This window comes from Bradyrhizobium sp. CIR48 (genome assembly GCF_014198315.1).
GTDB lineage: Bacteria > Pseudomonadota > Alphaproteobacteria > Rhizobiales > Xanthobacteraceae > Bradyrhizobium.
Window position 1 is genome coordinate 1 of the sequence record NZ_JACIHG010000015.1, and the last position, 56,800, is coordinate 56,800.

Annotated in this window: 52 protein-coding genes and 1 other RNA gene (1 of these 53 cut by a window edge); 12 read left to right on the forward strand and 41 right to left on the reverse strand. The window is 65.3% G+C overall.

Annotation, left to right across the window (positions count from 1 at the left end; all coding sequences use genetic code 11):
- Positions 1-255 precede the first annotated feature (255 nt).
- A complete protein-coding gene (locus GGD66_RS35220; RefSeq protein ID WP_183261273.1) occupies positions 256-936 on the reverse strand; it encodes a TetR/AcrR family transcriptional regulator in 681 nt (226 codons plus the stop codon).
- Positions 937-1,039: 103 nt separating this feature from the next.
- Here GGD66_RS35220 and GGD66_RS35225 point away from each other — a divergent pair, with 103 nt between their 5' ends.
- On the forward strand, positions 1,040-1,684 hold the full coding sequence (locus tag GGD66_RS35225) for a glutathione binding-like protein (RefSeq protein WP_183261275.1): 645 nt from the start codon (positions 1,040-1,042) through the stop codon (positions 1,682-1,684).
- 882 nt (positions 1,685-2,566) lie between these two features.
- On the opposite strand, the gene GGD66_RS35230 is transcribed toward GGD66_RS35225, so the two are convergent.
- The 9 genes from GGD66_RS35230 to GGD66_RS35270 all read right to left on the reverse strand — a co-directional run bounded on the left by GGD66_RS35230 (position 2,567) and on the right by GGD66_RS35270 (position 14,474).
- Entirely contained in the window at positions 2,567-3,871 is a 1,305-nt protein-coding gene (locus GGD66_RS35230) for a TRAP transporter large permease (RefSeq protein ID WP_183261277.1), read from the reverse strand.
- A 31-nt stretch (positions 3,872-3,902) separates the two neighbouring features.
- On the reverse strand, positions 3,903-4,496 hold the full coding sequence (locus tag GGD66_RS35235; RefSeq protein ID WP_179738969.1) for a TRAP transporter small permease subunit: 594 nt from the start codon (positions 4,494-4,496) through the stop codon (positions 3,903-3,905).
- Between the two features lie 10 nt (positions 4,497-4,506).
- Positions 4,507-5,508, reverse strand: a complete 1,002-nt coding sequence (locus tag GGD66_RS35240; protein ID WP_092254625.1) for a TRAP transporter substrate-binding protein — start codon at positions 5,506-5,508, stop codon at positions 4,507-4,509.
- Positions 5,509-5,542: 34 nt separating this feature from the next.
- Entirely contained in the window at positions 5,543-7,201 is a 1,659-nt protein-coding gene (locus tag GGD66_RS35245) for a hydantoinase B/oxoprolinase family protein (RefSeq protein ID WP_183261279.1), read from the reverse strand.
- Between the two features lie 2 nt (positions 7,202-7,203).
- A complete protein-coding gene (locus tag GGD66_RS35250) occupies positions 7,204-9,288 on the reverse strand; it encodes a hydantoinase/oxoprolinase family protein (RefSeq protein ID WP_183261281.1) in 2,085 nt (694 codons plus the stop codon).
- 141 nt (positions 9,289-9,429) lie between these two features.
- Positions 9,430-10,251, reverse strand: a complete 822-nt coding sequence (locus tag GGD66_RS35255) for an NAD-dependent protein deacetylase (protein ID WP_183261283.1) — start codon at positions 10,249-10,251, stop codon at positions 9,430-9,432.
- A gap of 76 nt (positions 10,252-10,327) precedes the next feature.
- Entirely contained in the window at positions 10,328-12,127 is a 1,800-nt protein-coding gene (locus tag GGD66_RS35260; RefSeq protein ID WP_183261285.1) for a cation:proton antiporter, read from the reverse strand.
- Between the two features lie 116 nt (positions 12,128-12,243).
- A complete protein-coding gene (locus GGD66_RS35265) occupies positions 12,244-13,080 on the reverse strand; it encodes an SDR family oxidoreductase (protein ID WP_092254919.1) in 837 nt (278 codons plus the stop codon).
- A gap of 74 nt (positions 13,081-13,154) precedes the next feature.
- Complete coding sequence (locus GGD66_RS35270) at positions 13,155-14,474, reverse strand: solute carrier family 23 protein (protein WP_183261287.1); 1,320 nt, start codon at positions 14,472-14,474, stop codon at positions 13,155-13,157.
- Between the two features lie 140 nt (positions 14,475-14,614).
- Between GGD66_RS35270 and GGD66_RS35275 the strand changes: the two genes are divergently transcribed.
- The gene (locus tag GGD66_RS35275) at positions 14,615-15,949 is read left to right on the forward strand and encodes a dicarboxylate/amino acid:cation symporter (RefSeq protein ID WP_018317736.1); all 1,335 of its coding nucleotides are present in this window, start codon (positions 14,615-14,617) and stop codon (positions 15,947-15,949) included.
- A 186-nt stretch (positions 15,950-16,135) separates the two neighbouring features.
- Here GGD66_RS35275 and GGD66_RS35280 read toward each other — a convergent pair whose 3' ends face one another.
- The 10 genes from GGD66_RS35280 to GGD66_RS35325 all read right to left on the reverse strand — a co-directional run bounded on the left by GGD66_RS35280 (position 16,136) and on the right by GGD66_RS35325 (position 26,054).
- Positions 16,136-17,749, reverse strand: coding sequence for an ABC-F family ATP-binding cassette domain-containing protein (locus GGD66_RS35280; protein WP_183261289.1), 1,614 nt, complete (start codon positions 17,747-17,749; stop codon positions 16,136-16,138).
- A 164-nt stretch (positions 17,750-17,913) separates the two neighbouring features.
- A complete protein-coding gene (locus GGD66_RS35285) occupies positions 17,914-18,261 on the reverse strand; it encodes a RidA family protein (RefSeq protein ID WP_018317734.1) in 348 nt (115 codons plus the stop codon).
- A 15-nt stretch (positions 18,262-18,276) separates the two neighbouring features.
- A complete protein-coding gene (locus GGD66_RS35290; protein WP_183261291.1) occupies positions 18,277-19,398 on the reverse strand; it encodes an FAD-binding oxidoreductase in 1,122 nt (373 codons plus the stop codon).
- Positions 19,395-20,813: an NAD(P)/FAD-dependent oxidoreductase gene (locus tag GGD66_RS35295; RefSeq protein ID WP_183261293.1), complete on the reverse strand. Its 1,419-nt coding sequence runs from the start codon at positions 20,811-20,813 to the stop codon at positions 19,395-19,397. Before GGD66_RS35295 ends, GGD66_RS35290 begins: the two co-directional genes overlap by 4 nt.
- A complete protein-coding gene (locus GGD66_RS35300) occupies positions 20,810-21,106 on the reverse strand; it encodes a (2Fe-2S)-binding protein (RefSeq protein ID WP_018317731.1) in 297 nt (98 codons plus the stop codon). The genes GGD66_RS35295 and GGD66_RS35300 overlap by 4 nt, the downstream gene beginning before the upstream one ends.
- 28 nt (positions 21,107-21,134) lie before the next feature.
- A complete protein-coding gene (locus GGD66_RS35305; RefSeq protein ID WP_183261295.1) occupies positions 21,135-22,271 on the reverse strand; it encodes an FAD-binding oxidoreductase in 1,137 nt (378 codons plus the stop codon).
- An 8-nt stretch (positions 22,272-22,279) separates the two neighbouring features.
- Positions 22,280-23,086, reverse strand: coding sequence for an ABC transporter permease (locus GGD66_RS35310; protein WP_091956396.1), 807 nt, complete (start codon positions 23,084-23,086; stop codon positions 22,280-22,282).
- The gene (locus GGD66_RS35315) at positions 23,083-23,958 is read right to left on the reverse strand and encodes an ABC transporter permease (RefSeq protein WP_183261297.1); all 876 of its coding nucleotides are present in this window, start codon (positions 23,956-23,958) and stop codon (positions 23,083-23,085) included. The genes GGD66_RS35310 and GGD66_RS35315 overlap by 4 nt, the downstream gene beginning before the upstream one ends.
- Positions 23,955-24,995 carry an ABC transporter ATP-binding protein gene (locus GGD66_RS35320; RefSeq protein WP_183261299.1) on the reverse strand — a complete coding sequence of 347 codons (1,041 nt, stop codon included), beginning with the start codon at positions 24,993-24,995 and terminating at the stop codon, positions 23,955-23,957. The genes GGD66_RS35315 and GGD66_RS35320 overlap by 4 nt, the downstream gene beginning before the upstream one ends.
- 24 nt (positions 24,996-25,019) lie before the next feature.
- Entirely contained in the window at positions 25,020-26,054 is a 1,035-nt protein-coding gene (locus GGD66_RS35325; protein WP_018317726.1) for an ABC transporter substrate-binding protein, read from the reverse strand.
- A gap of 270 nt (positions 26,055-26,324) precedes the next feature.
- Here GGD66_RS35325 and GGD66_RS35330 point away from each other — a divergent pair, with 270 nt between their 5' ends.
- Entirely contained in the window at positions 26,325-27,224 is a 900-nt protein-coding gene (locus GGD66_RS35330) for a LysR substrate-binding domain-containing protein (protein ID WP_183261302.1), read from the forward strand.
- 249 nt (positions 27,225-27,473) lie between these two features.
- Here GGD66_RS35330 and GGD66_RS35335 read toward each other — a convergent pair whose 3' ends face one another.
- From GGD66_RS35335 to GGD66_RS35375, 9 genes are all read right to left on the reverse strand, one after another.
- On the reverse strand, positions 27,474-28,847 hold the full coding sequence (locus tag GGD66_RS35335) for an amidohydrolase family protein (protein ID WP_183261304.1): 1,374 nt from the start codon (positions 28,845-28,847) through the stop codon (positions 27,474-27,476).
- Complete coding sequence (locus tag GGD66_RS35340; RefSeq protein WP_183261307.1) at positions 28,844-30,427, reverse strand: ABC transporter substrate-binding protein; 1,584 nt, start codon at positions 30,425-30,427, stop codon at positions 28,844-28,846. The genes GGD66_RS35335 and GGD66_RS35340 overlap by 4 nt, the downstream gene beginning before the upstream one ends.
- Positions 30,428-30,655: 228 nt before the next feature.
- Positions 30,656-31,306, reverse strand: coding sequence for an aspartate/glutamate racemase family protein (locus GGD66_RS35345; protein ID WP_183261309.1), 651 nt, complete (start codon positions 31,304-31,306; stop codon positions 30,656-30,658).
- Between the two features lie 8 nt (positions 31,307-31,314).
- The gene (locus tag GGD66_RS35350; RefSeq protein WP_183261311.1) at positions 31,315-32,199 is read right to left on the reverse strand and encodes a polysaccharide deacetylase; all 885 of its coding nucleotides are present in this window, start codon (positions 32,197-32,199) and stop codon (positions 31,315-31,317) included.
- Positions 32,186-33,001, reverse strand: a complete 816-nt coding sequence (locus GGD66_RS35355; protein ID WP_183261313.1) for an ABC transporter substrate-binding protein — start codon at positions 32,999-33,001, stop codon at positions 32,186-32,188. The genes GGD66_RS35350 and GGD66_RS35355 overlap by 14 nt, the downstream gene beginning before the upstream one ends.
- A 14-nt stretch (positions 33,002-33,015) precedes the next feature.
- The gene (locus tag GGD66_RS35360; RefSeq protein ID WP_183261315.1) at positions 33,016-33,780 is read right to left on the reverse strand and encodes an amino acid ABC transporter ATP-binding protein; all 765 of its coding nucleotides are present in this window, start codon (positions 33,778-33,780) and stop codon (positions 33,016-33,018) included.
- Positions 33,777-34,634 carry an amino acid ABC transporter permease gene (locus tag GGD66_RS35365; RefSeq protein ID WP_177237041.1) on the reverse strand — a complete coding sequence of 286 codons (858 nt, stop codon included), beginning with the start codon at positions 34,632-34,634 and terminating at the stop codon, positions 33,777-33,779. Before GGD66_RS35365 ends, GGD66_RS35360 begins: the two co-directional genes overlap by 4 nt.
- Positions 34,631-35,458: an ABC transporter substrate-binding protein gene (locus GGD66_RS35370; protein ID WP_183261318.1), complete on the reverse strand. Its 828-nt coding sequence runs from the start codon at positions 35,456-35,458 to the stop codon at positions 34,631-34,633. The genes GGD66_RS35365 and GGD66_RS35370 overlap by 4 nt, the downstream gene beginning before the upstream one ends.
- Before the next feature lie 40 nt (positions 35,459-35,498).
- Positions 35,499-36,455, reverse strand: coding sequence for an N-carbamoyl-D-amino-acid hydrolase (locus GGD66_RS35375; RefSeq protein ID WP_080670082.1), 957 nt, complete (start codon positions 36,453-36,455; stop codon positions 35,499-35,501).
- Positions 36,456-36,606: 151 nt separating this feature from the next.
- On the opposite strand from GGD66_RS35375, the gene GGD66_RS35380 reads away from it, so the two are divergent.
- A complete protein-coding gene (locus tag GGD66_RS35380) occupies positions 36,607-37,533 on the forward strand; it encodes a LysR family transcriptional regulator (RefSeq protein WP_183261320.1) in 927 nt (308 codons plus the stop codon).
- Between the two features lie 23 nt (positions 37,534-37,556).
- Positions 37,557-38,264, forward strand: coding sequence for a type 1 glutamine amidotransferase (locus GGD66_RS35385; protein WP_183261322.1), 708 nt, complete (start codon positions 37,557-37,559; stop codon positions 38,262-38,264).
- 403 nt (positions 38,265-38,667) lie between these two features.
- On the opposite strand, the gene GGD66_RS35390 is transcribed toward GGD66_RS35385, so the two are convergent.
- The 7 genes from GGD66_RS35390 to GGD66_RS35420 form a co-directional block, all read right to left on the reverse strand.
- Positions 38,668-39,135 (reverse strand): nuclear transport factor 2 family protein, encoded by a 468-nt coding sequence (locus GGD66_RS35390; RefSeq protein WP_018317713.1) that lies wholly within the window; start codon positions 39,133-39,135, stop codon positions 38,668-38,670.
- A gap of 93 nt (positions 39,136-39,228) precedes the next feature.
- Positions 39,229-39,678: a tol-pal system-associated acyl-CoA thioesterase gene (gene ybgC, locus GGD66_RS35395; protein WP_183261324.1), complete on the reverse strand. Its 450-nt coding sequence runs from the start codon at positions 39,676-39,678 to the stop codon at positions 39,229-39,231.
- A gap of 68 nt (positions 39,679-39,746) precedes the next feature.
- On the reverse strand, positions 39,747-40,667 hold the full coding sequence (locus tag GGD66_RS35400; RefSeq protein ID WP_183261325.1) for a metallophosphoesterase: 921 nt from the start codon (positions 40,665-40,667) through the stop codon (positions 39,747-39,749).
- A gap of 129 nt (positions 40,668-40,796) precedes the next feature.
- A complete protein-coding gene (gene ruvB, locus GGD66_RS35405) occupies positions 40,797-41,831 on the reverse strand; it encodes a Holliday junction branch migration DNA helicase RuvB (RefSeq protein WP_183236390.1) in 1,035 nt (344 codons plus the stop codon).
- A 20-nt stretch (positions 41,832-41,851) separates the two neighbouring features.
- Positions 41,852-42,469, reverse strand: a complete 618-nt coding sequence (gene ruvA, locus GGD66_RS35410; protein WP_183261327.1) for a Holliday junction branch migration protein RuvA — start codon at positions 42,467-42,469, stop codon at positions 41,852-41,854.
- Positions 42,466-42,993, reverse strand: a complete 528-nt coding sequence (gene ruvC / locus GGD66_RS35415) for a crossover junction endodeoxyribonuclease RuvC (RefSeq protein ID WP_092254529.1) — start codon at positions 42,991-42,993, stop codon at positions 42,466-42,468. The genes ruvA and ruvC overlap by 4 nt, the downstream gene beginning before the upstream one ends.
- Before the next feature lie 226 nt (positions 42,994-43,219).
- Positions 43,220-43,966: a YebC/PmpR family DNA-binding transcriptional regulator gene (locus GGD66_RS35420; RefSeq protein WP_179738160.1), complete on the reverse strand. Its 747-nt coding sequence runs from the start codon at positions 43,964-43,966 to the stop codon at positions 43,220-43,222.
- Positions 43,967-44,176: 210 nt separating this feature from the next.
- Here GGD66_RS35420 and GGD66_RS35425 point away from each other — a divergent pair, with 210 nt between their 5' ends.
- The 6 genes from GGD66_RS35425 to GGD66_RS35450 all read left to right on the forward strand — a co-directional run bounded on the left by GGD66_RS35425 (position 44,177) and on the right by GGD66_RS35450 (position 52,249).
- Positions 44,177-45,922: a methyl-accepting chemotaxis protein gene (locus GGD66_RS35425; protein WP_183261329.1), complete on the forward strand. Its 1,746-nt coding sequence runs from the start codon at positions 44,177-44,179 to the stop codon at positions 45,920-45,922.
- Between the two features lie 178 nt (positions 45,923-46,100).
- Positions 46,101-47,525: a methyl-accepting chemotaxis protein gene (locus GGD66_RS35430; RefSeq protein WP_183236146.1), complete on the forward strand. Its 1,425-nt coding sequence runs from the start codon at positions 46,101-46,103 to the stop codon at positions 47,523-47,525.
- Positions 47,526-47,843: 318 nt separating this feature from the next.
- Positions 47,844-48,137 carry a hypothetical protein gene (locus GGD66_RS35435; RefSeq protein ID WP_183261331.1) on the forward strand — a complete coding sequence of 98 codons (294 nt, stop codon included), beginning with the start codon at positions 47,844-47,846 and terminating at the stop codon, positions 48,135-48,137.
- Between the two features lie 130 nt (positions 48,138-48,267).
- The gene (locus GGD66_RS35440; RefSeq protein WP_183261333.1) at positions 48,268-48,732 is read left to right on the forward strand and encodes a (2Fe-2S)-binding protein; all 465 of its coding nucleotides are present in this window, start codon (positions 48,268-48,270) and stop codon (positions 48,730-48,732) included.
- 8 nt (positions 48,733-48,740) lie between these two features.
- On the forward strand, positions 48,741-50,909 hold the full coding sequence (locus tag GGD66_RS35445; RefSeq protein WP_183261335.1) for a xanthine dehydrogenase family protein molybdopterin-binding subunit: 2,169 nt from the start codon (positions 48,741-48,743) through the stop codon (positions 50,907-50,909).
- On the forward strand, positions 50,906-52,249 hold the full coding sequence (locus GGD66_RS35450) for a cytochrome c (RefSeq protein ID WP_183261337.1): 1,344 nt from the start codon (positions 50,906-50,908) through the stop codon (positions 52,247-52,249). Before GGD66_RS35445 ends, GGD66_RS35450 begins: the two co-directional genes overlap by 4 nt.
- A 209-nt stretch (positions 52,250-52,458) precedes the next feature.
- Here the strand turns inward: GGD66_RS35450 and GGD66_RS35455 are convergent, their stop codons facing one another.
- From GGD66_RS35455 to GGD66_RS35475, 5 genes are all read right to left on the reverse strand, one after another.
- Complete coding sequence (locus GGD66_RS35455) at positions 52,459-53,283, reverse strand: TIGR00282 family metallophosphoesterase (RefSeq protein ID WP_018318700.1); 825 nt, start codon at positions 53,281-53,283, stop codon at positions 52,459-52,461.
- Positions 53,261-53,857 carry a 5-formyltetrahydrofolate cyclo-ligase gene (locus GGD66_RS35460; protein WP_183261339.1) on the reverse strand — a complete coding sequence of 199 codons (597 nt, stop codon included), beginning with the start codon at positions 53,855-53,857 and terminating at the stop codon, positions 53,261-53,263. The genes GGD66_RS35455 and GGD66_RS35460 overlap by 23 nt, the downstream gene beginning before the upstream one ends.
- 189 nt (positions 53,858-54,046) lie before the next feature.
- A non-coding RNA gene (gene ssrS, locus GGD66_RS35465) (6S RNA) lies at positions 54,047-54,207 on the reverse strand.
- Between the two features lie 296 nt (positions 54,208-54,503).
- Positions 54,504-54,887, reverse strand: coding sequence for a cell division protein ZapA (locus GGD66_RS35470; RefSeq protein WP_018318702.1), 384 nt, complete (start codon positions 54,885-54,887; stop codon positions 54,504-54,506).
- On the reverse strand, positions 54,884-55,204 hold the full coding sequence (locus GGD66_RS35475; RefSeq protein ID WP_018318703.1) for a DUF4164 domain-containing protein: 321 nt from the start codon (positions 55,202-55,204) through the stop codon (positions 54,884-54,886). The genes GGD66_RS35470 and GGD66_RS35475 overlap by 4 nt, the downstream gene beginning before the upstream one ends.
- A 383-nt stretch (positions 55,205-55,587) precedes the next feature.
- Here GGD66_RS35475 and tkt point away from each other — a divergent pair, with 383 nt between their 5' ends.
- Positions 55,588-56,800 carry the 5' portion of a transketolase gene (tkt, locus tag GGD66_RS35480; RefSeq protein WP_183261341.1) on the forward strand. Its footprint extends 773 nt past the window's final position, so 1,213 of the gene's 1,986 nt are visible here — the first part of the coding sequence; the start codon lies at positions 55,588-55,590; its stop codon lies beyond the right edge, outside the window.

Genomic DNA, 56,800 nt, shown 5'->3' on the forward strand with positions numbered 1-56,800 from the left:
TCGACGCCATGCAGTTGGAAAATATACTTCGACGTATCCATCCCGATACGGATAATCTGGCTCACGGACGGCTCCTGTGAATGGGTGTGTGACAATCTCATTCTGGCACACTGATGCCGTAGGGGGCCGTCCACCCCATCACCCCAGGGAGAAGTTGTTAGGCGAGCTGGTAACTCCAGGTCTTCGCCAAACTCCTCCCTGTGGTTGGATCCCGGATCTGCGCTCCGCTTCGCTGCGCTTGTCCGGGACGACAGCCTACTCCTTGCCTCCCACCATCACGTCGATTGCGCCCTTCACGATCGCCTCCAGCTCCTTGCGCGGAACGCGGGCGCGCGAGCGGATGGCGATGGTGTGGACCGTGGCTGATGCGACCTGCGCCAGCACGAGGGGGTCGGCGCTCTCCGGCAGCTCGCCGTTCTCCTTGGCGCGGCGGAAGCAGCCCGCAAAAGCCTTGTCGAGCTCGGTGAGACCGTCGAGCACCATGGCGCGAATCTCGGGATCGCCAACGGCTTCTGACGCCGCGGTCACCACCGTGAAGCAGCCGCGCGGGCCGGTCTCGCCCGAGAGATAGATGCTCAGCGCGGAGGCGAAGATGCGCTCCAGCCGCTGACGCACCGGCATCTCCTCGCGGAAGATCGCGGCCATGGAAGCCCGCGCGTCCTCGCGGTAGCGCTGATAACTCTTGATGTAGAGCTCGCGCTTGTCGCCGAAAGCGCCGTAGAGACTCGGACGGTTCATCCCGGTCGCTTCGCTGAGATCATCGAGCGAGGTCGCGGCAAAACCCTGCTTGCGGAACAGGTCGAGCGCCTTGCCGAGTGCAACGTCAGGCTCGTAGGCACGCGGACGGCCGCGGCGCTTAGGTTGGCCGCGGCGCTCGGGTTGGCCGCGGCGCTCGGGCTCATTGGCAGCAGTTGGCGGCTTCGATTTTTGTACCATTTCGCAAATTAATCCTTGACCGACCTCATATTATGCAAGATGGTACAAAAATCAATCTGGCCAGGTTGAGCGAAATCTCAGGAATTGCCCAAGGAGGCTACAGATGGATCTCTATTTCTCGCCGCTCGCCTGTTCGATGGCAACCCGCGTCGCGCTGTATGAAGCCGGTGCCGAGGCCAACTATCTCGAGGTCGACCCGCCGACCAAGACGGTGCTGAGCGACGGCTCCGATTTCCGCGCCGTCAATCCGATCGGCCTGGTGCCGACGCTGCGCACCGACGAGGGCGTGGTTCTGACCGAGAACGCGGCAATCCTGCAATATGTTGCCGACCGCTTCCCGCAATCCGGGCTCGGCGCCGCGGCAGGCATCGATCGCACGCGTCTGCATCAATGGCTCTGCTTCATCGGCACCGAGCTTCATAAGGGCCTCTTCATCCCGCTGCTCGACCGCAAGGCGCCGCAGGAGGCCAAGGCCTATGCCCTCGAGAAGAACCTGTCGCGGCTCGACTATCTCGACAACTACCTGAAGGGGCGCGACTTCCTGCTCGACCATTTCAGCGTCGCCGACGCCTATCTGGTCACGGTCATCAACTGGACCATGGCGACGCCGCCGATCGAGCTCGCGAAATGGCCGAACGTGAAGGCCTATTACGAGCGCCTGCGCCAGCGGCCGTCAGTCGCGAAGGCGGTCGCTGAAGAGTTCGAGCTGTACAAGGCTGAGCTCGCGCGCAAGAAGGCGGCGGCGTAAGCCGAGCTGAACACCCCTTCGCTCATGCTCGCGCAAGTCGTCCCGGTCGACAAGCCGGGACGACGTTTGGCGCGCCTCTCTCGTGTCCCGGACGCGCGGCAGCGTTCTTACGCTGCTGCGCTGCGTCCGGGGCACGAGACCGATTTTTTTTTGCGATAGACGATAGACATGGCTGCTCATCCTCGCGGCTTGTTCGCCCGAGCTTTGCTGATCTCTTCCGCCCTTTGAAAGCAAGGGCGCAGGGAAGGCCGGGCGCCGGCTGGCACCCGAAGTCCCGCGTGTGCTAAAGAAGCGCGCACGGGGTGGACGACAGGTGACGCCGGGACATCCCGGCCTTCCCTGCGCGGATGGTTTTCACGGTGTCCTTCGTGCTCTCCCCGGGGAGCGATGCACTATTGCCCCCGTCGCCTTGCGGATGATCGATGCGCGCCGGTTGGCGCGACATCTCCGCAGGACTTGACGCACAGACCCCGGGCGTCAGGACCACACGACTTCTCCGTCCGCGCGCATCTTCGCTGGGTTCTCCACGGCTGGCGTGCGCTCGCCGTCGAGGCCATTCGAAGACGCTGTCAGCGCCGTGTCGTATCGCGCCTGTCGCTGCTCACGGGATCTCCGCCCTGCAACCAACATGACGCGCCGACGCCGTCGCGGCCACCGCATCCCGGCCCGCGTCCCGTGACGATCGCGAAACGCCCCTTGTGGCGGGCGGGATGGCGCGGGTTGTACGGCAAAACCGAACTTCTGTAAATTCGAATATTTTTGCAAGAAGCTATCGACCCAGCGCGTGCGTGTTTTGGCTGTCGGGCAACACAACGGATGGTAGGTGGGACGAGCCGGGCGGCCTGGCCGGGGAGCTATCGAAAGTCGGCGACGAGATGTCGATTACCCGTACAGCACCCGCGGTAAAATCGTGACGATGCCGGGCCAGAGGGTCAGCAGCAGCACGAAGCCAACCATGATCATGAGATAGGGCATCGTGACGCGCGCGATGTAGCCGAGGCCGTCCTCGGTGAGGCCCTGGATGACGAACAGGTTGAAGCCGACGGGCGGCGTGATCTGCGCCATCTCGACCGCGAGCACGAGGAAGATGCCGAACCAGATCTCGTCGAATCCCGCCCCCTTCACGATGGGCAGCACGATCGGCAAGGTCATCACGATCATCGAGAAGCCGTCGAGGAAGCAGCCGAGGATCAGGTAGAAGACGATCAGCACCACGATCAGCATGAAGGGCGACAGGCCGAGCCCCTTGACGAAGGCGGCCACGGCCTGCGGGATGCCGAGAAAGGCCGCGGCATTGCCGAGGATCGAGGCGCCGAGCACGATCAGCGCGATCATCGAGCAGGTCACGACCGAGCCGATCAGCACGTCGCGCATCACCTGCTGCGACATCGATCCCTGCGCCCAAGCGACCAGCGCGGCGCCGAGCACGCCGACGGCGGCGGCTTCCGACGGCGTCGCGAGCCCGCCATACATCGAACCGAGCACGCAAGCGATCAGGAACAATGCCGGCGCGAGATCCTTCAGCGCGGCGAAGCGCACGCTCCACGGCACCTGCGAGAGTTTGGCTTCCGTCTCCGGCACCATGGTGCGGTCGAGGCTCGTGTGCAGCATCACCCAGGCCATGAATGTGGCGGCCAGCAGGAATCCCGGCAGCACGCCGGCGGTGAACAGCTTCAGGATCGAGACGTCGCCGAGTACGCCGTAGATGATCATGATGTTGGACGGCGGGATCAGGAAGCCGAGCGTGCCGGCGCCCGCGAGCGAGCCGATCGCGATGTCGCGCGAATAGCCGCGGCGCAGCAACTCGTTGAGCGACATGCGGCCGATCACCTGCGTGGTCGCGGCCGACGAACCGGAGATCGCCGCGAAGATGGTGCAGCCAATCACGTTCACATGCAGCAATCGACCGGGCAGCAACCCCGCCCAGGGCGCCAACCCCTGAAACAGCGAGCGCGACAGACGGGTGCGGAACAGCAGCTCGCCCATCAGGATGAACAGCGGCAGCGCCAGCAGCTCCTGCGTGGTCAGGATGTTCCAGGCATATTGCGGCAACAGCTTGTCGAGCGGGATCGAGCGGAACATCGCGAGCAGCAGCGTCGCGGTGAGCGCTAGCGTGAGGCCGATCCACACGCCGCAGGCCAGCAGCGCAAACAGGATCGCGAACAGGGCGACGACTTCGATGGTCATGCGATCCTAGATCCGGGTGCGGGCGCGGTGGTCATTCGACGGGCGACGCCTTCATGCGGTGATCCTCCAGCGGCAGGCCGAGCACGGCCTGGATCGCGCGCGCCAGGAACTGGAGCGTGAGCAGCAGCATACCGAAAGTGACGACGGCTTCCGGAAACCACAGCGGCGTATCGCTGGAGGTCGAGACCTGGCCGCGCGTGTACGCGGCAAAGGCGAACTTCGCCATCGCTGACGTCAGGAACGCCATAAAAGCGAAGCCGGCCGCCGCCGAGAGGATCTCGAGCCCGCGCTGCACCGGCACTGGTGCATTCTTCAGCAGCAGCACGACGCGGATATGGCCGCCGACGCGCAAGGTCATGGCGGCGCCGAAGGTGAAGGACGCCGCCATCAGATAAGACGAGTACTCCCAGGCAATCGAGATCGTCGGCGGGAAGAACGGCAGGAAGTTCGAGAGGAAGCGCGTTGCGACCTCGCACAGCATCAGCAACGTCAGCATCAACAGGCAACCGCCGCCGATCCAGCCGTCGAGCCGGCCGAGACGGTCGATGCCGTCGAGCAGGATGCGCAGCGGCACCGGTGCCGCTGCATTGAGGCTTTGCGGTGCTTCGGGAGAAACGCTCACCACGATCCCGCCCTCAGCCGCGCTTCATTTCGGCGAGATAGGACCGCACCGGTTTGTCGGCCGCCGGCACGCGCTTGAGGAAGGCATCCAGCTGCGGCGCGGTCTTGGCGCGGATATCCGTCATCATCGCGTCCGAGACCGGCACCACCTCCATGCCGCCCTCCTTGAGGCGGTTGAGGCTGTCGACGTCGGCCTTGAGCGAGTTCGCCCAGAAGCCCGGCTCCATCTTTGCAGCGATATCGCCCACGAGCTTCTGCTGATCCGCGGGAAGCGCCTTCCAGGAATCCAGATTGACGGTGAGCATCTGCGACGACCAGACGTGGTTGGTCGGGTAGACGTATTTCAGGAATTCCCAGAACTTGCCGTCGACGCCTGATACCGACGAGGTGGAGACGCCGGCGACCGCGCCGGAGGCGAGCGCGGGAATCGTTTCGCCCCAGGGGATCATCACGGCGGCCATGCCGACCGCATTCAGCATATCGACCGCATTCTTGTCGGGCACGCGGATCTTGATGTTCTTCAGGCCCTCGACGTCGGCGACCTTCGCCTTGAGGTGCAGATACTGCGTCGGCCACGGCACGATGTAGAGGATCTTCTGGTTGTTGCGCGCCGCGATCTTCTCGTATTCGGGCCGCACATATTTGTGCAGCACCTTCAGCTCGTCCACGGAGCCGCAGAGAAACGGAATGCTCTCGACGCCCATGAAGGGCTCGTCGCCGACCTGCTGGATATTGAGGACGTCGGCGAGCGGCACCAGGCCGTCGCGCACGGCGCGCAAATGCTCGGGTCCCTTGAAGCCGAGCTGGCCACCGGCCTTCACGGTGATCGCGACCGAGCCGCCGGTCTGCTTCTTCACCTCCTCGGCGAAGGCCATCGCGTTCTGAGTGTGGAAATTGCCGTCGGGCCAGACCGTCGACATGTCCCAGCTTGTCGTCGCCGCCCGCGCGCGGGTCGAGATGTGGCCGGCGGCAAGCAGCGTCGCTGCGCCCGCGGTGAAGTTCCGTCGCGTGATCATTGCACCCCTCCGTTGACCCAAGCGCACCGACAAGTCAGCGCGCGTACCCATAAACTGCAGCCGCATTGTCGGCGGACACGAGCCCGCTTTCGATATCGTCCTTGACCGCCGCACGATCGCGCGTCGTGGGAGCACCGATGCCGGCGCCGCCGGGCGTCAGCACCACCAGCCGGTCGTCCGGCGGCACCTGCTGAAAGCCTTTGCCACGCAGCTTTTTCCCGGACTTGAGGCCGACATAGCCGGCCTCGCCGTTCTGGCCGCCATCGCGCCCGCGCGGCGGATGATCGATGCGGTCGAACGCCGCCAGGATGTCGAACGGCGCATCGACGCCGCTGCCGACCTCGATGATCTGCCCAAGGCCGCCGCGGGTGCGTCCTGCCCCGCCGGAATCCGGACGCAGCTCCTTGCGCCAGAAGATCAGCGGCGTCTGCGTCTCTGCGATCTCGACCGGCGTGCCGCGCACGCCGCTGGGATAGGCGGTGGCCGACAGCCCGTCCTTGCCGAACCGCGCACCGGTGCCGCCGTTGGAGGTCACCGCCATCGAGAACCCGTAATTGCCGCCGACGCCGGAGCGGGTCTGGCCGCGGACGTTGAGATTCCACAGGCAGGAGGTGCCTTCAGCGGGCACGCGCTCGGGAATGATCTGACGCAGGCAGCCGAACACGACGTCGGGCAACATCTGGCCGATGATGTGGCGCGAGGCGACCGGCGCGGGCTTGGGCGCATTGAGGATCGCGCCTGCGGGTGCCGACACCGTCAACGGCGACAGCGAGCCGGCATTGTTGGGAATCTGCGACGCCACCACGCAGCCGAGCCCGAACACGGTGTAGGCGGTGGTGTAGGACAAGGGCACGTTGATGCCGAACTTCGAGGCCGCGGAGGTGCCGTCGAAATCGACATGGATGCCCGCATCCGAGATCGTCAGCGTCGCCGCCAGCGTCACCGGGGCATCATAGCCGTCGACCACCATGGTGTTGCGCCAGCTGCCCTTCGGCAGTTTCGCGATCTCGGCGAGAACCGCCTCGCGCGAGCGGTCGCAGATGTAGTCGCCGAGCTCGTCGAGCGTGTCGATACCGAACTCGGTCATCATCTCGACCAGCCGCTCGCAGCCGACGTCGTTGCAGCCGGCCAGCGAATAGGTGTCGCCCTCGGTATCAATCGGCAGCCGCGTGTTGGTGCGGATCATCGCCATCAGCGTCTCGTTGACGACGCCCTGGTCGATCAGCTTCAGCATTGGGATGTAGAGCCCCTCCATGAACACGTCGGTGGCGTCAGGCCCGAACCCGATGCCGCCGATGTCCATCAGGTGGCTGGTGCAGGAGAACAGCGCGACCGGCTTGCCGTCCTTGAAGCAGGGCGTGGTGACGACGAAGTCGTTGAGATGACCGGTGCCCATCCAGGGATCGTTGGTGATGTAGGCGTCGCCCTCCTTCATCGTCTCGATCGGGAAGTGGTTGATGAAGTGCTTGACCGATTCCGCCATCGAATTGACGTGACCGGGCGTGCCGGTCACCGCCTGCGCCAGCATCCGCCCCTTGAGGTCGAACACGCCGGCCGAGAGGTCGCCGCATTCGCGCACGATCGGGCTGAAGGCGGTGCGGAGCAGCACCTGGGCCTGCTCCTCGACCACGGCGATCAGCCGGTGCCACATGATCTGAAGGTCGATCAGGCTCGCGCCATTTGCCTTGCTCATGATCAGGCCGCCTTTCGTTCCATGACGATGCTGCCGGCACCGTCGATATGGGCGTCAAAACTGGTGGAGACGAAGGTCGAGGTCTCGTCCTCCGCGATCACGGCCGGGCCTGCGATGGTCGCGCCCGGCGCCATGTCCTCGCGGCGATAGAGCGGGATCTCGATCAGCTCGCCGGCGCGGCCGTCGAAGAATTTGCGGCTGCCGACAGCCTTCCCTGCGGGCTTGCGCGTGACGGCCGCAACGGTGGGCGGATTGCGCGCCTCGGTGGTCGCTAGCACCGACCAGCTCAGCACTTCGATGGCAGCGCCCGGAATCGGCCGCTCGAACATCGCGGAATAGTCCGCCTCGAATTTCTGGCGCAGGCCGGCGAGGTCGGCCGCGGTCAGCCGCCGGTTCGGCAGCTCGACCGAGATCTCATGGCCCTGGCCGACATAGCGCATGAAGGCGGCACGTCGCTCGCGCACCGGCGCACCGGCAGCGCCAGGCTCGACCAGCGCGCGCGCCTCGGTCACCATCTCCTGCAGGAGATCCGACACAGCTTCAGTGTCGAAATCATCGAGCCGGACATGTCGGCTGCGCACCAGCTCATAGGCGATCGGAGCGGCAAGAAAGCCGACGGCCGAGCCGACACCGGCATTCGACGGCACGATCACCCGGGAGACACCGATCTTCTCGGCAACGCGCGCCGCATGCAGCGGCGCGGCACCGCCAAAGGCGATCAAGGTGTGCTGGCCGACGATCTCGCCGCGCTCGACCGCATGGACGCGCGCCGCGCTCGCCATGTTCTCGCAGACGACCTCGTGCACGGCATAGGCCGCAGTCTCTGCCGACAGGCCCAGCGGCTCGCCGACATCGCGCAGCAGCGCCTGCTTCGAAAGTTCCGGGTCGAGCTTGATCGTACCGGCCGCAAAAGCATCGGGATCGATCATGCCGAGCGCTACGTCCGCATCGGTCACGGCCGGACGCTGGCCGCCGCGGCCATAGCAGGCCGGGCCCGGCTCGGACGAGGCACTCTCGGGCCCGACGGTGACGCGCTTCATCGCATCGACATGCGCGATCGAGCCGCCGCCGGCGCCGATCTCGACCATCTCGATCACGGGAATACGCACCGGCAAGCCGGAGCCTTTGAGGAAACGCGCGGCGCGATCGACCTCGAACACGCGCGAGGTCTCGGGCTGGTACTTTTCGATCAGGCAGATCTTTGCCGTGGTGCCGCCCATATCGAAGGACAGGACCTTGCTCTCGCCAAGACGCGCCGCGATCTGCGCCGCGAAGATTGCGCCGCCGGCAGGCCCGGACTCGACGAGGCGCACCGGAAAGCGCCGTGCCGTCTCGATCGAGGTGACGCCGCCACCTGACGTGACGAGATAGATGGCGCCGCGGAACTGCTCGACCTGCAAGGCGTCGGCCATGCGGGCGAGATAACCGTCGATCAGGGGTTGCACATAGGCGTTCGCGACCGCTGTCGATGTGCGCTCATACTCGCGGATCTCCGGGCAAACGGCCGAGGACACCGTCACGGAGATGCCTGGCATCTCCTCGGCCAGGATCGCGGCCGCACGTCGCTCGTGCTCGGGATTGGCATAGGAGTGCAGGAAAGCGATCGCAACGCTCGCGACGCCCAGCTCACGCAATTTCGGCGCGAGTGCACGCACCGACGCTTCGTCGAGCGGGAGACGGACCGCGCCGTGGGCGTCGACGCGCTCGGGCACGGTGAAACGCAAACTGCGCGGCGCCAGCGGCCTCGGCTTGTCGATTCCGAGATCATATTGGTCGTAGCGGCTTTCGGTGCCGATATCGAGCACGTCGCGAAAGCCTTCGGTAGCGATCAGGGCCGTCTTGGCACCGCGGCGCTCGATGATGGCGTTGGTCGCCAGCGTGGTGCCGTGAATGAAGACGTCGATGTCGCTGATATGCGCGCGCGCATCGGCGAGAATGAGACGCATCCCGTCCAGCACGGCCTGTTCGGGACGCTGCGGCGTCGTCAGCACCTTGCGCGTCTTGCGATCCTGACCCACGTCCAGCACGATGTCGGTGAACGTGCCACCGATATCAACGGCAAGCCGCACCTCGGCTCCCTCAAGCATTCCAAATTCTCCGCGCTGATCGTCAAGACTGGGGTCGAAAGCGCAGCAATTTCCATGCCATGGACGACGAGGACAACGCCGCGCCGGGCCATTCTGCTTGGCACCTATGCAATAGGCAAGACGTGTTCGGCGCTGGCGCGATCAGAGCAGGAATGCAAGCGCCGCCTCGCAGCGCTCCTCGACCTTCAGCGTCAGGAGATCGTCGGCGCGGGTGCGTCCGAGATTGACCGCCGCAATCGGAATATTGCGCTGCGCGGCAGCCTGCACGAAGCGGAAGCCGGAATAGACCATCAGCGAGGATCCGACGACGAGCATGGCATCAGCCTGCGCCAGATGATCCTTCGCGGTGGCGACGATGTCGCGGGGCACGTTCTCGCCGAAGAACACGACGTCGGGCTTGAGGATGCCGCCGCAGGCTTCGCAAGGAGGCACCTGGAAGGACGAAAAATCCTCGTGCTCCAGATCAGCGTCGCCATCGGGTGCATCGGCCGCATCGAGCGTCAGCCAGGCCGCATTCGCGCGACCAAGCGCGTGCTGAAACTCATCGCGCGGCGTCTTGCGGCCGCAGCCCATACAGCGAACCAGGTCGAGCCGGCCGTGCAGGTCGATCACCTGCCTATGGCCGGCGGACTGATGCAGCCGGTCGACATTCTGGGTCAGCAGCATCCCGCACCGGCCGTTGGCCTCGAGCCGGGCCAGCGCGTGATGCGCATCGTTCGGGCGAGCCTGGCCGAACCGCCGCCAGCCGATCAGGCTGCGCGCCCAATAGCGCCGCCGCGTATGCTCGTCCGACATGAAGGACTGGAAGTTGACCGGCTGGGTCCGCTTCCAGTCGCCGTTGCTGTCGCGATAATCGGGAATGCCCGAATTGGTGCTGCAGCCGGCGCCGGTCAGCACGAACAGCTTTTCGTGCCGGCCGACGAAATCCTGGAGCAGGGAGCTTGCCCGTGGAGCGTTTGCCATGGCGCAGATGTAGTCTGCGCGGGCCGGTTTTGCCAGATCATCGCAGTCCGCGGCGCATAGCGACCCGGATGGGCGGCTACCGCGGGGATTGGCGGCCGGTGAGATCGAGCGGACGCGCTTTCTCTTGCCCGGCAACGCGGGCGGCTTGCTGCAGCGTCAGCCGGAATTCATCCCGCTTCTCGTGCACCGAGGCTATCGCATGCCCGACCGCAACTCCGAGGCCGACCAGTGCGGCTTCGGAAAGCTGCAGGCTGGCCTCGATGGTTTCCGGCACCGCATCGGTTGCGCCGATCGCGTAGAGGTGCCGGGCATGGTCGGCGTCCCGCGCACGTGAAACGATCAGCACATCCGGCCGCACCGCCCGGATCCGTTCGACGACAGCATCGATCGCCGGCCGCGACTGGATGGTAATGATCACACCGGTGGTCTGCATCAGGCCGCAAGCCTCGAGGAAACCCGGTTCCGTCGCGTCACCAAAATAGACCTTGTGGCCGTCGCGGCGGTCGCGCGCCACGGCGACTGCCTCGTGATCGACCGCGATGTAGTTCAGGCCGTGGCTGGTGAGCAGCGAACAGACGACCTTTCCAACGCGGCCGTAGCCGACCACGATGGCCTGCGCCCGGTCGCCGGGCGGCCGAACCGCCAGTTCGGGATCGGGCGAGCGCTCAGGGCCCAGCTTCGCGGCCAGTCGGCGTCCGAGCATGCTCAAGAGCGGCGTCAAGGCCATCGTCACCGCGGTGACGGCGATGGCAAAGCTCGACACGCGAGGCTCGATCAGACCGCCGGCCACCGCCATCCCGATGCTGACGAACGCGAATTCACCGACGGGGCCCAGCAGGAAGCCGATCTCGATCGCCGTCGCCCAGGACAGCTTGAACAGCCGGCCGAGGAGGATGAGCACGATCGCCTTGCCGACGAGAATGCCGATGACCGCGGCCAGCAGCCAACCAGGCTCGCGCATGAACACGCGGAAGTCGATGGCCATGCCGACCGTGAAGAAGAAGATGCCCAGCAGCAGGCCCTTGAACGGCTCGACGGTGGCCTCGATGGCCTTGCCATACTCCGTTTCCGCCAGCATCAGTCCCGCAACGAATGCTCCGAGCGCCATCGACAGGCCTGCCTGGTGCGCGGCAATCCCTGCGCCGACGATGACGAACAAAGTCGCGGCGACGAACAATTCCGTCGAATGGGTGCCAGCAACCATCTGGAACAGCGGCCGCATCAGCAGCCGCCCGAGCAGAGTGAGGACAGCGACGGCCAGCGCGGCCTTCAGCATTGCGCTGGAGATGTGCGTCAAGACCGAGTCGCCGCTGCCGGCGCCGAGCACCGAGACGAAAACCAGAATGGGAACGACTGCGAGGTCCTGGGCCAGCAGCACCGAGAAGGTCGCGCGGCCGGCAGTGGTCGCAAGTCGTTTCTCAGCGGACAAAAGCTCGAGCACGATCGCCGTCGAGGACAGCGCAAGACTCGCGCCGAGGATCACGGCCGTATCCGAGCTCTGCCCGGTGAGAAGCGCCGCGCCAAAGATCATGGCGGACGTCGCCAGCACCTGCAGGCCGCCAAGCCCGAACACCAGGCGTCGCATCGTGACGAGCCGCCTGAAAGACAGCTCGAGCCCGATCAGGAACAGCAGAAATACGATGCCGAGATTGGCGATACCCTCGACGTTCTGCGCGTCCGCTACGGTGACCCAGTACAGGAACGGGAGTTCCTTGACGAGCGAGCCGAGCCCGAGCGGGCCGAGAATGGCGCCGGCGCCGAGATAGCCCAGCACGGGATTGATGCCCCAATGGCGGACGATCGGCACCACGACACCGGCCGTGCCGAGGACCACCAGCGCGTCGCTGTAGGCATTGATGTTGATGCTTGTGGTCACGAGCCCTTCATGTGTCGACGCTTGCCAATAGCGGCAGCGTCGTCCACGGTCGATAGCACACGGCGCCGCAGACCCCTACCCGGACCAACCGCCATCCTCGCAGTCCCAAACCGAGATCAACTCGCCCAGTTCTCGCGAAACTCGGGGAATAGCGTCAGGCCTCCGCAAGCGTAGAGGGTCTGCCCGGTGATGTAGCTCGCATCATCGGACGCGAGGAAGGCGAACACGGCGGCGATCTCCTCCGGCGTGCCGACACGCCCCATGGGAATGTGGCTGGTGACGACGCCGCGCTTTTCGGGATCGCCGGTCCAGGCCGCGTTGATCGGCGTGTCGATCGCGCCAGGCCCGACCGCGTTGACGCGAATGCCGCGGCCGGCGAATTCCAGCGCCAGCGTGCGTGTCAGATTGGCCATGCCGCCTTTGCTGATCGAATAAGCGAGATAGCCGGGTTTCGGGATGATCTGATGCACGCTGGAGCAGTTGATGATGGAGCCCCCTCCCCCGCGCGCCACGAAATGCGCGAGCGCCTTCTGCGCGCAGAGCACGGCGCCGTTCAGGTTGACGTCGATGATCCGGCGATAGGTCTCGATGTCGAGCGCCTCGCTCGGTGATTCCTTCTGGAAGCCGGCGTTATTGACGAGACAATCGAGACGCTTCCAGCGCGAAAGGATCGCCTCGAACATCGCAGCAATCTCTTGCTCGTCGGCGACATTGGCCTTGACGATGCAGTGATCGGGCGCGCCGTGGCCGCGATCACTCGAAGCGGCCCGCGCGAGCGCGAGCGTCTCCTCCGCCCGTTCATCGTGCTCGAAATAATTGATGGCGACGGTTGCGCCTTCCTGGGCGAGCCGGATGGCGACGGCGCGACCGATGCCTTGCGAGGCGCCAGTCACCAGGGCGTATTGGCCAACCAGGCGCGAGGGAAAGGAGGTCGAGCGATCGGTTTGCGGCATGGATTCTCTCCGGGGATGCTCATCATCGACGGACGGCGCGTTTTGTTCCATCCCCTTTCGTGCATCCCTGGGATTCATTCCGCGCGCCGCGCCAGCGGCGAGGTCAGGATCTGATAGAGGATGATGGCGCCAAAAGTTGCGGTGCCGATCCCGCCGATCGTGAACGCGCCGAATTTGAGCGTGAGGTCGCCCGCCCCGGCAGTCAGCGCCACGGCGACGGTGATCAGGTTTGCAGGATTGGCGAAGTCGACCTTGTTCTCGACCCAGATCCGGCCGGCCATCGCCGCAATCAGCCCGAACAGCACGATCGAGAGGCCGCCAATGACGGGCCCCGGGATCGACAGGATCAGCGCGCCGAATTTCGGCGAGAAGCCGAGCAGGATCGACACGATGGCGGCGAAGGCAAACAGCAATGTCGAATAGACCTTCGTCGCCGCCATCACGCCGATGTTTTCGGCATAGGTGGTGACGCCGGTGCCGCCGCCGCAGGCCGCCACGATGGTAGCCAAGCTGTCGGCGAACAGGGCGCGGCCGAGATAGGCATCGAGACTCCGGCCCGTCATGGCGCCGACGGCCTTGATGTGACCGAGATTCTCGGCGACGAGAATGATCGCAACCGGCGCGATCAGGAAGATCGCATCGGCCTGGAATGTCGGCGTGGTGAAGCTCGGCATGCCGAACCATGCCGCGGCTGAGAGTTGCGCGAAGTCGATCGGCTTGCCGAAACCGAGGCCGTTGGCGAACAGCAGGTACAGAAGATATCCGCCGATCGCACCGAGGATGATCGGCAGGCGGCGCCACAGGCCTGGAGCTGCAACGGCAACCACGCCGATGTTCAGGACGGTCGCGAGACCGATTCCGGTGTCGAACGCATTCGCGCTCACCGCCTTGACCGCCACGGGCGCGAGGTTGAGTCCGATCGCCGCGACCACAGCACCGGTGACGGCCGGCGGCAGCAACCGCTCGATCCAGCCGACCCCCGACCACATCACGATCAGCGCGATCACACCATAGAGCACTCCGGCTCCGACGATGCCGCCGAGCGCGATCGAAATATTGGGATTCGCCCCCTGTCCGGTATAGCCGGTGGCGGCGATGACGACGGCGATGAACGCGAAGCTCGAGCCGAGATAGCTCGGCACGCGCCCGGCGACGATGACGAAGAAGATCAGCGTGCCGATGCCGGAGAACAGGACGGCGACATTGGGATCGAAGCCCATCAGCAGCGGCGCGATGATCGTCGAGCCCGACATCGCGACGCAGTGCTGGAGACCGGAGACGATGGTCTGGCCCCATGACAGCCGCTCCTCCGGCATGATCACGCCTGAGGTCTTCAACGTCCAACGCGGGAAATAGCCTTGCTGTTGCCGGCCGGAGCCTGATGAAGTCGACATGTTCCCCCCAGTTGCGCTGCAGCGACCGATCTTCGTGCGAACAGACAAAAATGTGATTGTCGCTTCTGCGGCGACCATCACATGATGCAAGCCATGCAAGATCGAAATCACGCAAAATCAATGCGTTCCGGGGCCACTCTATGACACAAGTCGCGATCCAGCCAGCCATCCATCGCCGGCATCAGCCCTGGTACAAGATCCTCTACGTGCAGGTGCTGATCGCAATCGTGCTCGGCGTGCTGATCGGCTATTTCTACCCCGATCTCGGCAAGGCCTTGAAGCCGCTCGGCGACGGCTTCATCGCGCTGATCAAGATGATGATCGCGCCGGTGATCTTCTGCACCGTGGTGCACGGCATCTCCTCGATGGGCGATCTCAAGAGGGTCGGCCGGGTCGGATTGAAGTCGCTGATCTATTTCGAGACGGTCTCGACCGTCGCGCTCGCGGTCGGCCTCCTGGTCGGCGAGATTCTCCAGCCCGGGCACGGCTTCAACATCGATCCCGCCACGATCGATCCGAACTCGGTGGCCACCTACGTCACCAAAGCCAAGGAAGAGGGCATCGTCGCCCATCTGATGGCGATCATCCCCGACAGCTATTTGGGCGCGATCGCGCGCGGCGACCTTTTGCAGGTGCTGCTGATCTCGATCCTGTCCGGCTTCGCCATCGCCTTCCTCGGCAAAGCCGGCGAGCCCATTGCGGACGCGATCGACAAGGCCGCAAAGATGTTCTTCGGCATCATCCGCATCATCGTGCGCGTCGCCCCGATCGGCGCGTTTGGCGCGATGGCCTTCACCGTCGGCGCCTACGGCCTCGGCTCGCTGATCAATCTCGCCGCCCTGATCGGCACGTTCTATCTCACCAGCATGCTGTTCGTGCTCGTGGTGTTAGGGGCGATCGCGCGGCTCGCCGGCTTCTCGATCCTCCGCTTCATCGCCTACATCAAGGACGAGCTGCTGATCGTGCTCGGCACCTCGTCCTCCGAGACGGTGCTGCCGCAGATGATCCAGAAGATGGAGCATCTCGGCGCCTCGCGCTCGGTGGTCGGCCTCGTGATTCCGACCGGCTACAGCTTCAACCTCGACGGCACCAACATCTACATGACGCTGGCGACGCTGTTTCTGGCGCAGGCGACCAACACGCATCTGACCATCTGGCAGGAGCTCGGCATCCTCGGCATCGCCATGATCACCTCGAAGGGCGCCTCGGGCGTGACCGGCGCCGGCTTCATCACGCTCGCCGCGACGCTCTCGATCGTGCCTGACATCCCGATCCAGTCTATCGCGATCCTTGTCGGCATCGACAAGTTCATGAGCGAATGCCGCGCGCTGACCAATCTGATCGGCAACGGCGTCGCCTGCGTGGTCATCAGCATCTCCGAAGGCGAGCTCGATCGCGAGGCGCTGCATGAGACCATGGCCCATCCGCTCGAGATCGGCGAAGCGCTCGAGCCCGGCGGGAGTGCAGCATCGTAGGTTGCAAACCGGCGGGCTCAGCGCGATTCCGACGCGGTAGTTTCCCGGAGTGGTCAATTGCTGCGGGACGCGTCACAACAGTTGCGTTGGGATCACGGATTGATACTCATTTTTTCCACCCGACGCGCTGGGGGCAGGGCGTCGGGTTTTTGAAAATCACTGCCATATCAGGACCGCCGGGCGGGATCAGACGATCCCGCCATGAGTGCGCAGGACCTTGGCGGCGAGATCGAGCCGTCGCGTGACCCCGATCGCCTGCAAGAACGCTTCATCATGACTGACGACGAGCAGCGCGCCGTCATAGGCCATCAAGCCTGCTTCGACCGCTTCGATGGACTCGATGTCGAGATGATTGGTCGGCTCATCCAGGATCAGCAGCGACGGCGGCGATGACCCGCCCAGCACGCAAGCGAGGCCCGCCCGAAACATTTGCCCGCCACTGAGGCTTCCGGCTGCCTGTAAGGCGGCGTCGGCCCGAAACATGAACCGCGCCAGCGCGGCATGGCATTCGTTCGCGCCCGCCTTCGGATTGAGGCGCCGAAAATTGTCCAGGATGGAGAACGCGGGATCGAGCAGGCTGACCTTCTGATCGAACAGCGCGAAATCCGGCCTGACCCGCAGGGTGCCCAAGAGCGGACGCAGCTCGCCCGCGATCAGCTTCAGCAGTGTCGTCTTGCCCGAGCCGTTGGGCCCGACCAGCGCGACGCGCTCCGGACCGACGACGGCGAATGAGAGATCGCGCAGGACCGGTTGCTCCGGCCGGTAGCCGGCGCTGACGCCGTCGAGCCAAAGCACCTCCCTGCCGGCCGGCAGGCCGGTCACGGGCAGCTTGACGGAGAGCGGCTGAAGAATTTCGACGCGCCGGCGCGCCTCGTCGACGGCTTGAAGCGCCTCCGCGCGCTGCCGCTCGGCGATTTGTGCGGTCTTGCCGCCGGTATCCTCGCTGCGATCCTTGCGCGCCCCGGCGAGGATGCGCGGCATGTCGCCCTTGGCGCGCTTCTTCCTGCCGCCGCTGTCCTTGCGCGCTTTCTTCTCCGCGGCCTCCTGCGCCTTGCCGTCGATCTCGAATAGCCGTCTCTCGGCATGCGCGAGGTCGTGCCTGACGGCAGCGAGCTCGACGGCTTTCTGTTCGCGGTAACGGCTCCAATTGCCGCCGTATCGCGTTGCGCCGAGCGAGGTCAGCTCGACGATCGCATCCATCGCTTCGAGTAGGTTGCGGTCGTGGCTGACGATGATCGCGCCACCGCGCCAGGCCGCAAGCAGATCGATCACGGCCTTGCGGCCGTCCCGGTCGAGGTTGTTGGTGGGCTCGTCCAGCAGCAGGAAGTCAGGCTCGGCAAAGACCAATGCGGCGAGACGGACCCGCGTGATCTGGCCGCCGGACAACCGCTCCAGTTCGGTCTCGGGAGCGAGATCGAACCCGAGACGTGCAAGGGCGACTTGCAAGCGCGCTTCGAGAGTCCAATCGACCTCGGCGAGGTCGTCGGCCGAAGCTTCGCCGCGCTCAGCCTGGCGAAGCAACGCGAGTTGATCCCGCGCTCCGAACAGATCGGCCACCGTCGCGCCCGCTGAGAGCTGGACATCCTGGCGCAGCAAGCCAACGGATCCGGTGACGGCGACATGTCCCGCGGGGGGACGGTGCTCCCCGGAGATCGATGCAAGCAGCGTGGTTTTCCCGACGCCATTGCGGCCGACGAGGCCGGTCCGCTCGGCGCCGAACGTCAGATCGAGGTTGGAAAAGAGAGAACGGCCGTCAGGCGTGGACAGCGACAGATTCGACAGGATGATTGAAGCAGGCATGGAATTCCCCGTGAGCAAGGCGGATGGGCTTTGCGGTCGGGGTAAAATCCATGGCTCTCGAATGTCCTGATTGAGGGAGCCTCTAAGTATTACCTTCCAAAGGCGAGATCAAGGCACCGCGCGAGGGACGCCGGCGCCGGAGAGCGCCGACGTCCCTGTCGCGTTCAGCCCTTCAGTGCGGTGACCACCACCTCGATCAGCGCGCTGCCGCCGAGATCGGCAACGCCGACCGTGGCGCGGGTCGGCAGATTGTCGCCGAAGAATTCGGTCCAGGCCGCATCCATCTCCTTCTTCTTGGAGAGATCCGTGACGAAGATCGAGGCGCTGACGACGCGGCTCTTGTCGGTGCCGGCTTCCTTCAGATAGCCGGCGATCTTGCCGAGGATGTTGCGGGTCTGCTCGCCCATCGAGACCGAGGTGTCGTCGGCAATGGTGCCGCCGAGGAAGACAAAGCCGTTAGCCTCGACGGCCCGGTGCATGATGGGCGTGCGGATGCTGCGGGTGATGCTCATGATGTCCTCTTGTTGCTAGAGCGTAGTGGGATGGAAGCGGTCGATGCCGAGATCACCGACGCGGGTCTGGGTGCCGCCGTTCACGATCAGCTCAGCCATGACAGCGCCGGCGCCGGGGCCGAGCTGAAAGCCGTGCAGCGAGAAGCCGAACTGGTGATAGAGCCCCCTGTGGCGGCTGCTCGGCCCGAACACGGGAATATCGTCCTTCATCTTCGCTTCGATCCCGGCCCAGGCGCGGACGATCGTGGCGCTGCGCATCACCGGGAACAGCTCGAACACGGTGCGGGCGCTGATGGCGAGGCTCTTCCAGTCCAGCACCGTCTCGTTGCGATCCTGATCAGGCGTTGCCAGATGGCCGCCGCCGATCAGCACCGTGCCGTTGGAGAACTGCTTGAAGGACAACTTTCGCCCACGCAGGATCACGACGGGGTCGATGAAGTGCGGCACGCGCGAGGTGATCATCAGCATCGGCGCCACGGTCTCGACCGGCACGGGCTCGCCGAGCGCAGCCGCGATCTTGCCGGCCCAGGCGCCGGCGGCGTTGACCAGCACCGGCGCGGCAAAGGTTTCGGTGCCGACATCGACGTGCCAGAGCCCATCGCTGTAGCGGATGTTGCTGGCGGCGACGCCCTCGCGCACGGTCGCGCCGAGCTGTTCGGCCCTGCGGCGGAACGCCGTCGTCGTCTGCGCCGGATTAGCGGCACCGTCGCGGCGTGAGACCACCCCGCCGGGACAGCTTTCAGCCACCGCCGGCACCAGCCGGCGCAATTCAGCCGCGTCGATCAGCTCTTCGTGGGTGAAGCCGAGCGCATTGAGTTCGGCCACACGCGCGCGACAAACGCTGAGCTCCTCCTCGTTCTCGGCGACCAGCACCTGGCCGTGGCTCTCGAAGCTGCAATCGTCGTCGAGCAGATCCCTGATCTTCTCCCAGATTCCCATCGAGCGGATCGAAAGCGGAATCTCCGGGATGTGTCGCGCGAGCTGGCGGACGCCGCCAGCATTGACGCCGGAGGCGTGGCGTCCGGCGTAATCCTTCTCGATCAGCACCGGCTTCAGGCCGGCAAGGCACAAATGCAGCGCGGTGGAGCATCCGTGGATGCCGCCGCCGACGACGATCGCATCCACGCATCTTGTCATCCGCGCACCACCGCCTTGACGTCAGCCTCGCTCTTCGGAACGGCCGCGAGCTCGGCGAGCGTGATCGGCTTTACCGGCGCGCGCAGCCGGTAATAGCCGATCTCCTGCGGAGTCTTGCCGCGCGCCTGCGCCATCAGCTCGGTGACGGTGAGGCCGCAGAGCCGACCCTGGCACGGACCCATGCCGGTGCGCCGATAGGCCTTGAGCTGGTTCGGCCCGGTCGCGCCGATCGCGACGGAATCGAGCACGTCCTTTGCGGTCACCTCCTCGCAGCGGCAGACGATGGTATCGCCCGAGGGAATACGGAACTGCGGCGCGGGGCGGAACAGCGTATCGAGGAAGACGCGGCCACGCTCGGCCTTGGCGAGATCGGTACGCAACGCTGTCATCGACGGAAGTTTTGCGGCAGCCGCGGGTGCCAACGCTTCGACTGCCGCGCGCGCCGCGATGCAGCCGCGCACCACGGCGGCATTCGCACCACCGATGCCGGCGCCGTCGCCCGCGATCGCAATGCCGGCGACCGACGAATTGCCGCTCGCGTCCAGCACCGGCGACCAGCACAGTTGCAGATCGTCCCAGCGATGCTCGACACCGGCGGACATCGCGAGGTTGACGTTGGGCACGACGCCCTGATGCAGCAGCAGCAAATCCGCGGGAATGGTGTCGCGCTTGCCGCCGGCAACATAGCTGACGCTGGCGAGCTGGCCCTCGCCAGCCGCCGAGAGCTCCGTGACGCCGGAGACGACCTGCACCTTCGCCTTCACCTCGCGCATCATCGCGAGGCCCTTGGTGAAATAGGGTGAGGTCAGGAAGGCGAAGGCGTGCGGCAGCGCTGCGAAGTAATTGCCGCGCTCGGTGGTGTCGAGGATGCGGTCGATGCGGCCGCCGAGGCGCAGGATCTGCGCGGCGAGCAGCCACAGCAGCGGCCCCTGCCCTGCGATCACCGTGCGGCCATCAGGCACCAGCGCCGATGATTTCAGCATGGTCTGCGCCGCACCCGCGGTCATCACGCCCGGCAGCGTCCAGCCGGGAATCGGAAACGGCCGCTCCAGTGCGCCGGTCGCAAGGATCACGCGCTGCGCCTTGACGAAGGCGGACGCGCCGCCGACCGAGACGGCGATCTCGAGGTTGCGGTCCAGGCTCCAGACCGTGGCACGATGGATGACCTCGGCGCTGGTCGTACGCAGCGCCTGCACGAGATCGGCACCGACCCAATAATCGGCGCCGAGTTGATTGCGATCGGTCACCGGTGTGGACGAAATTGCGCGGAACACCTGGCCGCCCGGGCCGATGTTCTCGTCGAGCAGCAACGTCGAGAGGCCGGCTTCGGCGGAGGTCGCAGCGGCAGCAAGGCCCGCTGGCCCGGCGCCGATCACCACGACATCATAGGCTTCGCGTTTGGGAGCCACAGTCATTTTCCGATCTCCCGCTTGCCCTTCTGAATCTCGATCTGCATGCCCTCGGCGACAGGCACGAGGCAGCCCTGGCGGTTGCCGACACCGTCGATGGTGACGAGGCAGTCGAAGCAGACGCCCATCATGCAATAGGGCAGACGCGGCGCGCCGCTCACCGCAGTCGAACGCCGCGCGTCCAAGCCGGAGGCCAGCAGCGCGGCAGAGACGGTGTCGCCCTGGCGCGCGGCAACGGCAACGCCATCGACGAGGATCTGCACCTGCGGACGTTTGTCCTGTTCGGATCTCTTAAACATGGGATGCCTCGTGGCTCCTTAAAATTCTCTAATAGCCGCTGTTGTTCGCAGCCCCCGCGTCGCCGAACCGGCTGGCGGAGAACGCACCAACCAGCTCCGGCTCGAGCGCGCCCTGTGCGACCATGCGCGCGATCTCGAAGGCATGGTTGGAGGCCAGCGTCACGCCGGAATGGCAGCAGGCGACGAATGCGCCGGGATGCGTCTCCGACTGGTCATAGATCGGAAAACCGTCCTGCGGCATGACGCGGATGCCGGCCCAGCTCCTGACCACGTTGAGCCGCGACAGATGCGGGAACATGCGCTGCGCGCGATCGGTCATCACGGCGCTGATCGAATGCTTCAGCGCGCGATCGTCGAGCTCGTCTTCCTTGCTGTCGCCGATCATCACCGTGCCTTCGTCGGTCTGGCGGATCGTGGTGAGGGGATGCGGCAGGAACGGCATGGTGCGCTCGGTCACCACGATCTGGCCGCGGGTCGGGCCCATCGGCGCGTAGAGGCCGACCATCGGCGCCAGCGTCTGGTTGGCATTACCGGCGGCGAGCACGATCTTGGCGGCGCGCAGCTCGCCCTGCGGCGTGGTCAGGCGGAATTCGCCGCCGCTCTTGCTGATCGCTGAGACCGGACGCTCCGGGAAATAGTCGATGCCGAATGCCCTGAAGCCGGTGTGGAAGGCGCGGAACGTGCGCAGCGAATTGACGTGGCCGTCGAGCGGGCAATAGCTGCCACCGGAAACCTCCGGTCCGATCAGCGGCAGCGACTTCTTCACCTCGGATGCGGAGAGCATCTCCATCTTGTAGTCGGCAGCACCGGTCTGGTTGTGCATCCGCTTGACCAGCTCGGTTCGCTGGCCGAACTCGTCCTCGCCGAGCGTGAGGTGAAAGCCGCCATTCTGCTGAAGCGAGACATCAAGGCCGGTCTGTTGCTTCAGCTCGGAAGCAAGCCGGCCCCAAGCCTGCGACGCCTGCACGGTCCAGACCGTATAGGCGGGCATGCCGAGGCCCTTGCTCTGCACCCAGACCAGCGCAAAGTTCGCACGCGAGGCGCGCTTGGTGATGTCGCCTTCGTCGAGCACGGCAACCTTCTTGCCGAGCCGGCCGAGGCCCCAGGCAATCGCGGAGCCGAGCAACCCGCCGCCGATGACGGCGACGTCGTAATCCGTTCGCATAAGTTCTCCTATCGCCCCGTATCGCCTTTGCCGGCGAGCACGCGGTCGAGCCCGTAGAAGCGGTCAAGCAGAATGAGAGCGGTCATGGTCACAGCGATCACGCAGGCCGAGACCGACGTCACCAGCGGATCGATGTTGTCCTGGATATAAAGGAACATGCGCACCGGCAACGTCTCGGTACCGGGTGCCGCGAGGAAGACGGTCATGGTCAGATCGTCGAAGGACTGGATGAAGGCGAGCGCCCAGCCGCTGATGACGCCGGGCAGGATCAACGGCAAGGTCACGCGGCGAAACAGCGTCCAGCCGCCGGCGCCGAGCGAGACCGCGGCTATTTCGACCGTGCGGTCCATGCCCGTCGCGGCCGCAAGCGTCAGCCGCAGCGCGAACGGAAACACGATGATGACATGCGCGATGATCAGCGCGGCAAAACTGCCGCCGAGGCCGGCCGAGGTGAAGAAGCGCAGGAAGGCGATGCCGAGCACGACATGCGGGATCATCAGCGGCGAGAGGAACAGCGCGGCCAGCGCATCACGGCCGCGGAAGCGATAGCGCGCGATCGCCAATGCCGCCGGCACCGCGAAGAGCAGCGCGACGAAGGATGACAGCGCGCCGAGGCCAAGGCTGACCCAGAAGGCGTGGATGAATTCGGGATAGTTCGCGATCGTCCTGAACCAGCGCAGCGAGAAGCCGTTGGTCGGCAGTGACAGGAAGCCTTCGGGCGTGAAGGCGACGAGACAGACCACCAGGATCGGCGCCACCATGACGATGACGAAGAAGGTATGGAAGATCAGCGCCAGCGGGCCGTTCCGTCTCATCGGAACACCTCCGCGTAGCGCCGCTCGATCAGCGCGTTGCTGCCGACGACGATCAGCACCAGCGCGACCAGCAGGAGCGTGGCGACCGCCGCACCCAGCGGCCAGTTCAGCGTGTTGAGAAATTCGTCATAGGCGAGCGTCGCCGCGACCTTGAGCCGGCGGCCGCCGATGATCGCGGGCGTCGCAAACGCGCTGGCCGAGAGTGAAAACACGATGATCGCACCCGACAGCACACCCGGCATGATCTGCGGCATGATGATCCGCCGGATAATGGTGGCTGGACCCGCGCCGAGCGACATCGCGGCATTCTCGATCTGCGGATCAAGCCGCTGCAGCGCCGCCCACACCGAGAGCACCATGAACGGCATCATCACATGCGCGAGCGCGATGATCATGCCCGTCTCGGTAAACATGAAGGGAATGGGGGAACGCATCACCCCAAGCGACATCAGGAGCTTGTTGACGAGGCCGTTGTTGCCGCCAAACAGCAGCGCCCAGCCCAGCGTGCGCGCCACCACGGAGATCAAGAGCGGTCCGAGAATGACAAGCAGGAAGAAGCTCTTCCAGCGCCCGCTCATGCGGTTGAGGATGTAGGCTTCGGGCGCCCCGAGCAGCGCGGTGAGCAGCGTGGTCAGGATCGCGATGCGAAAGGTACGCCAGAACATCTCGGCGTAATAGGGATCGGTTGCGATCTCGTGCCAGTTCTTGAGGATGAAGACCGGCTCGATGCCCTTGTACTGGCCCCAATCGTGGAACGACAGCATCACGGTCATCGCCAGCGGAATCAGCAGCACACCGACGAACAGCATCAGGGCGGGCGCCGTCAGCGCCCATGGCGCACGCGGGCTGCGCTCCTCGGCGGCCGCGCTCATGCGCCGGCCCTCGCGCGGACGCTCATGTCTTCGGGTCGCCAGGCGAGGCGAACCGCCTCGCCTTCGGCCGGCTGCGCCTTGCCGTCATTCTGGCGGATCACGATCGCGGGGCCGCATTCGCTGTCGCACTGGAACAGCCAGTGATTGCCCTGGAAGATGCGCGTGACGATCTTTGCGCTGAGGCCGGCATCGCCGAAGCCGATTCTTTCAGGACGGATGCTGACAGTGACGGGGCCGCTGAGGCCCGCCGGGGCCGGCGCGCTCCAGGAGCCCGCCGTCACCCGCGCTGGCGTGGCGGTCCGATCGACCGCCGCGGCAAAATCGTTGGTCTTGCCCAGGAACTGCGAGACGAAAGCCGAGGCCGGCTTCTCATAGGTCTCCTGCGGCGTGCCGATCTGCTCGATCTTGCCCTGGCTCATCACCACGATGCGGTCGGACAGCGACATCGCCTCGTTCTGGTCGTGGGTGACGAGGATGGTGGTGGTGCCGATGGTGCGCTGGATCTGGCGCAGCTCGATCTGCATCTCCTCGCGCAGTTTTGCGTCGAGATTGGACAGCGGCTCGTCGAGCAAGAGCACGCTCGGCTTGATCACCAGCGCGCGGGCGAGTGCCACGCGCTGCTGCTGGCCGCCGGACATGCGGCGGGGATGACGGTCCTCAAAGCCGGCAAGGCCGACCATCGCGAGCGCGGCACGAACGCGCTCGGCTCGTTCAGCGCGCGGCACGTTGCGCATCTCGAGACCGAAGGCGACGTTCTCCGCCGCCGTCATGTGCGGAAACAGCGCGTAGCTCTGGAACACGATACCGAGCCCGCGCTTGGCCGGATGGATCGCGGTCAGGTCCTTGCCCTCGAGGCGGATGGCGCCGCGCGTGGGATCGAGGAAACCCGCGATCATCTGCAACGTCGTGGTCTTGCCGCAGCCGGAAGGGCCGAGGAAGGAGATGAACTCCCCCTTCCTCACGGCGAGACTGAAGTCGTCGACTACAGTCTGCGCCCCGAATTGCTTGGCGACCCGATCGAGCTCGAGATAGGCCATACGCTGTCTCCGCGAACGATCAGATCAACGCTCGACCTCGCGATTCCAGCGCTTGGTCCACTCCTCGCGCTTCTCGTTGATGACGGTCCAGTCCGGATTATAGAGCTTGGCCGCACGCTCGCCGATCGGCGCCATCTTTCCGAGCTCGGGCGGGATCACCAGCGACTTCAGCACCGGGCCGTAGCCGTAATCCTTCAGCATCACGAGCTGGATTTTTGGGTCGAGCAGCATCTTGACGAAGCTTGCTGCCAGCGGCGAGGCGTTGGGCTTGGTGATCGGACAGGCCGTCGTCAGCAGCGTCGCGGCACCTTCCTTCGGGTAGACGAAGTCGACAGGGAAGCCGGTGTTGGCAAAGCTCTGCACGCGGCCGGTGCCCCACACCGCGATCACGGCCTGGCCGGACTGGAACAGCTCGGTCATCTTGCCCGGCGACGGCTCGTAGGCGAGCACGTTCGGATTGATCTGTTCCTTGAAGATCTTGAAGCCGGAATCGACATTGGTCTCGCCGCCGCCGTTCATCTTCGACAGCATCACCAGCGCTTCGAGGCCGTAGGTGTTGTTGATCGGCGGGATCACGAGCTGCTTGGCGTATTTCGTGTCCTTCAGGTCATTCCAGGAGGTCGGCGGCGCCCAGCCTTTCTCCTTGAACACCTTCGTGTTGTACATCAGCCCGGTCGCGACGATGCCGATCGCGACGGCGCGATCGTCCTTGAAGCGCGCGGTGTCGTAGAGATCGGCGGGCAGCCCCTCGAGCTTGCCGCAGAAGCCGAGCTGAATCGCCTGGTACATCGGGCCGTCATCGACGATGGCGACGTCGATCTGCTGGTTGCCCTTCTGCGCCTGGAGTTTTGCCAGCGTGTCGGTGGAGTTGCCGGCGACGTACTCGACCTTGACGCCGTTCTCCTTCTCGAAGGCAGGGATCACCTCATCGCGGATCGTCTTCTCGAACGAGCCGCCATAGCCGGCGACGTAGAGCGTTTTTTGCTGGGCCGAAGCGACTGAGGGGGCGGCAATGAGCGCTGCGATGCTGACCGCGGTCAGAAGGCGAAGAGTCTTCATGTGGACCGATCTCCATACCGGAATGAGGTGACGTGCCGACGAGTCTCGCTGGCTGAAGCCTCTTCCGCATTTCCTTCCGCGCAATCCCGCTCCAAACAGGGCTCCGGCGCCCATTCGGCGGGTTTTGGCGCGATCTGGAGGCTTGAACCCCTCCAATCTGCCGAAAAAGCGGGCTGTCTCCAGTCCTGATGAAAAAGATCGCAACCTATACTTCCATCGTCCAATGAATAATGGCAACCTCTGTATGCCTAAATGTTATGGATGTTCGGAATGGCGCGGATCAATTCGCGGCAGGTGGAGGCCTTCCGCGCGACGATGTTGACCGGCAGCGTCACCGAGGCCGCGAAGCTGATGGTGGTGACGCAGCCGGCTGTCAGCCGGTTGCTGCGCGACTTTCAGGCGCTGTTGAAGATGGAGCTGTTCGAGCGGCGCGGCACCGGCCTCGTGCCGACCGCCGCGGCAATGGCGCTCTACACCGAGGTCGAACGGTCCTTCGTCGGTCTCGAACGCATCACGGCTGCAGCCGAAGAAATCCGGGGACGCCGCACCGGCTCGCTGCGCATCGCCGCGCTGCCGGCGCTGGCGAACGGCTATCTGCCGCGGCTTGCCGGGCATTTCCTGATGGAACGGCCCAACCTCAACCTGGCCTTCTTCGGAGTGATTTCGCCGATCGTGGTCGACTGGGTTTTGAACAATCAATGCGACATCGGCTTTGCCGAGGTGCCGATTGCCCATTCCGGCCTGCCGAGCCTGCGGCTGCCGGCGCTGGCGCGCGTCGCGGTGCTGCCGACCGGACATCGCCTCGCGGAGAAAGAAGTGCTGGAGCCACGCGATTTCGAGGGTGAGACGTTCATCTCGCTGTCGGCGGGATCGTCGAGCCGACACCTCGTCGACCAGGTCTTTCACCGCAGCGACGTCCGCCGCGTGCTGCGGGTGGAGACCACGCTGTCGGAGATCATGTGCGGGATGGTGTCATCCGGGCTCGGGGTCTCGATCTGCGATCCCTTCACCGCGCAGGAATTTGCCACGCGCGGCGTCGTCGTGCGGCGCTTCCTGCCGCGCATCGACTTCGAATTCTCGGCGGTATTTCCCGCACAGCGCAGTCCGTCGCCGGTGGCGCTGGATCTGGTGGAGACCATGCGCAAGGCGCTGATGGAGTTTGAGGATTAGACCGAATGCCTTTGGGGTAGGACGATCTGGCCGCGGACTCGCTGCAACCTCTCCCGCTTGCGGGGGAGGCGTAGGCCGCCTATGGCGGCCGTCTCTTAGGAGACGCCGAGGCGAAGCCTCGGCTTTGGCGAAGCGCCGGGTGGGGGCTCCCTCCTCATCGGGAGTGTCCCCGGTCGGAGAGAGCCCTCTCCCCTGCCCTCTCCCGCAAGCGGGAGAGGGGGCGCACCTTTTTCGTGGCACCAGCGGCGCTCAGCCGTTGAATGCCGCCTGCGCCTCCGGCAGGTCCCAGATCTTGCCGATCGCGGCGCTGCCGGCGGCCGTGATCGCCGCTTCGTCGGCGCCGAGATAGCGGCCGGCATCGATCAGCACGCGGCCATCGACCATCACCTGATCGATATTGGCACTGTTGGCGAGCGCGATCAGCGCGCGGCGCGGATCGAACAGCGGCTGCAGATGCGGATGGGTGAGATCGACCACGGTCAGATCGGCAGTTGCACCCGGCTCGATGCGGCCGAGATCAGGCCGCCTGATGACGTCGGCGGCGACAGTTGTGTTCGCTTCGATCAACTCGGGCGAATTGGCGACATCGGCGCGCTGCGACGTGATCTTGGAGATCAGTGACGCCGCATTGAGCTCGCCGAGCAGATCCATATTGTAGCCGTCGGTGCCGACCACGGTGCGCACGCCATGCTCGGCGAACCGGCTGAAGGCCGCGGTGACGCCGGCGCGCGCGAACACGCGCGGGCAGTTCAGCACGGTCATGCCGCGCGCGGCCATCAGCTTGAGATCGTCGTCGCTGCTGAACATGCAGTGCGCCGCCATCAGGTCGGGCGCGAGCAGGCCGAGCCAGTCCAGATATTCCGCCGGCGTGCGGCCGCCATAGCGCTTGCCGATTGTCTCGACCTCGGCGCGGCTCTGCGCCATGTGCGTCGTGATGGGCACGCCGAGCTCGCGCGCCCGCGTGGCGCAGGCTTTGAGCAGATCGGGACCGCAGGTGTCGGTGGCGTGCGGGCTCATGGCGAGGCCGATGCGGCCGTCGCCGCGCTTGTTCCAGCGCTGGTAGAGTGCATCCCAGGTCGCCATATCGGCGGCGCCGTCATCGCCGGAATAACGCACCACGCCGTCCGGGCCCGCCTTGGCGTCGGACGTCGAGAACAGATAGGGCGCGCCGTAGAAGCGGATGCCCATCTCCTCGGCGGCGTCGAACATCTCCGGAATCGAATTCCGGAACGGCTCCATCACCGTGGTAGCACCGCCCTTGAGCAGCTGGAGGATGCCGAGCCGCGCCACCGCCATACGTTCTTCTGCCGACAGGATATCGGCGCCACGCTTGGTCAGCGGCAACAGCACCGTGTAGACGATGCTCTGGTTGTTCTTGCGGCCGTTGCCGTCCTCGGTGTGGCTGCGCGCTACCGCCTCGCTGAAACAGTGATTGTGCAGGTTGAGGAGGCCCGGCAGCACGAAGCGGCCCGGGCGGTCGTAGACCTCATCCGCACGCGGCTTGTCGCGCGTGACCGCGGCGATCTTCTTGCCTTCGACCAGGACCCAATGGTCGCGCAGCACATCCTGCGCGCCGTCTTTCCGTGACAGCACATAGCTGCCGAAGATTGCTGTGGTGCTCATGCGGGGCGTACGTTCCAGAACACGGCGGTGCCGTCGAGAATGCCGGTGATGGCTTTGCGATAGGCGGTCGGCTGCTTGTACAGGCCGATCGGGATGTAGGGAATCTCCTCGAACGCCACCGCCTGGACCTGACGGCAGATACGCTGCTGCTCGGCGAGTTCGGACGCCGCCAGCCACTGGCTGCGCAAGGGCCCCATCCTCTCGCTCGCATACCAGCCGGCGACCTTGCCTTCGCCGCGGATGTTGGTGTTGCCGGCCGGGTTGAGCCAGTCGATGCCCTGCCAATTGCCGACCGCCGCACTCCAGCCGCCCTGCCCGATCGGATCCTTCTTGAGCTGGCGCTGCAACACGACGGCGAAGTCGAGCCCGGCATATTCGACGTTCATGCCGGCCTTGCGCAAGCTATCGACCGCGATCTCGCCGAGCGGCTTCTGCGCCAGCGAATTGGTGGGCACGAGCACCACGATCTTCTCGCCATTGTAGCCGGCCGCCTTCAGGTCGGCCTTCACTTTGGCGTAGTCGCGCGGACCGCGGAACACATCGAGCCCGACCTCGCTCGCCATCGGGGTACCAGGCGCGAAGTAGCCGATCGGCGAGACCTGGAAGGCGGGATCGACGCCGGCCACTGCCGTCATGAACGCGGACTGGTCGATCGCACCCAGCAGTGCGCGGCGGATGGCGGGATTGTCGAACGGCGGCTGCAGGTGATTGAGGCGCAGCATGCAGGCGTAACCTCTGGGATCGAGGATGCGCGTCTCGATGTCACCGGCGGCCTTGATCACCGGCAACAGATCGTGCGGCGTGGTCTCCTGCCAGTCCTGCTCGCCGGTCTGCAGCGCGGCAACGCCGGTGCCGGCATCGGGCGTGGTGGTCCAGACCACGCGATCATAGTGCACGATCTTCGGACCCGCGGTCCAATCCGGCTTGCCGTCGGTTCGCGGCTGATAGCGCTCGAACCTGGCATAGGCGTTGCGCGCACCCTGCACGCGCTCGTCGGCGAGGTAGCGGAACGGGCCGCTGCCGATCACCTCGGTCAGCGGCTTGAACGGATCCTGGCTCGCCAGCCGCTCCGGCATCATGAAGCAGGCATTGATTGCGGCCTTGCCGAGCGCCTGCGGCAGCAGCGGGAACGGACGCTTGAGACGGAAGCGAATGATGCGGTCGTCGGCGGCGGACAGCTCGTCAGTCGCCTCCATCAGCTCACCGCCAAAGCCGTCGCGCGCAGCCCAGCGGCGGATGCTCGCCACGCAGTCGCGCGCGAGCACGCGTTCGCCATCGTGCCAGAACAGGCCGTCGCGCAAGCTGAGGTCCCATTGCAGCCCATCACCGGAGATGATGTGGCCCGACAGCATCTGCGGCGAAACCTGGAGCGAGGCGCTCATGCCATAGAGCGTGTCGTAGACCATGAAGCCATGGTTCCGTGACACCTGCGCAGTCGAGTAGATGGGATCGACGAAGGCGAGATCGATCACGGGGATGAAGCGCAGCGTGGATTGGGATTCGGCGCGAACGATACCCGGCAGCGACAGCGCCGGCATGGCTGCAGCTGCCCTAAGGAGCGAGCGGCGAGAGAGAGACATTACGAGAGGCTCCTGAGTGCGGTGACATGCAGCCGCGGCCGCGGTGTGCTCCCTCTCCCGCTTGCGGGGGAGGGCTGGGGTGGGGGTGTCTCCGCAGGCGATGACCCCGAGAGGAAAGAGCCCCCACCCGCCGCGCTTCGCGCGTTGACCTCCCCCGCAAGCGGGAGAGGTTGCAGCGAGCGCGTAGCCTGAGCTGTGTCAGAAAAACGGGGCTTCATCATTTGTGCTTCACGTGTTCAACAAGACCGCACCGATCGCAGCGGCGACCGCTTGCTGCGCCGGCTCGACCACTGGCACGCCAATCGCCTCCGCAATTGCCACGCGGTGCGAGGCCATGCCGGCGCAGCCCATCACCACGACATCGGCGCGGCATTGCGTGACCAGCGCGCGGCCGGCGTCGATCAACCGTCCCCGGATATCTGCAGCTGCGGTCTCGGCCGCGCTCGCGCCGACCGACCAGCTTCCGGCATAGCGGCCGTCGACGCCCGTCACCCGCACCATCCGTTGCTGGCGCCGGATGCTCGACGGCGACAGCGCGATGATGCCAAAACGTTCACCCAGCATCAGCGCGCGAAAGATGCCGCATTCGGCGATGCCCATCACGGGACGACCGCCGGCCGCCTCGCGCACCGCATGCAGGCCGGGATCGCTGAAGCAGGCGAGCACGAAGGCATCGGCATCCTCGCGCGCGACGCGATTCACCAGCGGCATGACGACGCTGTCGGCATCGCGCTGCGAGCTGATGCCCGGCGGCCCCTCGGCGAGGCCGACCACTTCGATCTCAGGCCCGCCGGCGATCCGCAGCGGCGCGACCGCCTCGTCGATCGCCGCCGTTACCGAGGTCGAGGAGTTCGGGTTGATGACGAGGATACGGGTCATGGCGCTCCCTAGCGGTCACCGGCCTCGTGGCGCAAAAAATTCTCCGCGATCTTCTCGCCGGTGGTGATCCAGACGTCCGGGCACGACTTTGCGTAAGTCAGAAATTCGCGCAGCAGCCGCAGCCGCATCGGGCGGCCGCTGCACTGCGGATGCAGCACCGTCGTCACCATCGCGCCCCAGTCGCGGACCTCATCCAGCTCGTCCTTCCAGATCGAGAGCACATGTTCCTTGGGGAAGATCGAGCGCGGGCTGAAGCGGGCGGAGAGGCCGTGCATCCAATCGTCATAGCTCGCGGTGACCGGCAGCTCGATCGTGCCGGGCTTGCCGTCGGCGAGACGATGGCGATAGGGCCTGACGTCGTCGCGGAACGAGGAGGTGTAGACGATGCCGTGGCGCACCAGCGCGACGCGCAGCTCCTCGGTGAACTCGCCATAGGGCGCGCGATAGCCGGTTGGCTTGACGCCGAGCCGGCGCTTGAGCGCCTCGAAACCGCGCTCCAGCTCCTCCTCGATCCAGGGATCGCCGGGATCGGGCAGGAGATGATGATAGCCGTGATGTCCGATCTCGTGACCGGCCTTGAGGATGGACTCGGCCATCGCGGGATGCGCATCGACCGACCATCCCGTGACGAAGAAGGTGGCCTTGAGATCGAGCTGGTCGAGCAGCTCCAGGAGCTTGGGCGTGCCGACGCGGGCCTCATAGCCGCCATAGCTCATGGTGATGAGCCGCTGGGCGTGCACTGCGTCCTTGCTGGTCCACGCGCTCTCGGCGTCCACGTCGAACGACAGGAACATCGCGGAGGTGTACGGCTTCGGCCACGGATAGTCCGGCGCGGGATCTGCGGTGTTGGCCGGGACGAGCGGGATGCTCTGGAGTGCCTTACTGTCCAGCATTGATGGTCGCCTTCTCTAATCCGTTGTCGGTGAGTTTCCACTTGGCAAGCAGGGTCTTGTAGGTGCCATCCGCGATCAGCGAATCGACCGCCTCCAGCATCGCCTGCTGCAACGCCTTTTCCTTGACCGGCAGCGCGATGCCGGTGAATTGCTGTGCGATGGGCTCGCCCACCGTTGCATAAGTGCCGGGCTCGAGATCCATGATGTAGGGCAGCGTCTCGTTGCCCTGGGCCGCGGCATCGATGCGGCCTTGCCTCAGTTGGGTGCGGGCGTCGGCCGAGCCGTCGGTGCCGACGAACTGAATCGGACTGCTGCCGCAATTCTTTTCGCTCCACGCCGCGATCTGCGCCGGGAACATGGTGCGGCGACTGGCGCCGACCTTCTTGCCGCAGAGTGATGCGGCGTCCTTGAACTCCGCCTTGCGCGACTGCTGCACGAAGAACTGCGGACCGCTGCGCAGATAATCGACGAAGGACGCGATCTCGTGCCGGCTGGCATAATCGGTGAAGCCGGACAGGATGGCGTCCACGCGCCCGGTCGAGATCGACGGCATGAACTCGGCGAAGCTGGTCTCGGTCCATTCGATCTTGACGCCGAGCTTGCGGCCGATGGCTTCGCCGAGATCGATGTCGAAGCCGGACAGCGCGTTGGTCGCGGGATCGCGGAACTCCATCGGCGGATAGTTCGGCACCAGCGCCACCTTGATGCTGCCCCGCTTGGCGATCTCCGCGGGCAGATCGATCGCCATCGCGGGCACACTGATGGCGCCGAGGAACGCTGCCGCAACCAAAAATCTTTTCATCAACACGCTCCCGTTCAGATCACAGCCGAAAGAAATGCCCTGGTGCGCTCCTCGCGCGGGGCGCCCAACACGTCCGATGCGCGGCCCTGTTCGACGATCGCGCCCTGGTCCATGTAGACGACGCGGTCGGCGACCTCGCGCGCGAAGCCGAGCTCGTGCGTCACCACCATCATGGTCATGCCGCTCCGCGCCAGCTCCTTCATGACGGCGAGCACCTCGCCGACGAGCTCTGGATCGAGCGCGCTGGTCGGTTCATCAAAGAGCATCAGCATCGGCTTCATCGCCAGCGCGCGGGCAATGGCGACGCGCTGCTGCTGGCCGCCCGAAAGCTGGGCGGGATACCAGTCCGCCTTCGCGGACAATCCGACGCGGCGGAGCAGCTCGAGCGCTTCAGTGCGCACCTCATCTAGCTTGCGGCCCTGCACCTGGAGCGGGCCTTCGGTGATGTTCTCCAGCGCCGTCTTGTGCGGAAACAAATTGAAGCGCTGGAACACCATGCCGGTCTTCAGCCGCTGCCGGCCGATCTCACGTTCGCTGAGCCGATGCAGCCGCCCGCTTTGCTGGCGTACCCCGAGCAGCTCGCCGTCGAGCCAGATGCCGCCAGCATCGATCGTGGCCAGCTGGTTGATGCAGCGGAGCAGCGTGGTCTTGCCCGAGCCGGAGGCGCCGATCAGGCACATCACCTCGCCGGGCCAGACGTCGAGCGAGACGCTTTTGAGAGCCTGGAATTCGCCAAAATTCTTGGCGACGGAGCGGATCGCGACGAGAGGCTTTGTCATCGCGCGAGCCGCAATGTGCCGCGCGCAAAACGGCGTTCGAGCAGCATCTGGAGCGGGGTCAGGATCGAGACCACGAGCAGGTACCAGAGCCCGGCGACAATCAAGAGCTCGATCACGCGGGAATTGGCGTAGTAGATGTTTTCGGCGTTGTGCAGCAATTCCGGATACTGGATGACGCTCGCGAGCGAGGTCGCCTTCACCATGCCGATGAACTCGTTGCCGAGCGGCGGGATCACGACGCGCATCGCCTGTGGCAGGACGATCCGGCGCAGCGCGCGCAACCGTCCCATGCCGATCGCCTGCGCCGCTTCATACTGCCCGATGTCGACCGACAACATTCCCGCGCGCATCACCTCGGAGGTGTAGGCGCCCTGGTTGATGCCGAGCCCGAGCAGCGCGGCAAGGAAGGGCGTCATGACGTCGACGGCGCGCGCGCTCCACAGGCCGGGAATGCCGATGGTTGGAAACACCAGCGCGAGGTTGAACCACAGCAAGAGTTGCAGGATCAGCGGCGTGCCGCGGAACAGCCAGGTGTAGCCGGCGGCGACCGTCTTCAGCACCGGATTGGGCGACAGCCGCATGATCGCGACGACGATGCCGAGCACGATGCCGAGCGCCATCGCCAGCACCGCCATCACCATGGTGTTGACGATGCCTTCGAGGATGACTTTTGCGGTCAGGAAGCGGCTGACATAGGACCATTCGATCTGCCCGTTCGCAAACGCGCGCGCAATGGCCGCGAGCACGAGAATGATCAGCGCGGCGCTGAGCCAGCGAAACCAGTGCGGCTCGCGCGCGATCCTCATCCCCGACAGATCGGGGAAACCTTCCGCGAGTGCCGGCGCCGGCTTCATTGCGGCGCCGCGTTGAGCATGGGCTGGGCGACAGCGTTCGCACCCAAGCCCCATTTGTCGAGAACAGCCTTGTAGGCACCGTCGGCGATCATGGCGGCGAGCTTCTCCGTCACGACTTCGCGCAAGGCAGCATCGTCCTTGCGGAACATGATGCCTTGGTAACCTTTGGCGAAGGGCTCGCCGACGACGCGGTATTTTCCGGACTCCTGCGTTTGCGCGTAAGGCAGCGTCTCGCTGCCCTGCACGGCGGCGTCGATGCGGCCTTGCTTGAGCTGGTTGCGGACGTCGATCGAGTTCTCGCCGGGGACATACTGGATGGCAGGTTTGCCGGCCGGCTCGCAATTCTGCTTGCTCCACTTCTCGATCTCGACCGGGAAGCTGGTGCTCCGGGTGGTGCCGACCTTCTTGCCGCAGAGATCGGTCGCGTCCTTGGCCGCATTGTCCGCCATTACGAAGAACTGCGGGCCGGTGGCGAGGTAATCGACGAAATCGGCGGTCTCGCGCCGCGAGGCGCGGTCCGAGATGCCGGAGATGATGAAATCTGCGCGCTTGGTCTGAAGCGAGGGGATCAGCTCGGCGAACGGCGTCTCGCTCCAGACGATCTTGAGGCCGCCGAGCCGCTTGGCGAGCTCGTTCGCCAGATCGATGTCGAGCCCGACGAGCTCATTGGTCGCGGGATCGCGATATTCCATCGGCGCGTAGGTGGAGTTGACCGTGAGCTTCAGCGTGCCCGCCTGCTTGATCTCCGCCGGAAGCTCGGCCGCCTGTGCCGACGTCGCGGCAGCCAGGGCTGCAAGGGCGAGGAAATGCGAAAGGCGTGTCATGTCAGCTCCTTTGGCTGGCGCCGCGACCGGCCGCTTGAAATCAATCCGCGTCGAGAACGGCCGGCTCGATGACGCCGGCACGTTCAGTGATCACCCTGTATTGCTCCGGCCGCCGGTGGGCGGCGAAGTTGAACATCTTGTCCTTGCCCTGGCGGCAGAGATCGAGATCGATGTCGGCGACAATCACTTCATCGGCGAGCGTCTGCGCCTGCGCGACGATACGCCCATTGGGATCGACGATGCAGGAGCCGCCGATCAGTCCGGAGCCGTCCTCCTCGCCCGCCTTCGCGACCGAGATTGCCCAGGTCGCGTTCATGTAGGCGTTGGCCTGCGTCACCAATGTCGAGTGGAAGGTGCGCAGGGCGCCGTCTTCGGTGGTGCCGCCATTGGGATCGTAGGCCGCCGAATTGTAGCCGATGCAGACGAGCTCGACGCCCTGCAGACCGAGCACGCGCCAGGATTCCGGCCAGCGCCGATCGTTGCAGATCATCATGCCCATGATGGCGTGGGCCCAGGCCGAGCCGGCGCGGAAGGCGGGAAAGCCGAGATCGCCATATTCGAAATAACGTTTCTCGAGCTGCTGGTAGCGTGCGCCCGGCCGCGGCTCCACCGAACCCGGCAGGTGAACCTTGCGATAGCGGCCCAAAATCTCGCCGTCGCGATCGACCAGGATCGCGCAATTGTAGCGGCGGCCGTCCGCGGTCTGCTCGGCATAACCGACGTAGAAGCCGACGCGCAGTGCCCGCGCACGATCGAACAGTTTTGCCACCGCAGGATTCGGCATTCCGCGCTCGAAATAACGGTCGAGCGCCTCACCCTCGAGCAGCCAGCGCGGGAAGAAGGTGGTGAAGGCAAGCTCGGGGAACACCACGAGGCTGGCGCCGCGGCCGGCCGCCTCCTCCAGCAATGCAAGCATTCGCGACAGCGTATGCTCGCGCGTATCGGCTTTTTGCGTCGGCCCCATTTGAGCGGCGGCGGCGCGAAGGACACGAACCAAGTTTGCCTCCAATCTGTGCGCAGTGCTGCCTCAATGGGCGAATGAACCCTTTGATGCGACGTGCAAATCCGCTGCCATTACGGGCGAGCGGGGCTGCAAAATCAATTCGTTCTGCTATGATGTTTTGGCCCTGAGTATAATCGGCAGTGATATGAACCTGCGTCAGCTCGAAATCCTGCGCGCCGTCATCCGCCATCGCACCACGGTCGCCGCCGCGGACGAGCTGGCGCTGTCGCAACCCGCAGTCAGTAATGCGCTGAAGACGATGGAGGCGCAGGCGGGCTTCGCCTTGTTCGAGCGCGTCAACAACCGGCTGTTTCCGACCGCGGAAGCGATGGCGCTGTACAAGGAGAGCGAGGCGATCTTCGCGCTGCACGCGAAACTCGAGAACCGCGTGCGCGATCTGCGCGAGAACCGCTCCGGGCATCTTGCCATCGTGGCGACGCCGCCGCTCGCCTACAGCATCATTCCCTCCGCGCTGTCGGGATTCCTGCGACGACGCCCGGAAACGCGCGTGTTCTTCGACGTGCGCCGCTACGAGGGCATCATCGAGGGCGTGCTCAGCCGCGTCGCCGAGCTCGGCTTCGCGCTCGGGCTGACGCATCATCCCGGCATCGCGCATGAGGTGGTGCATACCGGCGAGATGGTATGCGTATTGCCGCCGCAGCACCCGCTCGCCGACAGACCCGTGATCTCGGCTTCGGATCTGTCCGGCCTGCCTTTCATCGGGCTCGAACGCGGCACGCGGCTGGGTGAAGCCGTGCGCGACAGTTTTGCCCGCGCCGGCGCGCCGTTTCGGCCGACCGTCGAGGTGCGCTACTGCAACACGGCCTGCGTGCTGGCTGCCGCCGGCGTCGGCGCCGCCGTGGTCGATCCCTACTCGCCGCGGCAGAACGGCGGCAGCGGCCTCGTCGTCCGCCCGTTCACGCCGACGACGCACGCGGTCGCCTATATGCTATGGTCGGAGGCCGAGCCCCTGTCGCGCCTCGCCAAGGCCTTTCTCAACGAGGTCCGCAAGGAAAGCGCACTGCTGGAGCGTACAGCGTCACACCAGCAATATCGGGCAGAAAGCGACTGAGCTTCGCAACCTTCCGGGGGCACATGGCACGCATCACCATCATCGAGACCGGACAGGTCCCGCAAAAATATCGGGAGCAGCACGGCTCGTTCCCGGACATGTTCGAACGCATGGTCCGCACCGAGGACCCGACGGCTACGGTGGACGTCGTCAGCATCCCGAATGGCGACGCGCTTCCCGATCCGGGCAAGCTTGAGGCCGTGCTGATCACCGGCGCGGCGGCCGGCGTCTATGACGGGCTCGACTGGATCGCGCCGCTGGAGGATTTCGTCCGTACCGCTTACGCCAACAAGACGCCGATGGTCGGCATCTGCTTCGGCCATCAGCTGATCGCGCAGGCGCTCGGCGGCACCGTGCGCAAATCCGAGAAGGGCTGGGGCATCGGCCGGCACGTCTATCAGGTGCTGCCGGAGAACGGCGTCGTCGAGGGCGAAGCCGTCGCTATCGCCGCCTCGCACCAGGACCAGGTGATCGAGCCGCCGAACGATGCGCTGACGATCCTGTCGTCCGATTTCACCCCGCATGCCGGCCTGCTCTACGCCAACGGCACCACGCTGACCGTGCAGCCGCATCCGGAGTTCGACGTGGCGTTCGCGCAAGTGTGCTGCGATCTCCGCGACGGCAAGGCGCCGGACGACGTGGTGGCGACGGCAAGAGCATCGCTGGCCGAGCCGATGGACAATGCGAAGCTCGGTGGGGCGATCACGCGGTTTCTGGCAAGGCGCAAGTAGTTCGCAATCGTCGCCACGTAGATTCTTCCCTTCTCCCCTTGTGGGAGAAGGTGGCGCGAAGCGCCGGATGAGGGGTATCTCTCCACAAGCAAGATGTTCACGAGCGGAGAGATACCCCTCACCCGTCTCGCCGCTGCGCGGCGAGCCACCCTCTCCCACAAGGGGAGAGGGTGAAGCAGCACCGGCTTCGATAAACTCAGTGCGGTAGGGTGGGCAAAGCGAAGCGTGCCCACGTCCTGCCTGTTTGGCGAGACGACGTGGGCACGGCGCAAGTGCGCCTTTGCCCACCCTACGATTCCGGACTCGCTGAGAAAGACCCCTCACCGTATCGCCGCCATGCGGCGAGCCACCGTCTCCCATAGGGGAGAGGGTGCAGCGCGCCCGCCGCGCTATCTCGCGAACATCAAAACGGATCCGTTCCCAATCCCGGCACATCCGCGGGCCGCGGCCCGGGCGCGGTCCAGTGAAACCGGCGATCCTTCTCCGCAATCGCGATATCATTGATCGACGCCTCGCGCCGCTTCATCAAGCCGTGCTCGTCGAACTCCCACTGCTCGTTGCCGTAAGAGCGATACCACTGTCCGCCCGCGTCGTGCCATTCGTACTGGAAGCGCACGGCAATGCGGTTCTCGTCGAAGGCCCAGAGGTCCTTGATCAGGCGGTAGTCCTGCTCCTTCTCCCATTTGCGGGTGAGGAAGGCGACGATGGCCTCGCGGCCCTGAAAGACCTCAGAGCGATTGCGCCAGCGGCTGTCCTCGGTATAGGCGAGCGAGACGCGCACCGGGTCGCGTGAATTCCAGGCGTCCTCGGCCATGCGCGCCTTTTGCGCGGCGGTCTCACGGGTGAAGGGCGGAAGCGGCGGGCGCGACATGATGGCCTCATCGGTTGGTCGGGGCCGCAATCTATCGCCCCAACTGGTGGAGTCGATAGGCCATCACAAATCGGGCGATCACTTATCGGGCGATCACGAAATCAGATCGGCCTTCATCAACGCGCGGATCGATTTCGGGATCGGCTGCGCGCGGCCGCCGCTGATGAAGGCGACGCGCACCTCGGCTTTCACCAGAACCTCCTCGCCGCGCCGCACTTCCTGCGCCAGCATGATCGAGGCGCCCTTCACCGCGACCGGCCAGGTCACGACGTCGAGCACGTCGTCCATCCGCGCGGGTTTCAGGAAATCCAGATGCATCGAGCGCACCACGAAGGCGAAGCCGGCCCCTTCCGCCTCCACCTGATCGAACAGCGCCTGCTGCTCGGCGCCCATCAGCCGGAGGTGATTGGTGCGGCCACGCTCCATGTAGCGCAGATAATTGGCGTGATAGACGATGCCGGAGAAGTCCGTGTCCTCGTAATAGACGCGGACCTGCATGTGGTGGCGGCCGTCGCGGATCTCGCCGTCGAGATGAGCTGTCACGTCGCGAGCCTCTTCGCTTGTCGCTATAGGTCCGTTTTGCGCAAAAACAGCCAGACGCGCAAGCGTTGCTAGGACACAGCGAGCCCTGTCCTTCCCAGCGTCACCTCGACGATCTCGGGCGGCACACCGACACGGACCGGCATGATGCTGCAACCGAGGCCGCCGGAGACAATGAGGTCGCATTTCAGCCGGAAGTGGCCATAAGCGAGGCGCAGGCCGTTCTTGGGCGAAACCGCCGGCGACCAGCCGAGCAGACGAACCTGGCCGCCATGGGTATGGCCGGACAGTTGCAGCGCGACGCGCCCGGGTACGAGCGGCGCGATGTTGGGCTCGTGCGCGAGCAGGATGACCGGCGCATCGTCGGTGACCTTCGCCAGCGTGCCCGCAAGATCATCGACGCCAAGCCGGTGCGCGCGGCCGAAGCGCTTCGAAGGATAATAGGCCAGCTGATCGCCGAGCCCGGCAAGCCAGAACGGGCGGCCGTCTTTGGAAAGACGCACGACGTCGTTCTCGTAGACGGGAATGCCGGCCGCCTCCAGCGCCCGATGCGCGATGGTCGGCCCATGCCCCGCCCGCTGCACGGTCAAGTCGTCCCAATAATCGTGATTGCCCATGACGGCATGGACGCCGAGCGGCGCCTTGAGCCCAGCCAGTACCCTCGCCCATTCGCGCGACGGGATGAGGCGCGTGACATGGTGAAGGCCGGCGACATAGTCGCCGAGCAGCACGATGATATCAGGCTTCAACGCATTGGTGCGGTCGACGATGCCCTCGATCCGCTCCAGCGACATCCAGGGATCGCAGGCGTGGATGTCGGCGATGGCCGCGATCTTCAACGGAAAATCCGCCGGCCATTGCCGCGGCTTCGGATGATAGCGGGTGACGCGAAGCCGCAGCACCGGCTCGACGCCGACGCCGTAGGCGGCGGTCGAGATGCCGAGGGCGGACAGACCGCCGATGGAACGCATGAAATGACGGCGCGTGATCATGGAAGCCCGATCGAGATGCGCCTTGTTGATGCGGTCCGATTGGAGCGGAATTGGGGTGCGTTCGTGCAGACCGTCTGCACGAGATTACCAGAAATTCATGATAGAAAGAGCGCGCTGCATTGGCGCAGCTCAGTCGTCGCTCTCGTCCGTGCCGAACAGGCCGAATTGTGTCGCCGCATCGCGCGAGGGCTCGGCGATGCCGAGATGACGGAAGGCGTGCGAGGTGAGCAGACGGCCGCGCGGGGTGCGCTGGAGATAGCCGCACTGGATCAGATAGGGCTCGATGATGTCCTCGATCGCATCGCGCGGCTCGGACAACGCGGCGGCCATGGTCTCAACGCCAACCGGGCCTCCGCCATAGTTCATCGCGATGGTCGTGAGGTAGCGACGGTCCATCGCGTCGAGGCCCGCGGCATCGACCTCGAGCGCGCTCAGGGCGTGGTCGGCGATCTTGCGGTCGATCTTGTCGGCATCGGCTGCCGATGCGAAATCGCGCACGCGGCGGAGCAGGCGGCCGGCAATGCGCGGCGTGCCGCGGGCACGGCGCGCGATCTCGTTGGCGCCGTCGGCGCTCATGCCGACATTGAGCACGCGCGCGCCGCGGCTGACGATGCTTTCGAGCTCCTCGATCGTGTAGAAATTGAGCCGCACCGGAATGCCGAAACGATCGCGCAAGGGATTGGTGAGCAGGCCGGCACGCGTGGTGGCGCCGACGAGGGTGAATTTCGACAGCTCGATCTTCACCGAGCGCGCCGCCGGGCCCTCGCCGATGATGAGGTCGAGCTGAAAGTCCTCCATCGCGGGATAGAGCACTTCTTCAACTGCAGGGCTGAGACGATGAATTTCGTCGATGAAGAGCACGTCGCGCTCTTCGAGATTGGTGAGGAGAGCTGCGAGATCGCCGGCCTTGGCGATCACCGGCCCTGACGTCGCGCGAAAGCCGACGCCCAGCTCCTTGGCCACGATCTGCGCCAGCGTGGTCTTGCCGAGGCCGGGGGGACCTACGAACAGCACGTGATCCAGCGCCTCGCCGCGCTTGCGCGCCGCCTCGATGAAGATCGAGAGGTTCTTGCGCGCCTGCTGCTGGCCGACGAAATCGGACAGCGACTGCGGGCGCAGCGCGGTGTCGCCGACATCGTCGCTGCGGCGCTCGGGCGAGACCATGCGGGAGGCCTTGGGATCGCTCACTTCGCCAGTTCCTTCAGGCCGAGGCGAATGAGCTGCGCCGTCTCGGCGCCTTCACCCGCGCTGCGCGAGGCCGACGCAATCGCGGCGGCTGCCTGCGGCTGGCCGTAGCCGAGATTGACCAGCGCGGAGATCGCATCGGCGACGGGCCGCGGCGCCCGCTGGTCGTCGACAGCGCCGGCAAGATGCACCACAGCCGGATCGACATTGGCGAAAGCCGGCGCCTTGTCCTTCAATTCGGTGACGATGCGTTCGGCGACCTTGGGACCAACGCCGGGCGTGCGCGCCACCGCGGCCTTGTCGCGGAGCGCAATGGCATTGGCGAGATCGGCCGGCGCCAGCGTGCCGAGCACGGCGAGCGCGACCTTGGCGCCGACGCCCTGCACGGTCTGGAGCAGGCGAAACCATTCGCGCTCCTGGTCAGTGCGGAAGCCGAACAGTTTGATCTGGTCCTCGCGGACATAGGTCTCGATCGACAGCACGGCGGCTTCGCCCGGCTTGGGCAGATGCTGCAACGTGCGCGTCGAGCAGTGCACCTGATAGCCGACGCCGCCGACGTCGAGGAGCACAAAATCCTCGCCATAGGAATCGATCAGGCCCTTGAGCTTGCCGATCATAGCCCCGCCACCTTCAACCTGAGCGCGGTGCTCTGGCGGTGATGGGCGTGGGTGATGGCGATGGCGAGCGCGTCGGCGGCGTCGGCGGACGGCGGCTCGGCCTTGGGCAGCAATATCTTCAGCATCATCGCGATCTGTTGCTTGTCGGCATGGCCGGCGCCGACCACGGTCTTCTTGACCTGGTTCGGCGCGTATTCGGCGACCGAGATGCCGAACATTGCGGGCGCCAGCATGGCGACGCCGCGGGCCTGGCCGAGCTTCAGCGTCGCAACGCCGTCCTTGTTGACGAAGGTCTGCTCGACCGCGGCTTCCATCGGCTGATGGTTCGAGAGCACGGCCGCGAGCCCTTCATGGATCGCGAGCAGCCGGCGCGCCAGCGGCAAATCGTCCGGCGGTTCCACCGAACCGCAGGCGACGTAGATGAGGCGATTGCCCTCAGCCTCGATCACGCCCCAGCCGGTGCGGCGCAGGCCGGGGTCGATGCCGATGATGCGAACGGGGCCACGAATCGGGAGCGCAGTCATGGGCCAGTGATAGCGGCTGGCTGCCGTGGGGGAAACAGAAACAGAACGGAAGTAACAGGGGAAGTGGGGGCGTTAGTGAGCCGCACCGCCCACCACAGACTCCGGGCGTCATACCCCGCGAAGGCGGGTCAGTACGCCGCGGCTTCTCCGTATTCCCATTGCTGTCTCTGGGATACTGGGTTGCCCGGTCAAGCCGGGCGATGACAGCGGAATGCGGAGCTGGTGATCACCCACCCATCTTCGCCATCAGCGCGTCCGAGACCTCGAAATTGGCGTAGACGTGCTGGACATCGTCGTGCTCGTTGAGCAGGTCCATCAGCTTGAGCAGCTTCTCGCCGGTCTCGTCGTCGACCGCGACCGTGTTTTGCGGCTTCCAGATCAGCGCGGCCTTGCGCGGCTCGCCGAACTTGGCTTCCAGCGCCTTGGCGACGTCGCGATAGCCTTCGGTCGAGGCGTAGATCTCGTGACCGGCTTCGCCGGAGACGACGTCGTCGGCGCCGGCCTCGATCGCGGCATCGAGCACGGCGTCGTCGGAGGCGACGCTGCGGTCGTATTCGATGATTCCGGTGCGATCGAACATGAAGGACACCGAGCCGGTTTCGCCGAGATTGCCGCCCGATTTGGTGAAGAAGGAGCGGATGTCGGAGGCGGCGCGGTTACGGTTGTCGGTCAGCGCCTCGACGATGACGGCAACGCCGCCGGGGCCATAACCCTCGTAGCGGATCTCGTCATAGTTCTCGCCGTCGCTGCCGAGCGCCTTCTTGATGGCGCGCTCGATATTGTCCTTCGGCATGTTCTCCTGCCGCGCGGCGATCACGGCGGCGCGCAGGCGGGGGTTCATGTTGGGGTCGGGCGTGCCCAGCTTGGCCGCGACGGTGATTTCCCGCGCCAGCTTGCCGAACAGCTTCGACTTCTGGGCATCCTGCCGCCCCTTGCGGTGCATGATGTTCTTGAATTGGGAATGTCCGGCCATGCGTGGTCTCTCGGGGATCTCTTGGAATCGTACGCCAATGAGGGTGGGAAACGCGGCCTTATAGGCCGCCAACCCACCGGAATGAAAGGGTCTCGGATACTTTAAGGTAACACCGTACAGGCCCCTGGCCAGAGGTGAGGCATCGTTAACCCTGACTTCATTCCAGCCTGCGAAAATAACCTCCGAGCGTCCCCCGACAAGAGAGACCTGATGGCATTCGGACTATTTCGGAAGCGTCTGCCGGATATGGCCGCGCCCGTGGCAGCCGCAGAGGCCGCACCGCCGGTGGCCCAGTCCGAGCCCGCCCCGGCCGAAGGTGATTCGGCCCGGGAAATCCTGGAATTGCTGGAACTCGAGCTCGGCGCGATGATCCGCCAGCTCGAGCGCGCCGCCAATTCGGTGGCGGGCGGCGCCGAAGCGACCGCATCGACGCTTGCCGCCATCCGCGACCGCACCGACGCCCTGACCGGCCGCACGAATGCCGCGCAGTCGACCGCCTCCACCTTCGCTCATGCCGCCGACAAGTTCACCCAGTCCGCGCTGGGGATCGGGGCGCAGGTTCGCGAGGCCGGCAAGCTCGCCGACGAGGCCAGCGCCGCGGCGCAGGAAGCCCGCGCCAATGTCGATCGCTTGCGCGAATCCTCCGCCGCCATCGGCAATGTCGTCAATCTGATCGCACAGATCGCGCGGCAGACGACGTTGCTCGCGCTCAACTCGACGATCGAGGCCGCACGCGCGGGCGCTGCGGGAAAAGGCTTTGCGGTCGTCGCAACCGAGGTCAAGGCCCTCGCGGTGCAGACGCAAGGGGCGACGGAAGAGATTACGAAGAAGATCGACGCGCTGCAGCGCGACGCCGCCGGCTCCGCGGACGCCGTGCACCGCATTTCGCAGGCGATCGAGGCGATCCGCCCGGTCTTCGAGACCGTCAACGGCGCGGTCGCCGAACAGAACGCCACCACCAGCGAAGTTTCCGGCAACGCCGCGAGCGCCTCGGAGTTCATCGTCTCGGTCGGCGAGAGCGCAGCCGAGATCGATGCCGCGACCAAGGCGGCCGAGAGCCATGGCGAGAACGTCGCCAGTGCCGGCAAAGCCGTCACCACCTTCGCACAGAAGCTGAAATCGCGCTGCGCCGTGCTGCTCCGCCAGAGCGAGCACGACGACCGCCGCAAGACCGAACGGCTGCCCTGCCATCTGAAGCTCGAAACCGCGCGCGGCGTGATGCCGGTCTATGAAATCTCGATGGAGGGCGTGCTGATCGGTGGCGCGGATGCGGGCCGGCTTGCACCGCAAGCGATGATCGAAGGCACCCTCGAAGCCGTCGGCGCCTGCCGCCTGCGCGTGATCGAGCAATCCAAGGCCGGGGCCCGCGCGCAATTCGTCGGTCCCAATGCCGAGCTCAGCGAAAAGATCGAGGACAGGCTCTGGGCGATCCACGAAGAGAACACGGAGTTCGTCACCCGCGCCATGGAAGCGGGCAACGCGCTGACCAAGATCTTCGAGCAGGCCCTTGCCCGCGGCGAAGTGGGGATCGACGATCTCTTCGACACCGACTACGCCGAAATCGCCGGAACCAATCCGCAGCAATACCGCACGAAATATCTCGACTGGGCCGACCGCGCGCTGCCGCCGTTCCAGGAGGTCTTTCTGGCCAAGGACCAGCGCATGGCGTTCTGCGCCATGGTCGACCGCAACGGCTTCCTGCCGGTGCACAACAAGATCTACTCGCACTCGCAGCGACCGGGCGACGTCGCCTGGAACACAGCCAATAGTCGCAACCGCAGGATATTCAACGATCCGGCGGGGTTGGCGGCCGCACGCAACCTGCGCTCGTACCTGGTGCAGAGCTATGCGCGCGACATGGGCAACGGGAATACGGTGATGATGCGCGAGATCGACGTTCCGATCCGCGTGCAGGGCCGGCACTGGGGTGGATTCCGCACGGCCTACAAGCTCTAGGGCCTGGTCCGAAAAAATGTCCCGCAGTTTTTCGAGCGGAATCGAGAAACAGGGCGCGAATTGCGCCTGAGTGCACGCTCAGGCAAGACGCCGGCCGCGAATCATCCTTTTAAGCTGAACTGGATTGGGAATGCCGCCGTGAGCCGGGTTGCGGCTCTGACTGGAGGACTCATCGAATATGTCCGTCGTACAACTTGCAGTCATGGACACCGGCTCCAATCGCACGCTGGCCGAGCGGCTGATCGATCAGCTTGCCGATCGCATTGGCGGCCTCGGCGTGGAACTCGCCGATATCGCCGGCAACGTCCAGGAAGTCGCAAACCGCGTCGCCAACCAGTCGGAACGGTTCCACCATCTTCAGAAGACCGCCGAGACGATGGTCTCGGCCAACCACGATATCGCCAACGCCTCGCAGGCCGTGCAAACCACCACGTCCGCGGCGGTCGGTGAGATCGCGCAATCACGCAGCGCCGTCGACACCGCGGTCAGCCACATCTCCGAGCTCGTCGCAGCGGTGGAGCGCATCGAGGCGCGCCTCAGTGCCGTCGGCTCGGCGCTGGCGCAGGTCGCGAAAGTCTCCGGCTCGATCGAGGCGATCGCGAAGCAGACCAATCTGCTGGCGCTGAACGCAACCATCGAAGCCGCCCGCGCCGGCAACGCCGGCCGCGGCTTTGCCGTGGTCGCAAGCGAGGTGAAGAACCTCGCGGAAGCCACCCGCCAGGCCACACACCAGATCTCCGACACCGTGCGCGATCTCGACGGCCAGATCGAAGGCCTAATCGGCGAGAGCAGCGACGCTTCGCAGCGCGCGAAGACCGCAGGCGAAGGCGCCCAGCAGATCTCCGGCATCATCTCGCGGGTCCAGCAGGGCTTCGCCTCCGTGGAGGCGGAGATCGGCAGCGTCACGCGCGCGGCGACCTCCAATCTCGGACATTGCGACACCGTCATCAGCGAGCTGAACGAACTCGCCAAGGGCGTCGACCTCTCCTCGCGCGATCTCAAGAGCGCCGATCAGCGCGTGACCAAGCTGCTCGACACCTCCGAAGGCCTGATCGCGCTGATCGCCGACAGCGGCGTGGAGACATCCGACGCACCGCTGATCCGGGTCGTCGTCGAGACCGCGAAGCGGATCTCGACCGAATTCGAGGCCGCGATCGATCGCGGCGACATCACGCTCGACCAGCTCATGGACGAGACGTATCGCGAAATTCCCGGCACCGATCCAAAGCAGTACCTCACCAACTACGTCGACTTCACCGACCGCGTGCTGCCGGCGATCCAGGATCCGATCCAGAAATCCGATCCCCGCATCGTGTTCTGCGTCGCCTGGGCCAAGGGCGGCTATCTGCCGACCCACAACCCCAACTACCGCCTGCCGCAGGGCAAGGACTCGGTCTGGAACAACGCCAATTGCCGCAACCGCCGCCTGTTCACCGATCGCGCAGTGAAGAAGGTCGCGGCGAACACCAAGCCGTTCTTGCTCCAGACCTATCGCCGTGACATGGGCGGCGGACAGTTCGTGCTGATGAAGGACCTGTCCTCGCCGATCGTGATCCGCGGCAAGCACTGGGGCGCCTTCCGGATGGGTTTCCGGCAGAGCTGACGGCCGGCGCGACGGCACGCGCCGTCGTCCCCGAAATATAAAAACTCGAAAACAACCCCATGCACAGTAGCCGGGGCGTGCGAAATCAATGGCTTACAGTCGGCTGAAATTGAGCTGGCTGGTTGCCATGGAAAAGGTGCGCTCCCTCTCCCGCTTGCGGGGGAGGGCTGGGGTGGGGGTGTCTCCACAACGAACACTCCCAATGTGGAGAAAGCCCTCCCCCGGCGCTTCGCGCCGACCTCTCCCGCAAGCGGGAGAGGTTAAGCGAGCCCGCGGCTCGACCGATTCAACAAACAGTCATTCTGCTCCACACGCCTGATGACGCCGACGCTCCGTCGGGCAAAACAGGAGAATAATGTCGTCATCGCGCAACTCTCCGGCCGCCAGCCGTTGCGATTGATCCCGTGCGCGCCGCCGCACGGCTCTCCCAATCACCCGACTTTCCCAATCGCACGACTTTCGTCATCGCATGATTTTGCACATCCGCACGACAATCTGCGGCGATCGACGACGCGCGCGCCGAAAATGCGTCAAAACATGACGATTATCATATCAATTAGCCCCAAACGCTGGCAGCGAGCGCTGCACAAATTCGTGAACGTCATGGGCTGACGCGTCAGCAGCGCAAATATGCATTGCCGGAGATTGCGACGCTTCATCGTTTCGTATCGGTATGATTATTGTCGCGCGCGAATTCGCTGACTAGATCGCCGCAAGCGATCGAGCGAGCAAGGGGATGCATATGGCAACTGTTCTCACCATCAACGGCGAAACGAAATCGTTCGATGCGCCGCCTGAAATGCCGCTTCTGTGGGTGCTGCGCGACATCCTCGGAATGACCGGCACCAAGTTCGGCTGCGGCATCGCGCAATGCGGCGCCTGCACGGTGCATGTCGACGGCAAGGCGGTGCGCTCCTGCGTCCTGCCGGTCAGCGCGGTCGAGAACCGCGCCATCACCACGATCGAACATGTCGGCAGCACGCCTGCGGGCGCGAAGGTGCAGAAGGCCTGGCTCGATCTCGAAGTGATCCAGTGCGGCTATTGCCAGTCCGGCCAGATCATGTCGGCCGCCGCATTGCTGGCAGCTACGCCCAATCCTGACGATTCCGACATCGACGCCGCGATGGCCGGCAACATCTGCCGCTGCGGCACCTATGTCCGCATCCGCGAGGCCGTCAAGCAGGCCGCCCACGGCCGCCAGTCCTGAGGTCCGCCATGAATGCACATGACAGCGTCTCCCGCCGCGCGCTGCTGACCGGCGGTCTCGCCACCGGTTTCCTGCTCGCCTTCCATCTGCCGCTGCGCGCCGCCGTCAACGAACCGGTGCAGCCGCGCGATGCGACCGAGGGCAAGTTCGCGCCCAATGCCTTCATCCGCATCGACGAGACCGGCCACACCGTGCTGATGATGCCGCAGGTCGAGATGGGCCAGGGCACCTACACCTCGATCTCCGCCGTGCTCGCCGAGGAGCTTGATGCCGACTGGAGCAGGGTCGAGGTGCAACATGCTCCGCCGAACGACAAGCTCTACGGCAATCCGACCTTCGGCCTGCAGGTCACCGGCAACTCCAACTCGATCCGGGCTTGGTGGCTGCCGCTGCGCAAGGCTGGTGCCACCGCCCGCGCGATGCTGGTGCAGGCCGCGGCCGCCCAATGGGGCGTCGAGCCCGCGAGCTGCACGGCATCGAAGGGCGAGGTCGCGCATGAAGCGAGCGGCCGCAAGCTCGCTTACGGCGCGCTGGCGCTCGCTGCGCAAGGCCAGACCCCGCCGAAGGATGTTGCGCTGAAGGACCCCAAGGACTTCGTCATCATCGGCCAGCCGCTGAAGCGGCTCGACACGCCCGACAAGGTCAACGGCAAGGCCGTCTACGGCATCGACGCGATCCTGCCCGGCATGAAGTTCGCGACCGTCGCCGCCTGCCCCGTGTTCGGCGGCAAGGTCGGCAAGGTCGACGACAGCGCCGCGGTGAAGCTCCCCGGCGTGCGCAAGGTCGTGGTGCTCGACGACATGGTCGCCGTGATCGGCGATCACATGTGGGCGGCCAAGAAGGGCCTCGAAGCGCTCAAGATCGAGTGGAACGAGGGACCCAACGCTGCGATCACCACGAAGGATGTCTGGGACGATCTGCGCAAGGCCAGCCAGAAGGACGGCGCGGTCGCCAAATCCGACGGCGACATCGCCAAGGCGCTGGCGAGCGGCGACAAGTTCGAGGCGGCTTACGAGCTGCCGTTCCTGGCGCATGCCTCGATGGAGCCGATCAACGCCACCGTCCATGTCAAACCCGATTCCTGCGAGATCTGGACCGGCACGCAGATCATGACGCGCGTGCAGTCGGAGGCGGCGAAGGCCGCTGGGCTTCCGGTCGACAAGGTCATCGTCAACAATCATCTGCTCGGCGGCGGTTTCGGCCGCAAGCTCGAGCCCGACATGGTGATCGCGGCGGTGAAGATCGCAAAACAGGTCGACTACCCCGTGAAGGTGGTGTGGACCCGCGAGGAGGACATCCAGCACGATGTCTATCGTCCGGTCTATCGCGACCAGATCACGGCGTCGCTGGTCGACGGCAAGGTCGCGGGGTGGAAGTACAAGGTCGCCGGCTCCGCGGTTCTGGCGCGCTGGTTGCCGCCGGCGTTCCAGAAGGGCATCGACATCGACGCGATCGATGCCGCGGTCGATGCGCCCTACGACTTCGCCAATTTCCACGTCGAATATGTCCGCGCCGAACCGCTGTCGGTGCCGACAGGCTTCTGGCGCGGCGTCGGCCCCAACAACAACGTGTTCGCGGTCGAATGCGCGATGGACGAGCTCGCGCGCAAGGCGGGCAAGGACCCGATCGAGTTCCGAAAGTCCATGCTGACCAAGAACCCGCGCATGCTCGCGGTGCTGGGCCAGGTCGCGGAGGAAGCCGACTGGGGCGAGCCGCTGCCTCCGCGCGTCGGCCGCGGCGTCTGCGTGCAGCCGTCATTCGCGAGCTTCATCGCGACCGTGGTGGAGGCCGAGATCGACGATATCGGCGAGATCGTGCTCCGCCGCATCACCTCGGTGGTCGACACCGGCATTGCAGTCAACCCCGACACGGTGAAGGCGCAGATCGAGGGCGGGCTGATCTTCGGCCTCACCGCCGCGCTCTATGGCGAGATCACCATCGACAAGGGCCGCGTGCAGCAATCGAACTTCCATGACTACCGCATGATGCGCATCAACGAGACGCCGAAGATCGACGTGATCGTCGTCAAGAGCGGCGAGGCGCCCGGCGGCATCGGCGAGGCCGGCGTCAACGCCGGGCCGCCGGCGCTGCGCAACGCGATTCTTGCCGCAACCGGCGTGGCGCTGCGGCGCCTGCCCATTGACCGAAAACTGCTGGCTGCGGGGAAGAAGGCATGAGCGGCAAGATGCGTATCCTCACAAGCGTCGCTGCGATCGCCATCGTCGCAGCAGGGCTCGGCGTCTGGATCATTCGCGGGCCCGGTCCGCTCGACTTCGCCGGCGGCACGAAGGTGGCGCTGGCGGATTATCGCGCCGGCAAGCCGACCGGCGTGCCCGCCAAGCTGGAGAAGGCAAGCCTGGTCGAGCGCGGCGAATATCTCGCCAAGGCGGCGGACTGCATGGTCTGCCACACCAAGCCGGGCGAGAAGGACTATTCCGGCGGGCTCGCGTTCAAGCTGCCGTTCGGCACGCTCTATTCCACCAACATCACGCCGGACAAGGACACCGGCATCGGCAATTACAGCGACCAGGAATTTCTGAACGCGGTCCAGCACGGCAAGCGTCGCGACGGCGCGCGGCTCTATCCGGCGATGCCGTACACGTCCTACACGTTCATGACGGATGAGGACGTGCTGGCGGTGAAGGCCTATCTGTTCAGCCTGCCGCCGGTGCGCGCGAAGGCGCCGGACAATACGCTGTCGTTCCCGTTCAACCAGCGTTGGGCGATGATTGCCTGGTCGGCCGTGTTCAATCCGGACACACGCTTTGCCCCCGATATTTCGAAGAGCCCGGAATGGAACAGGGGCGCGTATCTTGTCGAAGCGCTGGCGCATTGCGGCGAATGCCACACCCCGCGCAATCTCGGTTTTGCGCTGGATAACCGCAGGAAGTTCGCCGGCGCGATCACGGCGGGCTGGCGCGCCTTCAACATCTCCTCCGACAAGGCGACGGGTCTTGGCAATTGGAGCGACCAGGATCTGATCTCCTATCTGTCGCTCGGCCACGCACCGGGCCACGGCTCGGCCTCGGGGCCGATGGGTGAAGCGGTCGACCACAGCTTTAGCCAGTTCGCGCCCGAAGACATCCGCTCCATCGTTGCTTACCTGCGCAGCGTGCCGCCACAGCCCTCGCCTGACCTGCCCGCGACCACGGCGCCGGTCGCGCCCGCCTCGCACAAGGACGGCGTCACGGCGGACGCACGCGGCAAGAAGGTGTTCGCCAGCGCCTGCGCCAGCTGTCACGGCTGGAGCGGCGAGAGCCCGGTGTCCCCGATGGCAACGCTCACCGGCACCTGGGCCGTCAACGACCCCGCCGCCACCAACGTCGCGCAGATCGTGCTGTCAGGTACGAAGCGGCACACGCCGGATGGCGCGCTCTCGATGCCGGCGTTCGGCAATGCGTATACCGACGACGAGATCGCGGCGGTGGCGAACTACGTCACGGCGCGGTTCGGGACAAAGGGCTCGAAGCTGACGGCGAAGGATGTCGCGGAGCTGCGGGGGCAGACGGCGGAGTAGGCAACCGGCGTTACTTGCGGCGAGATTGATGCGCAATCGCGCGCGTCAATCTCCGCCGTCGTCCCGGACAAGCGAAGCGCAGATCCGGGACCCATACCCACAGGGAGTAGTTTGACGATGACTCGGAGTGGGAGCTTTGCCCCCTATTACTCCCTGGGGTTATGGGTCCCTGCGTTCGCGGGGACGACACCGAGGTTGACGCGGCTCTGCTAACTCAACCAGAACTTCGGCGTCGTCGGCTCCAGCCTTCCGCCGACGCGCACCGGTGCGATCTTGAGCGCGAGGCCCGTTGCATCATCCGTCTCCACCGCGACACCGCTCAGCGTTGCAGCGCCCGCGGCCGGCTCGAATCTCCCCGACGGAATCCCCGAGGTGAACCTGCGCAGCGGCTCTTCCTTCTGCATGCCGATGATGGAATCGTAATCGCCGGTCATGCCGGCATCGGTCATGTAGGCGGTGCCGCCCGACAAGATCTGATGGTCGGCAGTCGGCACATGGGTGTGCGTGCCGACGACGAGGCTGGCGCGGCCGTCGCAGAAGAAGCCGATGCCCTGCTTCTCGCTGCTCGCCTCGCAATGGAAATCGACGACGACGGCATCGGCGGCAACGCCGAGCGGACAGGCCCCTAACTCGCGCTCCAGCGCGGCGAAGGGATCATCGAACGGGGTCATGAAGACGCGGCCCAAAGCGTTGACGACGAGCGCATGCTTGCCATTCTTGGTCTCGACCAGGGCTGCGCCGCGGCCGGGCGTGCCGCGCGGATAGTTCGCCGGACGCACCAGGCGCTCGGCACGCTCGATGAAGACGAGCGCCTCTCGCTGGTCCCAGGAATGGTTGCCGAGCGTGACCGCGTCGGCACCGGCATCCAAAAACTCCTGATAGATCGCTTCCGTGATGCCGAAGCCGCCGGCGGAATTCTCGCCGTTGACGACGACGAAATCGAGCGACCAGTCCTTGACCATGCCGGGCAGATAGTCGGCGATGGCCGTGCGTCCTGCACGGCCGACGACGTCACCCACGAAGAGAATGCGCAACTTCAGAACTCCGGAAATCGAACACGTCCGATTCCGTTAGCACATAATCCAGCGCGACGTCGTGGGATAGTGCCGGAACCGCCTTGATCTCCTGCGCTGCAAAAGCGAGCCCGATGCCGACGATATCCTTGGCCTTGCGCAAATGCGCGAAGGTGAAATCGTAATGCCCCGCGCCATAGCCGATGCGATGGCCGAGACGGTCGAACGCCGCCAGCGGCGTCAGCATGATATCCGGAATGACTTCGCTTGCGGCTGGCGACGGCTCGGGAATGCCGAGCGGACCGAGCATCAGGCGATCGTTCGGGTGGAAGATGCGGAAGATCAGCGACTGGCCGCGCGCGGTGACGCAAGGCAGCGCCAGCTTTGCGCCCTCTTCGGCGAGCTTGTTCAGCAGCGGCATCGGATCGATCTCGCTGCGGATCGGCGAATAGCCGGAGACGATGCTGCCGGGCAGAAGCTGGAACGGCAGTCCGCGCTTGGCGAGCTTTGCGGCGGCGGCGCTGCGCTTCTTCTCGCTGAGCGCGTCGCGTGCCGCCAGGGCCTTGGCACGGAGTTCGGCTTTCGAATTGGGCATGCGCTTTGGTCCCCACGTCATCACCGCGAATGCGGGTGATCCAATATTCAGAGGCGGTGGTGATTCACACAAAGGCCGCGGCGTACTGGATGTCCCGGTCCCCATGCACAATTGCGCACTGGGCAGGGCATGACACCTGTTGAACTGGGCCGCAGTCGTTTCAACAAGCACAAACCATGCAAACAAAAGTGCGAAGCCGCGTACGCCGTTGAAGCACTCGATCCCGGAGTTCCCTACGAAAGTAGGTGGGCACCATATGTCCGGGCCCACGGGCCCGGCCAGGGACAGTTCCCTAAAGGATCGATAAGGCCCCGGGGATATATGGCTCCTGACGCGCGTCGCAGCCTCGCCCGCGCAATGTAACAACGATACTGACGAATCGCCAGCCCGACGAGCAGCCTCGCTTCCGCCGCGCGCTTCTTACCCTCCCTGGAGGGGGAGGTCGGCTCACATTGAGCGCAGCGAAATGTGAGACGGGGTGGGGTGACGGTCCCTCCACCCTCCAACAGTGTTCGTGTGGAGAGATCACCCCACCCCGCTCGCGCTGCGCGCGATCGACCCACGGGCGAGCTTCGCTCGTCCCGGACCCTCCAGGGGAGGGTACGCGCGCGGACACATTGAGCGAACCAGCTGCGATCCGCGGACGCTACCCGATCGCAATCCCATTGCCGACGGTCCGGTTCAGGACCTGGGTCGACTTCTCGATGCGTTCGGCCGCAGCGTTCAGGGCATTCACCACGGCGGTCTGCGTCATCCGGGCGCGCTCGACGGCGGCGTTGCGGAAGTCCCTGAGCTCGGTCAGCTCCTGCTCCATGGTGCGGACACGGTTGCCGGCATCGACCAGCTCGTCGCAGACGGTCAGCGCCGCCATCACGGTGAGGCGCGCATCGCCGATCTCGCCGAATTTTCCGCGCAGCGACTGGATCCGCGTCTCCAGGCTTTCCGCGAGCTTGAGCAGCCGCACCTCCTGGCCCTCCTCGCAGGCCATGCGGTATTGCCGGCCATTGATGGTGACGTTGATGTGGCTCATCCGTCCTCTCCGGTATCGAGCACCGAGCGTATCGTGACGATCGCGGAATCCAGCCGGTCGGAAATCTCGCGATTGGTGCGCTCGAGCTTGCGCGCCTTCACCAGCGCGCCGTCGAGCTCGTCGGCGAGCCGCGAGCGATCCGCGCCCAGTGCCTGGATTCGTGCCGCAAGTTCGTTCTCGTCGCGATCAGCATCGCGCCGCCGCTCGACCGCGCTTTCGAGCGCGTCGAGCGCCGCCATCAGCCTGCGGGTCGCGATCTCGATCTCGACCGCGGAGGACTCCGTCATGGCGGCACTGTTGGACACGCGATCGTTCATGTAGTCAGCGGCGGAACCTGTGGCCTTTGCCCAGTGGCCTTTTCCTGGGGCGTGCCGTCCGGCAAAAGACTCGGTTCGGCAAGCGGTTAGAAGCAGAAATTTACGTGGCAAGCTAGCCAAGCGCAACGCCGCCGCGAAACTATGCACTGCTAGATCGGGAGCGATCATCCCGATCCGTGGGTTCCTGCCGGTGCGATCACCTCCGAAACGGAGCCCCCTTTCGAAGCGTGCCGCAGGCAACTTTTACGGCCGAATCGGCGTTTGACTGCCTTGGACTCCCGGAACCGAGGTGCTATCCCAGCGCCGACCTTCAGTGGCCGCCAGGCTCCTCCCGCGCGGGCGTACATCGCCTCCAAGCGCCTCATTTCAGACGGATTTCAGACATGACGCAGGTCGATCACACCCGTATGGCCAACGCGATCCGCGGCCTTTCGATGGACGCCGTCGAGAAGGCGAAATCGGGTCATCCCGGCCTGCCGATGGGTGCCGCCGACATCGCCACGGTGCTGTTCACGCAATTCCTGAAATTCGACGCCGCCGCACCCGCCTGGCCCGACCGCGACCGCTTCGTGCTCTCGGCCGGCCACGGCTCGATGCTGCTCTATTCGCTGCTGTATTTGACCGGCAATTCCGAGATGACGCTGGACCAGATCAAGCAGTTCCGCCAGGTCGACTCGCTCACCCCCGGCCACCCCGAGAATTTCCGCACCAACGGCATCGAGACCACGACCGGCCCGCTTGGCCAGGGCATCTCGACCGCGGTCGGCATGGCGCTCGCCGAGAAGATGCTTGCCGCCGAGTTCGGCAAGAAGATCGTCGATCACCACACCTATGTGCTCGCCTCCGACGGCGACCTGATGGAAGGCGTGTCGCAGGAAGCGATCGCGATGGCCGGGCACTGGAAGCTCAACAAGATGATCGTGCTCTACGACGACAACGGCATCTCGATCGACGGCCCGACCTCGATCTCCGATTCCGTCGACCAGGTGAAGCGCTTCAAGTCGGCGGGCTGGGCCGCCGAGAAGATCGACGGCCACGATCAGGCGGCGATTGCCGACGCCATCACGCGCGCGAAGAAATCCAACAAGCCGACGCTGATCGCCTGCCGCACCACCATCGGTTTCGGCGCCCCGCACAAGGCCGGGACGTCGAAGGTGCATGGCGAGGCGTTGGGGGCTGAGGAGCTCAAGGCCGCCAAGGAAAATCTCGGCATCTCGCTCGAGCCGTTCGCGGTCGCCGACGACGCGCTGAAGGCGTGGCGTGCAGCCGGCAGCCGCGGCGCTGCCGCGCGCCAGGAATGGGAGGGCCGGCTCGGCGAGTTCGGCAGCCGCAAGCGCGCAGAATTCGAGCGCCGCCTGCGCCATGAGCGTCCCGCCGCGCTCGCCAAGGCGGTGCGCGCATACAAGAAGGAATTGCTGGAAAAGCCGATGACCGCGGCGACCCGCAAATCCTCGGAAGCCGTGATCGAAGTCATCGCCGGCGCGATGCCGATGGAATTCCTCGCCGGCTCGGCCGACCTCACCGGCTCCAACAACAACAAGGCGAAATCGGCAACCGCGTTCTCGGCGAAGACGCCGAAGGGCCGCTTCATCCATT

Excerpts from the sequence above, each read along its gene's own strand:
- GGD66_RS35290 (WP_183261291.1), bottom strand. The coding sequence starts at position 19,398 with ATGACAAGATGCGTGGATGCGATCGTCGTCGGCGGCGGCATCCACGGA.
- ruvC (WP_092254529.1), bottom strand. The coding sequence starts at position 42,993 with ATGACTGCGCTCCCGATTCGTGGCCCCGTTCGCATCATCGGCATCGAC.
- GGD66_RS35350 (WP_183261311.1), bottom strand. The coding sequence starts at position 32,199 with ATGCTGGACAGTAAGGCACTCCAGAGCATCCCGCTCGTCCCGGCCAAC.
- GGD66_RS35315 (WP_183261297.1), bottom strand. The coding sequence starts at position 23,958 with ATGAGCGCGGCCGCCGAGGAGCGCAGCCCGCGTGCGCCATGGGCGCTG.
- GGD66_RS35250 (WP_183261281.1), bottom strand. The coding sequence starts at position 9,288 with ATGCTTGAGGGAGCCGAGGTGCGGCTTGCCGTTGATATCGGTGGCACG.
- GGD66_RS35320 (WP_183261299.1), bottom strand. The coding sequence starts at position 24,995 with ATGGCCTATCTCGAGCTCGATCGGGTCGCCAAGCAATTCGGGGCGCAG.
- GGD66_RS35445 (WP_183261335.1), top strand. The coding sequence starts at position 48,741 with ATGAATGCACATGACAGCGTCTCCCGCCGCGCGCTGCTGACCGGCGGT.
- GGD66_RS35425 (WP_183261329.1), top strand. The coding sequence starts at position 44,177 with ATGGCATTCGGACTATTTCGGAAGCGTCTGCCGGATATGGCCGCGCCC.
- GGD66_RS35420 (WP_179738160.1), bottom strand. The coding sequence starts at position 43,966 with ATGGCCGGACATTCCCAATTCAAGAACATCATGCACCGCAAGGGGCGG.
- GGD66_RS35470 (WP_018318702.1), bottom strand. The coding sequence starts at position 54,887 with ATGAGCCACATCAACGTCACCATCAATGGCCGGCAATACCGCATGGCC.
- GGD66_RS35280 (WP_183261289.1), bottom strand. The coding sequence starts at position 17,749 with ATGCCTGCTTCAATCATCCTGTCGAATCTGTCGCTGTCCACGCCTGAC.
- GGD66_RS35345 (WP_183261309.1), bottom strand. The coding sequence starts at position 31,306 with ATGACCCGTATCCTCGTCATCAACCCGAACTCCTCGACCTCGGTAACG.
- GGD66_RS35270 (WP_183261287.1), bottom strand. The coding sequence starts at position 14,474 with ATGTCGACTTCATCAGGCTCCGGCCGGCAACAGCAAGGCTATTTCCCG.
- GGD66_RS35325 (WP_018317726.1), bottom strand. The coding sequence starts at position 26,054 with ATGAAGACTCTTCGCCTTCTGACCGCGGTCAGCATCGCAGCGCTCATT.
- GGD66_RS35295 (WP_183261293.1), bottom strand. The coding sequence starts at position 20,813 with ATGACTGTGGCTCCCAAACGCGAAGCCTATGATGTCGTGGTGATCGGC.
- GGD66_RS35460 (WP_183261339.1), bottom strand. The coding sequence starts at position 53,857 with ATGCCCAATTCGAAAGCCGAACTCCGTGCCAAGGCCCTGGCGGCACGC.
- GGD66_RS35360 (WP_183261315.1), bottom strand. The coding sequence starts at position 33,780 with ATGACAAAGCCTCTCGTCGCGATCCGCTCCGTCGCCAAGAATTTTGGC.
- GGD66_RS35380 (WP_183261320.1), top strand. The coding sequence starts at position 36,607 with ATGAACCTGCGTCAGCTCGAAATCCTGCGCGCCGTCATCCGCCATCGC.
- GGD66_RS35240 (WP_092254625.1), bottom strand. The coding sequence starts at position 5,508 with ATGATCACGCGACGGAACTTCACCGCGGGCGCAGCGACGCTGCTTGCC.
- GGD66_RS35330 (WP_183261302.1), top strand. The coding sequence starts at position 26,325 with ATGGCGCGGATCAATTCGCGGCAGGTGGAGGCCTTCCGCGCGACGATG.
- GGD66_RS35220 (WP_183261273.1), bottom strand. The coding sequence starts at position 936 with ATGGTACAAAAATCGAAGCCGCCAACTGCTGCCAATGAGCCCGAGCGC.
- GGD66_RS35355 (WP_183261313.1), bottom strand. The coding sequence starts at position 33,001 with ATGAAAAGATTTTTGGTTGCGGCAGCGTTCCTCGGCGCCATCAGTGTG.
- GGD66_RS35245 (WP_183261279.1), bottom strand. The coding sequence starts at position 7,201 with ATGAGCAAGGCAAATGGCGCGAGCCTGATCGACCTTCAGATCATGTGG.
- GGD66_RS35230 (WP_183261277.1), bottom strand. The coding sequence starts at position 3,871 with ATGACCATCGAAGTCGTCGCCCTGTTCGCGATCCTGTTTGCGCTGCTG.
- GGD66_RS35400 (WP_183261325.1), bottom strand. The coding sequence starts at position 40,667 with ATGATCACGCGCCGTCATTTCATGCGTTCCATCGGCGGTCTGTCCGCC.
- GGD66_RS35390 (WP_018317713.1), bottom strand. The coding sequence starts at position 39,135 with ATGTCGCGCCCGCCGCTTCCGCCCTTCACCCGTGAGACCGCCGCGCAA.
- GGD66_RS35340 (WP_183261307.1), bottom strand. The coding sequence starts at position 30,427 with ATGTCTCTCTCTCGCCGCTCGCTCCTTAGGGCAGCTGCAGCCATGCCG.
- GGD66_RS35435 (WP_183261331.1), top strand. The coding sequence starts at position 47,844 with ATGACGCCGACGCTCCGTCGGGCAAAACAGGAGAATAATGTCGTCATC.
- GGD66_RS35365 (WP_177237041.1), bottom strand. The coding sequence starts at position 34,634 with ATGAAGCCGGCGCCGGCACTCGCGGAAGGTTTCCCCGATCTGTCGGGG.
- GGD66_RS35225 (WP_183261275.1), top strand. The coding sequence starts at position 1,040 with ATGGATCTCTATTTCTCGCCGCTCGCCTGTTCGATGGCAACCCGCGTC.
- GGD66_RS35475 (WP_018318703.1), bottom strand. The coding sequence starts at position 55,204 with ATGAACGATCGCGTGTCCAACAGTGCCGCCATGACGGAGTCCTCCGCG.
- GGD66_RS35335 (WP_183261304.1), bottom strand. The coding sequence starts at position 28,847 with ATGAGCACCACAGCAATCTTCGGCAGCTATGTGCTGTCACGGAAAGAC.
- GGD66_RS35265 (WP_092254919.1), bottom strand. The coding sequence starts at position 13,080 with ATGCCGCAAACCGATCGCTCGACCTCCTTTCCCTCGCGCCTGGTTGGC.
- GGD66_RS35450 (WP_183261337.1), top strand. The coding sequence starts at position 50,906 with ATGAGCGGCAAGATGCGTATCCTCACAAGCGTCGCTGCGATCGCCATC.
- GGD66_RS35385 (WP_183261322.1), top strand. The coding sequence starts at position 37,557 with ATGGCACGCATCACCATCATCGAGACCGGACAGGTCCCGCAAAAATAT.
- GGD66_RS35430 (WP_183236146.1), top strand. The coding sequence starts at position 46,101 with ATGTCCGTCGTACAACTTGCAGTCATGGACACCGGCTCCAATCGCACG.
- GGD66_RS35310 (WP_091956396.1), bottom strand. The coding sequence starts at position 23,086 with ATGAGACGGAACGGCCCGCTGGCGCTGATCTTCCATACCTTCTTCGTC.
- ruvB (WP_183236390.1), bottom strand. The coding sequence starts at position 41,831 with ATGGTCTCGCCCGAGCGCCGCAGCGACGATGTCGGCGACACCGCGCTG.
- GGD66_RS35300 (WP_018317731.1), bottom strand. The coding sequence starts at position 21,106 with ATGTTTAAGAGATCCGAACAGGACAAACGTCCGCAGGTGCAGATCCTC.
- ruvA (WP_183261327.1), bottom strand. The coding sequence starts at position 42,469 with ATGATCGGCAAGCTCAAGGGCCTGATCGATTCCTATGGCGAGGATTTT.
- GGD66_RS35370 (WP_183261318.1), bottom strand. The coding sequence starts at position 35,458 with ATGACACGCCTTTCGCATTTCCTCGCCCTTGCAGCCCTGGCTGCCGCG.
- GGD66_RS35275 (WP_018317736.1), top strand. The coding sequence starts at position 14,615 with ATGACACAAGTCGCGATCCAGCCAGCCATCCATCGCCGGCATCAGCCC.
- GGD66_RS35255 (WP_183261283.1), bottom strand. The coding sequence starts at position 10,251 with ATGGCAAACGCTCCACGGGCAAGCTCCCTGCTCCAGGATTTCGTCGGC.
- GGD66_RS35440 (WP_183261333.1), top strand. The coding sequence starts at position 48,268 with ATGGCAACTGTTCTCACCATCAACGGCGAAACGAAATCGTTCGATGCG.
- GGD66_RS35285 (WP_018317734.1), bottom strand. The coding sequence starts at position 18,261 with ATGAGCATCACCCGCAGCATCCGCACGCCCATCATGCACCGGGCCGTC.
- GGD66_RS35305 (WP_183261295.1), bottom strand. The coding sequence starts at position 22,271 with ATGCGAACGGATTACGACGTCGCCGTCATCGGCGGCGGGTTGCTCGGC.